The organism is Mesorhizobium sp. M1307, from assembly GCF_040318155.1.
GTDB lineage: Bacteria > Pseudomonadota > Alphaproteobacteria > Rhizobiales > Rhizobiaceae > Mesorhizobium.
Genome location: NZ_JAMYLR010000029.1, coordinates 1 through 57,671 on the forward strand (window position 1 = coordinate 1; position 57,671 = coordinate 57,671).

At 59.3% G+C, this 57,671-nt stretch carries 45 protein-coding genes, 8 pseudogenes and 1 riboswitch (1 of these 54 running past the window's edge); of the genes and pseudogenes, 27 read left to right on the forward strand and 26 right to left on the reverse strand.

Annotation, left to right across the window (positions count from 1 at the left end; genetic code table 11):
• The 3 genes and pseudogenes from NKH16_RS24620 to NKH16_RS24630 all read left to right on the forward strand — a co-directional run.
• Positions 1 to 238, forward strand: a pseudogene (locus tag NKH16_RS24620) (class I SAM-dependent DNA methyltransferase); the annotation flags it as partial.
• Positions 235 to 1,164, forward strand: coding sequence for a 2-oxoglutarate and iron-dependent oxygenase domain-containing protein (locus NKH16_RS24625; protein WP_352902295.1), 930 nt, complete (start codon positions 235 to 237; stop codon positions 1,162 to 1,164). The pseudogene NKH16_RS24620 and the gene NKH16_RS24625, both read left to right, overlap by 4 nt.
• A gap of 155 nt (positions 1,165 to 1,319) precedes the next feature.
• The gene (locus NKH16_RS24630) at positions 1,320 to 1,655 is read left to right on the forward strand and encodes an IS4/Tn5 family transposase DNA-binding protein (RefSeq protein ID WP_352902298.1); all 336 of its coding nucleotides are present in this window, start codon (positions 1,320 to 1,322) and stop codon (positions 1,653 to 1,655) included.
• A 554-nt stretch (positions 1,656 to 2,209) separates the two neighbouring features.
• Here the strand turns inward: NKH16_RS24630 and NKH16_RS24635 are convergent.
• Positions 2,210 to 2,604 (reverse strand): annotated as a pseudogene (locus tag NKH16_RS24635) (transposase); the annotation flags it as partial.
• A 95-nt stretch (positions 2,605 to 2,699) separates the two neighbouring features.
• Here NKH16_RS24635 and NKH16_RS24640 point away from each other — a divergent pair.
• The 6 genes and pseudogenes from NKH16_RS24640 (at position 2,700) to NKH16_RS24665 (ending at position 9,878) form a co-directional block, all read left to right on the forward strand.
• Positions 2,700 to 3,034, forward strand: a pseudogene (locus tag NKH16_RS24640) (hypothetical protein).
• A 115-nt stretch (positions 3,035 to 3,149) separates the two neighbouring features.
• Positions 3,150 to 4,213 (forward strand): annotated as a pseudogene (locus tag NKH16_RS24645) (IS110 family RNA-guided transposase).
• A 666-nt stretch (positions 4,214 to 4,879) separates the two neighbouring features.
• The gene (locus NKH16_RS24650) at positions 4,880 to 6,433 is read left to right on the forward strand and encodes a trimethylamine methyltransferase family protein (protein WP_352902301.1); all 1,554 of its coding nucleotides are present in this window, start codon (positions 4,880 to 4,882) and stop codon (positions 6,431 to 6,433) included.
• 71 nt (positions 6,434 to 6,504) lie between these two features.
• Positions 6,505 to 7,551 (forward strand): mandelate racemase/muconate lactonizing enzyme family protein, encoded by a 1,047-nt coding sequence (locus tag NKH16_RS24655; RefSeq protein ID WP_352902387.1) that lies wholly within the window; start codon positions 6,505 to 6,507, stop codon positions 7,549 to 7,551.
• Positions 7,551 to 8,606: a GlxA family transcriptional regulator gene (locus tag NKH16_RS24660; RefSeq protein WP_352902303.1), complete on the forward strand. Its 1,056-nt coding sequence runs from the start codon at positions 7,551 to 7,553 to the stop codon at positions 8,604 to 8,606. Before NKH16_RS24655 ends, NKH16_RS24660 begins: the two co-directional genes overlap by 1 nt.
• 546 nt (positions 8,607 to 9,152) lie before the next feature.
• Positions 9,153 to 9,878: an autoinducer binding domain-containing protein gene (locus NKH16_RS24665; RefSeq protein ID WP_502906957.1), complete on the forward strand. Its 726-nt coding sequence runs from the start codon at positions 9,153 to 9,155 to the stop codon at positions 9,876 to 9,878.
• Positions 9,879 to 10,111: 233 nt separating this feature from the next.
• Here the strand turns inward: NKH16_RS24665 and NKH16_RS24675 are convergent, their stop codons facing one another.
• Positions 10,112 to 10,378, reverse strand: coding sequence for a DNA -binding domain-containing protein (locus tag NKH16_RS24675; protein WP_352902306.1), 267 nt, complete (start codon positions 10,376 to 10,378; stop codon positions 10,112 to 10,114).
• Between the two features lie 122 nt (positions 10,379 to 10,500).
• On the opposite strand from NKH16_RS24675, the gene NKH16_RS24680 reads away from it, so the two are divergent.
• Entirely contained in the window at positions 10,501 to 10,719 is a 219-nt protein-coding gene (locus NKH16_RS24680; protein ID WP_352902309.1) for a helix-turn-helix transcriptional regulator, read from the forward strand.
• Between the two features lie 535 nt (positions 10,720 to 11,254).
• Here the strand turns inward: NKH16_RS24680 and NKH16_RS24685 are convergent.
• Together NKH16_RS24685 and NKH16_RS24690 are read right to left on the reverse strand one after the other, a co-directional pair.
• A complete protein-coding gene (locus NKH16_RS24685) occupies positions 11,255 to 11,935 on the reverse strand; it encodes an OmpW/AlkL family protein (protein WP_352902312.1) in 681 nt (226 codons plus the stop codon).
• Between the two features lie 164 nt (positions 11,936 to 12,099).
• Complete coding sequence (locus tag NKH16_RS24690) at positions 12,100 to 12,501, reverse strand: hypothetical protein (RefSeq protein ID WP_352753643.1); 402 nt, start codon at positions 12,499 to 12,501, stop codon at positions 12,100 to 12,102.
• Here NKH16_RS24690 and NKH16_RS35095 point away from each other — a divergent pair.
• The 6 genes from NKH16_RS35095 to NKH16_RS24720 all read left to right on the forward strand — a co-directional run bounded on the left by NKH16_RS35095 (position 12,477) and on the right by NKH16_RS24720 (position 19,002).
• A complete protein-coding gene (locus NKH16_RS35095; RefSeq protein ID WP_502906959.1) occupies positions 12,477 to 12,782 on the forward strand; it encodes a hypothetical protein in 306 nt (101 codons plus the stop codon). The two genes, NKH16_RS24690 and NKH16_RS35095, sit on opposite strands and share 25 nt — an antisense overlap.
• Positions 12,783 to 13,290: 508 nt before the next feature.
• Positions 13,291 to 13,500: a hypothetical protein gene (locus NKH16_RS24700; protein ID WP_352485074.1), complete on the forward strand. Its 210-nt coding sequence runs from the start codon at positions 13,291 to 13,293 to the stop codon at positions 13,498 to 13,500.
• 134 nt (positions 13,501 to 13,634) lie between these two features.
• Complete coding sequence (locus NKH16_RS24705) at positions 13,635 to 13,865, forward strand: iron-sulfur cluster assembly accessory protein (RefSeq protein ID WP_352902317.1); 231 nt, start codon at positions 13,635 to 13,637, stop codon at positions 13,863 to 13,865.
• Between the two features lie 246 nt (positions 13,866 to 14,111).
• Positions 14,112 to 15,374: a lysine N(6)-hydroxylase/L-ornithine N(5)-oxygenase family protein gene (locus NKH16_RS24710; protein WP_352902319.1), complete on the forward strand. Its 1,263-nt coding sequence runs from the start codon at positions 14,112 to 14,114 to the stop codon at positions 15,372 to 15,374.
• 506 nt (positions 15,375 to 15,880) lie between these two features.
• Positions 15,881 to 16,660, forward strand: coding sequence for a phytanoyl-CoA dioxygenase family protein (locus NKH16_RS24715; protein ID WP_352819008.1), 780 nt, complete (start codon positions 15,881 to 15,883; stop codon positions 16,658 to 16,660).
• A 338-nt stretch (positions 16,661 to 16,998) separates the two neighbouring features.
• The gene (locus NKH16_RS24720) at positions 16,999 to 19,002 is read left to right on the forward strand and encodes a class I tRNA ligase family protein (protein WP_352902322.1); all 2,004 of its coding nucleotides are present in this window, start codon (positions 16,999 to 17,001) and stop codon (positions 19,000 to 19,002) included.
• 836 nt (positions 19,003 to 19,838) lie between these two features.
• Here NKH16_RS24720 and NKH16_RS24725 read toward each other — a convergent pair.
• Positions 19,839 to 21,296, reverse strand: coding sequence for an NAD-dependent succinate-semialdehyde dehydrogenase (locus NKH16_RS24725; RefSeq protein WP_502911746.1), 1,458 nt, complete (start codon positions 21,294 to 21,296; stop codon positions 19,839 to 19,841).
• A gap of 283 nt (positions 21,297 to 21,579) precedes the next feature.
• Here NKH16_RS24725 and NKH16_RS24730 point away from each other — a divergent pair.
• A pseudogene (locus tag NKH16_RS24730) lies at positions 21,580 to 22,292 on the forward strand (IS5 family transposase).
• 340 nt (positions 22,293 to 22,632) lie between these two features.
• Here the strand turns inward: NKH16_RS24730 and NKH16_RS24735 are convergent.
• Both NKH16_RS24735 and NKH16_RS24740 read right to left on the reverse strand, forming a co-directional pair.
• Complete coding sequence (locus tag NKH16_RS24735) at positions 22,633 to 24,135, reverse strand: M16 family metallopeptidase (RefSeq protein WP_084641661.1); 1,503 nt, start codon at positions 24,133 to 24,135, stop codon at positions 22,633 to 22,635.
• A gap of 877 nt (positions 24,136 to 25,012) precedes the next feature.
• Positions 25,013 to 25,240: a hypothetical protein gene (locus NKH16_RS24740; RefSeq protein WP_352473851.1), complete on the reverse strand. Its 228-nt coding sequence runs from the start codon at positions 25,238 to 25,240 to the stop codon at positions 25,013 to 25,015.
• Positions 25,241 to 25,613: 373 nt separating this feature from the next.
• On the opposite strand from NKH16_RS24740, the gene NKH16_RS24745 reads away from it, so the two are divergent.
• On the forward strand, positions 25,614 to 25,826 hold the full coding sequence (locus NKH16_RS24745) for a cold-shock protein (RefSeq protein WP_023679670.1): 213 nt from the start codon (positions 25,614 to 25,616) through the stop codon (positions 25,824 to 25,826).
• A 226-nt stretch (positions 25,827 to 26,052) separates the two neighbouring features.
• On the opposite strand, the gene NKH16_RS24750 is transcribed toward NKH16_RS24745, so the two are convergent.
• The gene (locus NKH16_RS24750) at positions 26,053 to 26,523 is read right to left on the reverse strand and encodes a Ros/MucR family transcriptional regulator (protein ID WP_352594544.1); all 471 of its coding nucleotides are present in this window, start codon (positions 26,521 to 26,523) and stop codon (positions 26,053 to 26,055) included.
• A gap of 554 nt (positions 26,524 to 27,077) precedes the next feature.
• Here NKH16_RS24750 and NKH16_RS24755 point away from each other — a divergent pair.
• Positions 27,078 to 27,398, forward strand: a complete 321-nt coding sequence (locus NKH16_RS24755; protein WP_352902328.1) for a DUF982 domain-containing protein — start codon at positions 27,078 to 27,080, stop codon at positions 27,396 to 27,398.
• Positions 27,399 to 28,180: 782 nt separating this feature from the next.
• Positions 28,181 to 29,233 (forward strand): cytochrome-c peroxidase, encoded by a 1,053-nt coding sequence (locus tag NKH16_RS24760; protein WP_352902331.1) that lies wholly within the window; start codon positions 28,181 to 28,183, stop codon positions 29,231 to 29,233.
• A 279-nt stretch (positions 29,234 to 29,512) separates the two neighbouring features.
• Here the strand turns inward: NKH16_RS24760 and NKH16_RS24765 are convergent, their stop codons facing one another.
• Entirely contained in the window at positions 29,513 to 29,842 is a 330-nt protein-coding gene (locus NKH16_RS24765) for a helix-turn-helix domain-containing protein (RefSeq protein ID WP_023679674.1), read from the reverse strand.
• Between the two features lie 439 nt (positions 29,843 to 30,281).
• Entirely contained in the window at positions 30,282 to 30,989 is a 708-nt protein-coding gene (locus NKH16_RS24770) for a B3/B4 domain-containing protein (RefSeq protein ID WP_352818152.1), read from the reverse strand.
• A gap of 106 nt (positions 30,990 to 31,095) precedes the next feature.
• On the opposite strand from NKH16_RS24770, the gene NKH16_RS24775 reads away from it, so the two are divergent.
• Positions 31,096 to 31,449 (forward strand): hypothetical protein, encoded by a 354-nt coding sequence (locus NKH16_RS24775; protein WP_352902390.1) that lies wholly within the window; start codon positions 31,096 to 31,098, stop codon positions 31,447 to 31,449.
• Here NKH16_RS24775 and pdxR read toward each other — a convergent pair.
• Positions 31,446 to 32,942, reverse strand: a complete 1,497-nt coding sequence (gene pdxR / locus NKH16_RS24780; protein ID WP_502911745.1) for a MocR-like pyridoxine biosynthesis transcription factor PdxR — start codon at positions 32,940 to 32,942, stop codon at positions 31,446 to 31,448. The genes NKH16_RS24775 and pdxR overlap by 4 nt on opposite strands.
• A gap of 82 nt (positions 32,943 to 33,024) precedes the next feature.
• On the opposite strand from pdxR, the gene NKH16_RS24785 reads away from it, so the two are divergent.
• Together NKH16_RS24785 and NKH16_RS24790 are read left to right on the forward strand one after the other, a co-directional pair.
• Entirely contained in the window at positions 33,025 to 34,257 is a 1,233-nt protein-coding gene (locus NKH16_RS24785; RefSeq protein WP_352902338.1) for a trans-sulfuration enzyme family protein, read from the forward strand.
• 52 nt (positions 34,258 to 34,309) lie between these two features.
• Entirely contained in the window at positions 34,310 to 35,212 is a 903-nt protein-coding gene (locus NKH16_RS24790) for a dihydrodipicolinate synthase family protein (RefSeq protein ID WP_352902341.1), read from the forward strand.
• A 348-nt stretch (positions 35,213 to 35,560) separates the two neighbouring features.
• On the opposite strand, the gene metE is transcribed toward NKH16_RS24790, so the two are convergent.
• A complete protein-coding gene (metE, locus tag NKH16_RS24795) occupies positions 35,561 to 37,906 on the reverse strand; it encodes a 5-methyltetrahydropteroyltriglutamate--homocysteine S-methyltransferase (RefSeq protein ID WP_352515946.1) in 2,346 nt (781 codons plus the stop codon).
• Positions 37,907 to 38,001: 95 nt separating this feature from the next.
• Positions 38,002 to 38,202, reverse strand: a riboswitch (cobalamin riboswitch).
• Positions 38,203 to 38,752: 550 nt separating this feature from the next.
• Here metE and NKH16_RS24800 point away from each other — a divergent pair.
• Positions 38,753 to 39,202, forward strand: coding sequence for a hypothetical protein (locus tag NKH16_RS24800; RefSeq protein WP_352900922.1), 450 nt, complete (start codon positions 38,753 to 38,755; stop codon positions 39,200 to 39,202).
• A 110-nt stretch (positions 39,203 to 39,312) separates the two neighbouring features.
• Here NKH16_RS24800 and NKH16_RS24805 read toward each other — a convergent pair whose 3' ends face one another.
• From NKH16_RS24805 to NKH16_RS24820, 4 genes and pseudogenes are all read right to left on the reverse strand, one after another.
• A complete protein-coding gene (locus NKH16_RS24805; protein WP_352902344.1) occupies positions 39,313 to 40,146 on the reverse strand; it encodes a helix-turn-helix transcriptional regulator in 834 nt (277 codons plus the stop codon).
• 185 nt (positions 40,147 to 40,331) lie between these two features.
• A pseudogene (locus tag NKH16_RS24810) lies at positions 40,332 to 41,667 on the reverse strand (MFS transporter).
• 230 nt (positions 41,668 to 41,897) lie between these two features.
• Positions 41,898 to 43,157: a tyrosine--tRNA ligase gene (gene tyrS, locus NKH16_RS24815; protein ID WP_352902347.1), complete on the reverse strand. Its 1,260-nt coding sequence runs from the start codon at positions 43,155 to 43,157 to the stop codon at positions 41,898 to 41,900.
• A gap of 446 nt (positions 43,158 to 43,603) precedes the next feature.
• The gene (locus NKH16_RS24820) at positions 43,604 to 43,840 is read right to left on the reverse strand and encodes a hypothetical protein (protein WP_352902350.1); all 237 of its coding nucleotides are present in this window, start codon (positions 43,838 to 43,840) and stop codon (positions 43,604 to 43,606) included.
• A 247-nt stretch (positions 43,841 to 44,087) separates the two neighbouring features.
• Here NKH16_RS24820 and NKH16_RS24825 point away from each other — a divergent pair.
• Positions 44,088 to 44,902, forward strand: a pseudogene (locus NKH16_RS24825) (IS5 family transposase); the annotation flags it as partial.
• 204 nt (positions 44,903 to 45,106) lie between these two features.
• Positions 45,107 to 45,784 carry a transposase gene (locus NKH16_RS24830; protein WP_352902353.1) on the forward strand — a complete coding sequence of 226 codons (678 nt, stop codon included), beginning with the start codon at positions 45,107 to 45,109 and terminating at the stop codon, positions 45,782 to 45,784.
• Positions 45,785 to 45,816: 32 nt separating this feature from the next.
• On the opposite strand, the gene NKH16_RS24835 is transcribed toward NKH16_RS24830, so the two are convergent.
• The 10 genes and pseudogenes from NKH16_RS24835 to NKH16_RS24880 form a co-directional block, all read right to left on the reverse strand.
• The gene (locus tag NKH16_RS24835) at positions 45,817 to 46,809 is read right to left on the reverse strand and encodes an adenosine kinase (RefSeq protein WP_352902356.1); all 993 of its coding nucleotides are present in this window, start codon (positions 46,807 to 46,809) and stop codon (positions 45,817 to 45,819) included.
• 109 nt (positions 46,810 to 46,918) lie between these two features.
• The gene (metK, locus tag NKH16_RS24840) at positions 46,919 to 48,094 is read right to left on the reverse strand and encodes a methionine adenosyltransferase (protein WP_352902359.1); all 1,176 of its coding nucleotides are present in this window, start codon (positions 48,092 to 48,094) and stop codon (positions 46,919 to 46,921) included.
• A gap of 54 nt (positions 48,095 to 48,148) precedes the next feature.
• Positions 48,149 to 49,486 (reverse strand): serine hydroxymethyltransferase, encoded by a 1,338-nt coding sequence (gene glyA / locus NKH16_RS24845; protein ID WP_352474792.1) that lies wholly within the window; start codon positions 49,484 to 49,486, stop codon positions 48,149 to 48,151.
• A gap of 916 nt (positions 49,487 to 50,402) precedes the next feature.
• Positions 50,403 to 51,227 carry a hypothetical protein gene (locus tag NKH16_RS24850; protein WP_352902362.1) on the reverse strand — a complete coding sequence of 275 codons (825 nt, stop codon included), beginning with the start codon at positions 51,225 to 51,227 and terminating at the stop codon, positions 50,403 to 50,405.
• A 239-nt stretch (positions 51,228 to 51,466) separates the two neighbouring features.
• Complete coding sequence (locus NKH16_RS24855) at positions 51,467 to 52,204, reverse strand: hypothetical protein (protein ID WP_352902364.1); 738 nt, start codon at positions 52,202 to 52,204, stop codon at positions 51,467 to 51,469.
• Between the two features lie 37 nt (positions 52,205 to 52,241).
• Positions 52,242 to 52,364 (reverse strand): hypothetical protein, encoded by a 123-nt coding sequence (locus tag NKH16_RS24860; RefSeq protein ID WP_023679689.1) that lies wholly within the window; start codon positions 52,362 to 52,364, stop codon positions 52,242 to 52,244.
• A gap of 15 nt (positions 52,365 to 52,379) precedes the next feature.
• Positions 52,380 to 53,912, reverse strand: a complete 1,533-nt coding sequence (locus NKH16_RS24865) for a Fic family protein (protein WP_352902367.1) — start codon at positions 53,910 to 53,912, stop codon at positions 52,380 to 52,382.
• 403 nt (positions 53,913 to 54,315) lie between these two features.
• Positions 54,316 to 54,525 (reverse strand): annotated as a pseudogene (locus NKH16_RS24870) (bifunctional hydroxymethylpyrimidine kinase/phosphomethylpyrimidine kinase); the annotation flags it as partial.
• Between the two features lie 14 nt (positions 54,526 to 54,539).
• Entirely contained in the window at positions 54,540 to 55,700 is a 1,161-nt protein-coding gene (locus tag NKH16_RS24875; protein WP_352902370.1) for a porin, read from the reverse strand.
• 162 nt (positions 55,701 to 55,862) lie between these two features.
• Positions 55,863 to 56,228: a hypothetical protein gene (locus NKH16_RS24880; protein ID WP_352492844.1), complete on the reverse strand. Its 366-nt coding sequence runs from the start codon at positions 56,226 to 56,228 to the stop codon at positions 55,863 to 55,865.
• Positions 56,229 to 56,745: 517 nt separating this feature from the next.
• Here NKH16_RS24880 and hemN point away from each other — a divergent pair.
• Positions 56,746 to 57,671 carry the 5' portion of an oxygen-independent coproporphyrinogen III oxidase gene (hemN, locus tag NKH16_RS24885; RefSeq protein WP_352884975.1) on the forward strand. Its footprint extends 415 nt past the window's final position, so the window shows 926 of its 1,341 coding nt (coding positions 1–926); it begins with the start codon at positions 56,746 to 56,748; its stop codon lies beyond the right edge, outside the window.

Genomic DNA, 57,671 nt, shown 5'->3' on the forward strand with positions numbered 1-57,671 from the left:
TGCACTGCGCCAACTGGCTCGCGTCACGCGCCCGAACGGATTCGTCATCGCAAGCACCCGCAAGAGCTATGCCGAGACCACTTGCTTCGAAGACGAGGTGCGGCGTCTGCAGGATGGGGGCGTCCTTATACCGGCACAACGTCTAAACGACGGCAGATACATCGCTGAGGAGGACGCACACTACTGGATTTTTCAGGTGACCCATAAGCCCACCGCCCAAACGGAGAAACAACCATGACCACGCTACCGAAAATCTCACTGGCGAAATTGGCAGCCGATGCAACGCGACACGAAGAGCGCGAGCGCCTACGCCTGGCCTGCGAAGAGTACGGGTTCTTCTACCTTGAGCACGGCATCCCGAAAGACCGGATCGCACAAGCGATCCAGGCTTCCCGGCAGTTCTTCGCGTTGCCACAGGCGACAAAGGAACGTTACGGCCACGCCTCTCAAGACGTGTACCCCACTACAGCCCGTGGATACAGTCCGCTGTACGGCGAGGTGCTACATCCCGAGGCCGGCCCCGATCCGAAGGAAATGTTCGACCTCGGAATCGAGAACGAAGGCGACCGGCGCCCGTTTTCTGGTTGCACACGCCTTCCGGATGACGCGTTGGCTCCTGGCTTCGCTCGAAGCCTGCTTGCTTTGCAGGCTACCGTGGTCAACGAGGTTGTGCCGCAGCTCGGGATGGCGCTGGCCGACCTGCTCGATATGGAAGAAGGCTGGTTCCAATGCCATTTCAGCCCGCCGACGGTCCTCCAACGCGTGATCCGGTATCCGTCTACTGGCGGCACGGCCGGAAAGCATACCGACAATGGATTCTTCACGCTGCTCCTGCAGGAGGAACTCCCCACGCGTTCCTTGCAGGTGTGGTTCGGGGGGCGCTGGATTCCGGCGCCGAGCCTTCCCGACAGTCTCGTGGTTAATCTGGGCGACATGCTTCAAGCCTTGAGCGACAACCGATTCAAGAGCACGCCCCATCAGGTCGTGCACACCGGTCCGACTGACCGGATTTCGTTGCCCTTCTTTATCTATCCTGACATCGATGCTCGCCTGACTTCGCGGAAAGGTCGGCATACCTTCAGTGTCGCAGAAATGATGCTGCGCAACTTCGAGTCAATCTGGGAAACCGGAAATGGCGCCGGACGCGCGCGAGAGTTGCAGTAGCCGGTTCGGTTCTCGAAGAAGGAGATTTGACGGAGGCGTATCCTGCGTACCCGTCCGGTGAAGCTTCCGATTACCCACATTCGTCGGCGGGCCTACTGCCCCGTATGAATCTGCCGTGGTTCTGTCCGTGACGGCCAATCACGGAGCGTCACGGAATGCGAGATAAGACCAGCAGCAGCGAAGCCGCTTGGCAGGAGGCAAAGCTTTCTGCGGCGGTCCTTCCCGACAAGCGTCTGGCCCGCCGGCTGCAACGGTTGCTGGAACAGATGTCAGCTGCGCCGGGCAAGCCAATCCCGGCCGCCTTCGCTGACTGGGCGGCGGCGAAGGCGGCCTACCGCTTCTTTGACAACCCGCGTGACCGAACACAGCGTTCTCGTTGGCCATTTCGGAGCGACCGCGGCGCGCGTTGCAGCGAGCCAAGGACCGATCCTTATCCTGCAGGACACAACCGAATTTATCTACAGCCGCGCGCAGCCAATCGGCTTCACTAGCTAAAATCATCAACGCCGGGCGCTACAAGGCCGGGCAGCCCAACGTGCTGACCTTGTGCGGGGTGCTGATGCATTCGAGCCTGGCCGCAAGTTGGGCAGAGCGATGATCGGGCGTGTGGGGCAGCATCGGCAGGCCGCTCGGCCAGCCTGTTCGTCTGCTCCCGCACGAGAAAGCTGATAGCAAGGTCCTGCCCGGTGCAATAGAGCTCGCGGATGTCGCTCTCCCGGTCACCCGCATGCACCCAGCGCTCGGGCGCGCCAACGAGCGCAATGGACTGGCGCAGATTCTCGAGCCAGCGGTAGCTCTCCTTCGTCCCGGCTCGCGCGTGGGATTGATATACCGAGCGCGAGCGTTCCCTTGAACTCGTTGGCGTCCAGAACTTCGCCGCCTTCAGACGGCGGGGTGTGCCCGTGAGGGTGAGGGCGAGATCACCGCGCCGCGGTTAATACTGACAGTCAACGGCCATCTCGAAAGCTTTGGTTTCTTCAAGAAGCGCCTGTTGCACGTGTTCACCTACGCCAGCATGACAAGGCCGCTCTCCAGAGCGAACAGGGGGTGGGTGGCACACCCGGAGCCACGCAACTTGGACAAGCGTCGAACGGAGGCTGGGATTGCCGGACTTCGAGACTCCCTGCTCGCAATCAATCTGCCCACTTTGCCAGGGCGTTGGCACCAAACCAGCGCAGGCGGCAATCTGTCGTCGATTGTCAAACTTGCGCGACAATCCCTCAGACCACAGGACGTCCGCGAACTCCGGACCAATTCCCTTGAGGCTGAGCAGCAGGGCCGGTGTTGGCTCATCTGCCGCGACGAGCAAGGCGTCGCGTGCCTCTTCAACATCCTTGATCTGCTGGATCAGCAACTCGATGCGATCAAGCTCGCGGCTGATCTGCGCCATGAGCACTGACGGCAGTGGGGACGCCCATCTCCGGTAATGAGCGCGTCGAGGCATTTGCATGTCGGATGGGCCTTCACCTTCGCAGCCGCTGCCTACAATTTGGTGCGACTGCCAAAGCTCATGGCGGAGACCGGCTGATGGCCAAATTCCCGGCTTCGCCAAGGCCATCGCCGGCCGCTGGCGCATCATCGAAGGGATGTTTGGGATAACGACTTCCTCGATCTTGTCGAGGAACCCCATCTGACTTTCAAAGGCTCGGCGGATGGCGAGATCGCCTCCGGCGCACTCAAGGGCTTCCTCGATATCCGCTTTGGCACCCGCGATGGTTCAGCCTGCGCGGAATTCTCGTGGGAGGGGCATGATGAGAACGACCCAGCCTGTGGCCGTGGCTGGGTTGTCTTTGGCACTGCAGGTCGCCTCGTCGGCCACTTCTACATCCACAACGCCGACGATTCCGGCTTCGTTTGCGAAAGAGCCTGACTTCTTCAACAGATGGGGTGATTGGTGTCTCGCCCGAGCCAGATTGAGGGCGGCTGTTCCTGTCGAGGTGTGAGAACGTGGTCGATGTAGATCGCCACAAACAGCAGGAGCAGCCATGAAGTATTTTGCCGGACTTGACGTGTCTTTGGAAAAGACCGCGATCTGTGTCGTCGACGAGAGCGGCCGGATCGTGAAGGAGGGGCGGGCGGCGAGTGAGCCGAGGGCGCTTTACGAGGCCCTGCGGAAAATTAATCTGCCGCTGGATTGTATCGGGCTCGAAGCCTGCTCGTTGACAGCTTGGCTTTATGACGGTTTCGCGCCGAAGGATTGCCGGCGATCTGCATCGAAACCCGGCAGGCCACCGCGGCGATGAAAACGATGCCGAACAAAACCGATCGCAACGACGCCCGCGCCTGGCGCAGATCATGCGCACCGGCTGGTATCGGCAGGTGCATGTGAAGAGCCAGCAGTGTCGGCTCTGGCGATCCCTCCTCGTTGCGCGACGCACGGTCTCAATGAAATGCGGACGATCGAAAGTGTCGTCAGGGCGATTCTGCGGGAGGCCGGCATGAAGCTCGGCACTCCAAGCCGTGCAGCCTTCGCCGATCGAGCGCGCGAACTGATTGGCGCAGATACGGTCGCCATGGCGCTTGTCGAGCCGCTTCTGGCGATCGTGGCCGCGATGTTGCGCGAGTTCGGGCGACTGACAAAACAGGTCCTCAATATCGCCCGCAGGGAGCAAGTCTGCCGGTGACTCATGAGCGTTCCAGGGGTGGGACCCATTACCGCGCTCGCCTATCGTGCCACGATCGATCAACCGGACCGCTTTCGCCGATCGAGGGATGTCGGAGCGCATCTGGGTCTGACCCCGGCACGTTACCAATCTGGCGAAACGGACATTCAGGGTAAGATAAGCCGATGCGGTGACGAGCTCGCCGCACGGCCCTCTATGAGGCGGCTCATTCGCTGCTTGTGCTCAGCAAGAAATGGTCGAGCTTCAGAGCGTGGGGTATGAACGTGGCCAAGCGGCGCGGTATGGCCCGAGCCCGAGTTGCTGTTGCCCGCAAGCTCGCTGTCATCCTGCATCGCATGTGGAGCAATGCGACAGAATTCCGCTTCGGCAAGGCACCCAGCCCGTATCGGCGAAACGGGATAACGGACCAACGAAGGAGGAGTTGATTCCGCCCGAAGGGGCGTGATCGTTCCCGTGGGACGATGGGCAAGGCGATCTCGTTAGCAGGCACGATCCTGGGACGAACTCTCCCAAGGTCGTTCAACAGATTGAGAGGCCTCGCTCTACTGACCCCATCATGCGGCCGCTTAACGTCGACCGCGAAGAGAAGCGAGTGACCCGCGGGGCGACATGGTCCGGAAAAATCCAGGAGGAGCTTGACCTCAACGACCCCAATCAGAGAGGCCTGCTAGATGAGTGGGAGGCTGTCGTTTCTGTTCACCTCGCATGATCTGGGAATGGGCTGTTCTGTTCATCCCGGACTACCAGGGAACCACGGAAGCCAGTCGACGCAAAAAAGTCGCCTCCCGATTGACTTTATTTCGCTCGCTTGCCGCAATGCATCATCGTCTCTGCCTGTCGCGGTGCCTACGGTCTTGGGCGATTCCGTTCAAGTTTGCATGATATCCGTAAACGCTGGGGCTGCGACGTGGAACGGCTCCGCCGCTGCTCGACCCGAACCATCTCTCGGGTGTCCGGGTGAGCGAGCCGGCGGTGCAGCCCTTTAGTCAACACGCGCGTGAGACTTTTGCAGTAGGTCAAAGCTCAAAGCTCCGGCAATAGTTGAGCGCGGTCCGGTTTCGGTGTCGCGACTTATTTATCTGGAGGCCGGCATGACTGCTCAACTACAGCTCTCTCGCAGAGGAGGGCGGGAAGCGCGGCGGACGATCCGCACCGCGCCAAAGGTTGACATGTTGCCGACGCTCAAGCGCGGCCTGCCGGTGGTAGAGCCGATGGATGCCGAACAGGTTGAACGCATTCACGAGGGTTCTCTCGCGATCCTGGAAGAAGTAGGCGTGGTGTTTCGCGATCCGATCGCGATTGACGACTGGAAGAGAGCCGGAGCGGACGTGCGCGCGGATGACCGCGTTCATCTCGACCGCGGGCTGGTCATGGAGCTCATCAAGACCATTCCCCCCAACGTCGAATATTTCGCGCGCGATCCGGCGAAGAATGTCGAGCTCGGAGGCGAAAAATCCATTTTCGTGCCGATGACAGGCGCACCGTACATGCGCGATCTCGATGATGTGAGGCGTGGCCCGACAATTGCGGACCTGGGGACGTTTCATAAACTCGCCCACATGATGCCGGCGCTACATTCGTCGGCTCACCACATCGTCGAGCCGATGGACATTGTCGTCGCGCATCGGCACCTGCACGTCACCTATTCGTCGATAAAGCATTCCGACAAGATTTTCATGGGCATGACCACCTCGCCCAAGAATGCCGAGGACGTGCTCGATATGTGCGAGATCCTTTTCGGCGAAGGCTTCCTCGAGAAACATGCAGTGACCACTGGAAACTGCAATGGCAATTCGCCGCTTGTATGGGATCAGGTCATGCTGGGCGGCATGCGTGCTTTCTGCCGGCGCAACCAGCCCGTCTTGTGCTCGCCCTTCGTTCTCGGCGGCGCGAACACGCCAGCCTCCACCGCCGCGGCAGTGGCGCAGCTCAATGCGGAGGCGCTTTCGGCGCTTGCCTACACGCAGGTGGTGCGCAAGGGCTGCCCTGCGATTTACGGGCATTACCTGTCGACCGTGTCGATGCAATCGGGAGCGCCAATGGCGGGAACGCCTGAGATTTCGCTCATGAACTTCATGATCGGCCAAATGGCTCGCCGCTATAACGTGCCTTGGCGTACCTCGAACCTACTCGGCGGCGCCAAGATCTTCGACGCGCAAGCTGGCTATGAAAGTGCGATGACGATGATGGCCGTGCTGCTGTCAGGCGCAAACTATATTTGGCATTCTGCTGGCTGGAATGAAGCCGGCATGCACTGCTCGATCGCAAAATTCGTCGTCGACGCCGAAGTCTGCGCCATGGGCTATCGCATGACGCAAGGCATCCAGTGGGACGATTTCGATGAAGCCCTGGCTGCGGTCCGCGATGTCGGGCCGGGCGGCCATTACTTTGGACATCCCCATACACAGGCCAACTTCGAGAAGGCCTTCTTTATTCCGAAACTCTTCGACAATAACTCGGTCGAGCAGTGGTACGCTGATGGCTCGAAGGACATCAAGCAACGTGCCCTCGAGCATGCGCGCCGCCTTCTGGCCGAATATGAAGAACCTAAGCTCGACGTCGCGAAGGACGACGAACTGCGCGCGTATATTGACCGTCGCTCGCGGGAAATCCCCGCCGTCGACGCACTCAATGAGGAATATTGAGCACCCTCATGCGCATTGACCGGATCAACGTCTATAAGGTCCAGCTGCCTGTTAAAGGTGGCACCTATCGAATGGCAAGCGACGATGTCGACGCGCTTGACAGCACCCTTGTCGAGGTTGTGACCGATGAGGGGCTGACTGGGTGGGGCGAAACCTGCCCGGTAGGGCCGGTTTATCAGCCGCATCATGCACTCGGCGCACGCGCGGCGATTGCCGAAATCGCGCCAGGTCTTATGGGCGCGGAGATTGCCTCGATCAGGCTTCTCGCCAATCGCATGGACGAGCGCTTGAACGGTCATGGCTATGCCAAGGCAGCGTTCGACATAGCGTTTCTCGACCTCCTTGGGCAACGGCTGGGAGTGCCGGTTTCAACGCTTTTGGGCGGCGCCCTGGCGGATCGCGTCCCGTCCTACTATTCGCTGATTGTTGGCTCACCGGACGAAACGGCCAGGATTGCCACCGACAAGGTGAAGGCAGGTTATCCACGGCTGCAGATCAAAATCTCGGGGCGAAATCTCGAAGAGGATGTGGCCGTCGTTCACAAGGTCTGGGAGGCGGTCGGCTACAAAGCGCGTATCGCAGTGGATGGCAACAGGGGCCTTACTGTCGCTGCAGCGATTCATCTGGACCGGCTTTGCCAAGCGATCCCATTCGTTTTCGAACAAGCCTGCAACACTATGGAGGAGGTCGCCACTCTGAAGGGCAGGGTCACGCATCCGATCTATCTGGATGAGAACACCGAAGATCGGAACGCAGTACTCAGGGCGATCTCCCTCGGCATCGCGGATGGCTTCGGCTTCAAGGTCACCCGTCTCGGCGGCCTCACCAAAATGGCGACGATGCGTGACCTTTGCGCCATCCGCTCGTTGCCGCACAGCTGTGATGACGCATGGGGTGGCGACATAATCGCGGCGGCTTGCGTGCACTTGGCTTCCACTGTGGAGCCGCGGCGTTTTGAGGGCGCCTGGATCGCGCAGGAATATATCGAAGGACATTTCGACGCGAAGAATCCGATCATCATTGAAAATGGTCACATCGCCGTACCGCAACTGCCAGGCCTCGGCATCAAACCGGAACCCGGCCTGTTCGGTCAGGCAGTAGCAATGTACGGATCCTAGTGAACGCACCCGCCAACATCAGCGCAATTACGTCGTTGGCCACGCCGAAAATTTCGGCGGCGGCCGATCGACCGTTTGACCTTGTGGTACTGGTGTTACCCGGGTTCTCGCACCTGGCGCTTCACGCCTATATCGAACCCTTTCGCATCGCCAACACGGTATCGAGGCTGCCGCTGTTCCGGTGGCGAATCGCGGGGCTTGACTCTCGGCCAATCGAGGGCGCCAACGGCCTTTCGGTTGCCGTTGATGTCGCGATAGACGAGCTGGTTTTCGGCTCGGACGATCGCAGACCGAACCAGCTCGCTATCGTGACGGGCGAGCCGGTAGAACAGCAACTGACGCCTGAGCTCAACGGATTTCTGCGAACGATGGCGCGTCGCGCGGTGCCGATATCTGCGGTTGGGACAGCGACATGGCTGCTCGCTCGGACGGGCCTTCTGGCAGGTACACGCTGCACAATACACTGGTCGCGGCTCGCTGCTTTCGCCGAAGTGTTCAACCAACCCCGCATAAGCGATTCCCTGTTTGTCAAGGACGGCCAGTATTCAACCTGCGCAGGAGAACTGGCAGCTTTTGACCTGGCGGTCGATCTGATCGGCAGCCATGCCGGCGGGTATATTGCACAGGAGGTCTGCCGCCACGCGACTGTCCAAGGTCAGCGCTCAGGATCAAATCGCCAGACCGGGCCGTCGGGTCTAGCCTTTGCGGGTGTGAGCGACAAGCTCCTGATGGCAATGCGGATCATGGAGGAAAATGTGGAGTTCCCGCTGACAATGGAGGATGTCGCGCAACGGGCCGGAGTATCGCGGCGCCAGCTGGAACGCTTGTTCGCTTCCCATATCGGACTTCCGCCAGTGCGTCACTATCTCCGGATTCGCACAGACCATGCGAAGCGCCTGATCGAAGGCACACGGATGCCCATCATCGACATTGCCATGGCCTGCGGGTTTACGTCTGCTTCGCACTTCGCAAAGTGCTTCAGAGCCTTCAATCGAATGTCGCCGCAGCAGTGTCGAGCGATAGTACCGGCTTGGGTTGGGCCCGGCTTAAGATGATAGATTGGTATTGAATTTAGCGGAGAACAGCGGCACCTCTAGCCATGCTAAATATTTGGAGTCGATCTGCCCACCAACAATCAGAAAGCGGCGCAACAATACGTCCGGATCATAGCGCTCAAAGCGGCGAGATGAGCCTATCCGTTGTGCTCTTCCGTGTCGACCGACGTTCACGCGGCAACCATTGGATTGATGACGGCTTTGATACGGCCCCGATCATGGTGGCGCAGGATGACTTCTCACCATTGCATGATGCGGGGGCGGCGAGGATTTCATTTCGCCCCAAGAACCTCTCTGATTGCACTATTGCGTTGGGAAGATGCTGTAGCTTCTCGGTGATGGCCGTTCAAACAGTCCAGCGCAGCTGCGGTTGGCGACGACCGGTGCGAAGATCATGCAAGCTCCGTCGCATTCTGTAACGACGGTCAGCCCGGCCATGCCTGCAAAACCCGGCCGCAGTTGTGCGGCCGGGTTGGCGGGGTCTCCAGATCTGGGTCGCGCGCAGTAGACGGATGGAGGGATCGAGTCAGGACAATGACGAAGAAGATGCCGCTTCTCTTCGAGACATTTGTGGAAAAGCTGTCGGAGAGTGTCGATGAAACAGATTTCCGGGATGCCATGGCCGGGGCGGCCACAGCACTTGATCTACTCACCTTTGCCTATTTGGCGTTGCCATTGCAATCTTGTGGCGAGCCCAAGCTGATCTCGAATTATCCGCCTCCCTGGACCGCGCACTATCTGCAAAACCAGTATCAGAAAGTCGATCCCGTCATCATGCGTGCGCGGTGTGGCGGCTGCCCGTTTCCATGGGGATCGGATTTGCGTGGCGTTGAGATGTCGCCGGCTCAACAGAAGCTTTTTGATGAGGCGGCCCAGTTCAGCATCCGCTGCGGTTTGACGATCCCGATTATCGATCGTAGAGGCTGTGTTGCAGCGATGACTTTTGCCGCTGATAAGCCCAATTCCGCATTCCTGCGCGTTGCTGAGCGATATGAACAGGCGCTCCAACTCATGGCGACATTTTTTCACATTTATGCTCGTCGAAAGCTGTCCGGCAATCGAACAGTGGACGGCGTTTCGTTGACACCTCGTGAATATGAATGCCTGCAATGGGCGGCACGCGGCAAGTCCGCCTGGGCTATCGGCTGCATCTTGGGCATCAAACCGCGTACCGTCGCTTTCCACCTCGACAATGCGAAGAAGAAGCTCGGCGTGCACACCAAGGATCAGGCCGTAGCCCTGCTGGCCTCCTCGCGATCTTCAATTCTCTGAGAAACTGAATTCGTCTTTGGTCGTCCTGAGCATGAGCACAGGCTGTTTCGGGTGGCCATTCGCCTCCAATGCAGGGCCATTCCTTCCCAGACGCCATCATGATGCAACTTATTGCACCCGATTGGTACGGTGACTTTGCCAACGAACTACATGCAATGCACCCTCTGCGAGACCGCGTTTTCAAGGAGCGTTTCCTTGCTTGAAAGGCGAAACGGAGCGCACAGCGGGATTGTTCAGCCGGCGAACAATTCCTTGTAGCCAGTTGTGACTATCCAGTTCGCACGGTCGAGATGACTACGAAGAGCCTTCCTGGCGCGCTCCGGTTCGCGTGCTGGATCGATGCCGAGGATGAGGTGGGCCATCTCTTCTTCGCTCGCATCATCGGCGGAGGCGTCTAGGAGCCGCATATAAGTCGTGAAATGCGCTTTATCGTATGCCGTGAGGCTGTCCGACCAGTGCACTTCGTCGGCAATTGGCGTGCTCGATTTAGGCTGTAACATCGCTGGTTATATCTCCGGAAAACGGCCTCCGCGAAGCCCCTCCGCCAGCGATTTAGATGCTCGATGTGGATTACATATTATAGTTGATAAACTCAAGCTGCCTAATCCGCTGGCTGTCGTGCATGGATATGCGCAGGTTGATCGGACGTAATGTGCAGAGGATCAGGCTAAGGAAGCGTCTGACGCAGGAGCAGCTTGCCGAGATTTCCGGGTTCAGCCAGCAGTACATCAGCGGCTTGGAGAAGGGCCGAAGAAATCCGACGATCATCACGATCTATGAACTGGCATTGGCCCTCGGCGTCAGCCACACGGATCTGGTTCGGCCCGACAAACAGGCCTGACGCACCCACTTCCAAGTAATTGCTACTGGCCCGGGGGGGGGGTCGGCGCGCGGCGCGCGGGGCGGGAGCCGCGCCGGGCGCCCGGCTGTGGGAGAGGCGAGCAGGACCCACGCCCCGGGCACCCCCCCCGCGGGCGCGGGCGGGGGTGGGGGCCCGCCCCGGCTGCTCGTGAACCGCGCCCGGTCTTCTTCGGCAGGCTTCAGCGATCTTGCCCCGTTCGGCTTCCCGCCCCTGGCGCGGGGCAGCCTGTCGGCTGCTACTGGCAAGTACCTGGTCGGGTGCAGGCGGGGACGCCCACTCTTAACAACGGCTTCTTCAAGTATCCCCGACAATCGGCTGCTATGCGTTGGATGGTCATCGCATGAATTGATCAGAACATTCCTCCGATTCGGACACCTCCCCGCCCAAGGGTTACAAGGCCCCACCCCTCTAATCGATCCGGGTCGACTCGCCGTGCACCGCCGTCGTGGAAAGGGCGCCCGAGGCGCCCTTCATTTCAGATCGGCTGTCAGCAGGGCCGCCTTCGCGTTGCGTATCAGAAGCGGTAGGTGACACCTGCGCCTATCAACCACGGATCGAGCGCAGCCTTCCCCGTCAGCTTCGCGCCGTCGACCGTGACGTCGAAGTCTGGCTTGAGGAAAAGCTTCTTCACGTCGAAGTTGACGCCCCAGTGCTGATCCACCATGTAGTCGAACCCGACCTGCAGCGCGGCGCCGAACGTGTTCCTAACCTTGAGAGCGTCGGCGCTGCCGACATCCTGGTTATAGAATATCGTGTAGTTCACGCCGGCACCAACATAGGGCTTGAAAGCGCCGAAATTGGTAACATGATACTGCAATGTGAGCGTAGGCGGCAGCAGCCAAACCTTGCCGATCTTGCCCAGCCGGCCGATCGCTCCTTGGCCCCCGATGTTTGCATAGGTGGTGCCGAGTATGAGCTCGGCGGCGATGTTGTCCGTGAAGAAATAGGAGATATCGAGTTCCGGCGTCACCGTGTTCGAATAGGAAAGATCGGAGCCGGGCACTGCTTTGACGTAGCCCGAATCCTCAGTGACGACCCCCAACGCACGCAGGCGGATCTGCCAAGGGCTTGGCGCTTCCGTGACCGAGGCTCCCGCCTGCGGGACGCTCGCGGCTTGCGCAAGGTCCGCCGCGACGGCCTGCTGTCCCATCACGATGAGGAAAACGGCCGCTGTTACTCCCCGTGCCGCGCGCATTTGGTTTCTCGCCATGATATTCTCTCCTTGCTGTTTAGAAATGATGCACTGAACTACGAAAAGTCTTGTTCGAATTGCGTGATTGGCGGAGCGCTCATGCGCAGTTTGCGTGGGACCGCGCACCCATTATTTGCGCCGTGCTCGCAATCATCGACCTGTACTCACTAGAAGTAAGCGGGATAACCAAAGGCCTGCAGCTTTGCGGCCGTCTTACGCGCGTGACCCGGGTGGGACGCGGTCGTCCCGCTTCGTGGTGGCGAGCAGGATCGGCGGATAGGCGGCAAGGGTGGTCCCGGCGCCATAGTAGTGCGGATTTCCGGCATCTTGCCAGAATTGTAGAGGTACTGACCGCGGCGCGTGATCACGGGAACCTTGTCAGGACGGTCGAAGATCGCTGTCAGGGCCTCGTGGTCGCGATCGAACTGTGTTCCACCGAAGTGCCTCAGGGTCCTGGCAGACTGGCTGGCGGCCCAGGCAAGTGTCTGTTCTCCTTCTACATCTTCGAGCCAAAGATGGGGATCATCGTACGGAGCATTCAGCGTTGGGCGGAAATCGAATACGGTCATGTCCGGCTAACCCGAAGAGTGATGTCGCCTGGAAAACAGGCGCAAAGTCTTCCGTCGGCCCGGGAAAGCTCAGTTTTCGCGGCTGCGACCGCATGTTCGGCGAGCTTGATCATGGCATGATTTCTCCTCTGTCCGTGCCGCAGCGCGTTTTGCGGACTGCTTTGCAGGTGTCGTGCCAAATGAAAAAATCATTTCAGAACAATGCGATCACCCTGATGGCGCTGTGTCTCATGTCCGACATCGTCGAAGATCCGACAACGAATGCAGCCGTGACCGCCTGAGAGAACCTCCTGTGCGAGCTCGGTGGGCACGGCGGAATAGCAATGAAGCTCACCGCGAAACTGGCCGAGCTTCAGATCGACATCGGCTACGGGGCGATCGACGACCACTACGTCGCCGGTGCCGGGCGCGGCACAGCCTGAGGACTCCGCGGCGGCGATCATCGAATAACTGCGTTTACGACGGCTCCACCCTGGCCCACCGGTGGGCGCGCAAAAGACTGCTTTGCGGCCTCATCCCTCCGCCTGGATTGAGTCGCAGGAACCGAATGGCGCATGTGCTTTTGGAACCGGCAGAGTGGTCAGAACGCAATTCTCCTTCCCGCTATCTTTACAGAGATTCGACAATCCAGTTGGTGAAGGTCCCAGATCGCGCAATCATTGATGCGCTCAGGTCTGGGCATGCGCCCATCCGCAACCATGTCATCAAGAGCATCGATCCGACACCAACACAGAGAATTGCTTCCTCATGAGAGAGGCGTCGCGGCGGACATGAGATGCGTCACTCTTCATGATCGCCGCCTCCGAGGATGTCGGGATCGAGCCAGTGCAACGGCACGATAGGGCGAAGGATTTGGCAGCTCTTGCAACTGCCGACCTCGATGGGAGACGGCATATCGCGATCTGTCCGGCAGAGACACCGGGTTATGCACTGTCCGTTCATGAAGGCTTCGTGCTGGTCTCCATGAGAAGTATTCTGGTGCAGAAGGTGCCCGATTAGCTATTCGGAAAAGGCGACATCGACGTGCAAATCGGGCGCCGCCGGTGGCGTCCCCCCTCAATGTCGGATTTCCGACAGGATCGCAAATCCGCCAACCCGCTGTTTAGCAAGGTTTTCCTTCTCTGGCACGGCCCATGCACGGGATTCTGCGAACGCATCAGCGAGACGTCGTCCATGATCATGCGCACCGAAAATGCCGTCGCCGCAGAAAAACCGCGCTCTCGCCCGCCATCAAGCCGGCGAAAGGTCGGCGCGTCATGGTCGAGGCGGGCGACTCGGCCGGCTTCAAACACCTGATGGGCCTGGAAAGCGTCTCGCGTAACGGCGAGGCGGTCATCGAGGCGGGCGGAAAGGATATACGTTGATGCCCCCAACCCACGTCCCCGGCATGACCCGTCGATTGTCACCGCGCTGGAATGCTCGGGTCTACATTCGACAACCCGCAGGACAATTCTCGCAAATCCGGTCGGCACCGGGGATCGAAACGTCCGCGAGGGGGCCAATGGCTATGGCCGATACTAGCCGCGAACAAGCCGCCTAGTGGGAAGATTCTATAGGAGGAAAGCCAAGTGGAGTTATCTTGCGTTGGGGTCGGTGCTGGGCCGTCCAATTTGAGCCTCGCGTGTCAGATACACGAGCAAGTTGGGCAAGGGGCACTGTTCCTGGATCGGCAGGTCGACTTCCGCTGGCATTCAGGCATCGCTTTTGATTCCTCGGAGCTCCAGGTCAGCCACTTCAAGGATCTGGTCACGCTGGTGAATCCGCGATCAGCCTACACTTTCGTAAACTTCCTGCACGAGAAGGGGCGTCTGTACCACTTCCTGAACGCACAGTTCGAAGCCGTGCTCAGAGTTGAGTTTGAGCAATACCTGAACTGGGTCTTCCAAAGGAACCCACTTGTACGTGGCGGCGAGACGGTGCGCGAAATCCGATTTGACGGCGAGTTCCGGGTGCGGACGGATAAGGCGGTTCTCGGCGCCAGAAACCTCGTGGTCGGCATTGGCAAGCAGGCGCAAATTCCGTCTCAGTTTCAGGGCTGGACTGGACGCAACCTGTTCCACTCATCTGTTTTATTGCACATCCATCCTGAGGTGCGGAGAAAGCATGTCTGCGTGGTTGGCGGAGGCCAGTCGGGAGCCGAGGTGATGTTGCACCTTGTCGGCCTGCCGAAAGAACGGCGGCCTGCCTCGATCACTTGGGTCTCGCAGCGTGAGAACTACCTGCCTCTCGACGACAGCCCGTTCACAAACGAGTTGTTCATGCCCTGCTTTTCGGATCGTTTCGCGGCGATGAGCGAGTCGCAGCGCAAGCTGCTCCTGCGGCGTTTCGTGCTTGCCTCGGACGGCATTTCGGAAAGTACATTGCGCGCGATCTATCAGGCGCTGTACCGCCACGCATTTTTCGAGCCAAACCGATGCGACATCACACTGCGGCCGGGCTGCACCGTCTCGCACTGCATCAACGCCGGCGCGGGTCACAGACTGACCCTGCAGCACGGCATGGACGAGGTCGAAGAAGTCACGGCTGACATCGTCATCCTGGCCACCGGTTACGAGAACGCGGTCCCAGACTTCTTGGCACCCATCGCGCACCGGCTGGAGCAGATCGACAATGAATTAGCTATTCGCGAGGATTTTTCGGTGAGCTGGGACGGACCGGGTGACAGACGCATCTTCGTACAAAACGCGAGCCTCGGGCAGCGCGGCCTGGCCGATCCGAACCTAAGCCTGCTGGCCTGGCGCGCGCGCCGCATCCTCGATAGCCTTCTTGGGCGCGCGCCATGCGCGAACCCCGAGCATCCGGGCTTCATCAGCCATACCTCGATCGAGCGCTGGCCCGACCCCGTAGCCGAAGAAATGGGCAGCGGGATATGACTCGTAGACTTCTGATTATCGGCGGTGGCATCCTAGGAATGATGTCCGCCTCCGCTGCGCCGAAGGCCGGAGGCTTCTCCGAAATCATCGTGACCGAACAAGCCCTTGGACCAAGCGGCGCATCGCATTATTCTGGGGGCGTGCATTTCCCCTACGGTTGTCAAGACCGTACCAGGTCGCTCACTCGAAAGAGCGCCGTGGTCTTGCCGGCCATGGCTGGGTCGGCGGTCAGCGGATGGTGCCGGCCTTTAGCAATGCGTGTCGTGGCTGGACCGGGTGAAGCGATTGATCCGGCCCAGTTTACGGAACCCCTGGACCCGGCTGAGCCTGACATAGGCAGTCTCGCGCCGAGCTTCTGCGGGCAATATCCGCCGGAGCGGAACGCACTTAGCATCGCCGTCCCACATGACGTGAGTCCGTCTCTGTGGACCCGCAACTTGACCAGCGCCCGACTGCCCTAATTGGGATGTCCGACCAACCAGTCTTTCCAACAGGAGGCTTTTCGTATGTTGACTGATGCACAAAGAGAAAAGTGGCAGAAAGACGGATACGTCAGGCTCGAAAGGTTCTTCGCTCCGGCGGCTCAGGAAGATATCTCTATTTTTGTCGAAGATATGTCACGTTGGGATGTCAGCGATGATAAATGGCTCATGTGGTTCGAGAAGACGACGGACAATCGAAAGATCATCTCCAAGATCGAGAATTTTCTCGACTTCCATGATCCATTGCGTCGTTTGCTCTTAGAAGATCAGCGCATACAGTCAGCGGTCGAGGATTTGCTTGGCGAAGATTCGCGCAGGCTCAAGGAGCTGCTGATTTTCCACTACCCCGACAGCGGCGGCTATCTCCCGCATCAGGACATTTATCACATTCCACACAAACTCCCCGACCGGATGGTCCATGCGGTGGTTGCCATAGGCATCGACGACTCCGACCCGGAAAACGGCGGGCTTTTCTTCAGCCCCGGCAACCACAAGAAGGGGGTGTTTCCCATGGATGCCGGTGGGGTGATCGATCCTCAAGTCGCCGAAATGTTCTCCTGGGAACCCGTAGTATGGAAGGCTGGCGACATCTTCATCTTCGACGATTACGCACCGCACTACTCACGACCGAACAAAAGCAATCGTTCGCGGCGGACACTCTACTTGGTGTTCCAGCGTGCTTCAACCGGTGGACCGACCCGCGCTGAATATAACGTGCTTAAGCGCGCCCTTAACCCACCCGAGGGCAAAGTGGCCGATCTCGACAATCTCAAGCCCCCAAATGGCATTTTCTATCGCGATTGAGCTCACGCAGCCAGGCGGAGGCATGCACACCAAACTGATCGGCCGCTCAAAAATGCGCGGAGAGTATGGCGTTCTGATTTGCGGGCTCGCGGAGCATCGACCGCAGCCCGTTACGACGCTTTGGCACGTGGATTGTGGGGGTGGTCGCAGGGCGGTCTTCTATGACGCCTACAGCCCGACTGGCGCCCCCCTCGTCGTGCGCCTGGCGGCCCAGAGCCGCATTATTCTGGCCGGGGCCGCCAACGGGTTGGGCTGCGGCTTCTCTGCGCAACTTGCACAAGAGGCTGTTGCGTTGGCATCGGGAGATGCCACTGTTTCAACTGCTAAGGTTCGTTGTCATGCGCAAATACACGTTTTCTCGAACGGAGCTGTCGCGGGCGTTCGGTATCGACATGGCCACGCTTGGAACGGGAAGCGTCGGCACGGGTTTTTCGTTCGGTAGGCTGGCACCGGGCGTTACATCCGAGCCCCATCGGCATGACGAAATCGAGGCCTTCGTGGTCCTGTCTGGCGCGGGCAAGGTCACGATCGACCGTGGGGAAATCTCGGTCGAGGCGGGCGATGTCGTTCTGTTCCACCCCTTTGAAGCGCATGTGCTGCGCAACGATGGGGACGAAGACCTAAATTTCGTCGATGTCTACTGGCGAGACGGCGAGGCCGCCCTTGATGCCGCTGCAAAGACCACGGCTCCACGCGGGCCGATCTTCGTCTTCTCCACGCCGCCAACGCCAAATGGCGATCTGCATCTGGGACATCTTTCTGGCCCCTATTTCGGCGCCGACGTCTATACTCGTTTCCTGCGCATGAAAGGAGTCGAAGCATATCACCTCACTGGAAGCGATGACAACCAGAGCTACGTCACGATACGCGCCGATGCCGATCAATCGACGCCTGCAAACGTGGCGCGCTACTACGCCGACGAAATTCGCGCCACGCTTGCACTTCTCGATTGCGACGTCCACAGCTTCCAACCCACAATGGGCGATGACGGTTACGGCGAGTTTCAAGCCGCGTGTTTCCGGAGTCTTCTGAGCAGCACGGCGGTAGATCTGCGCCAGAGCCCTGCGCTTTTCGATGCTGTGACAGGCCACTATCTTTACGAGCCGGATGTTAGCGGCCTCTGCCCCGATTGCGGGGGCTCCGCCGCTGGCAACATCTGCGAGGAATGCGGCGCCCCAAACCTTTGCCACGACTTGGGTGCAGCCCGGTCACGGCAGTCTGCCGAGGCGCCGCTGGTCGGCTCCGTCCGCCGCCCGGAACTTGCCTTGGACCGATGCTACGACAATATCGACCGGCATCTAAGGGCGTCGGGCGTCCCGCTACGGATCTTAGATCTCTTCGCGCGCCTACGCCGACGCGGCAACTTTTCAGTGCCCATTACCCACCCCTCGGACTGGGGCCTGCCGGCCGAAGGGTTCCCGGGGCAAGTGATCTGGGTCTGGCCGGAAATGGCCTTCGGTTTTCTTTACAACATTCAGGCGCTCGGCCGCTTGCTGGGTCGCGACTGGAAGGCGGAGATGCCCGGCAACGACTGGCAGATTGTCCATTTCTTCGGCTTCGACAATTCGTTCTACCACGCGCTACTCTACCCCGCTCTTTACGCCGAGGTCTTCTCCCACTGGACGCCACGCATCCACTATCACGTCAACGAGTTCTACCTGCTCGACGGCAAGAAGTTCTCAACCAGCTGCCGCCATGCGGTCTGGGGCAAGGAGGTTCTGAGCCCAAAGACAGTCGACGTCGTGCGCCTCCATTTGGGCCTGACACGCCCGGAAGGTGAGCGGACGGATTTCACGCTGGACGCGCTGCGCCGCACCGAGAACGAGGTGTTCCAAGGGATTTGGCTGAACTGGCTTGATGCGTTGGACCAGGAAATCAAGCAGGATTTTGCCGGCCGTGTACCCGATGCAGGCGACTGGAGCCCGGTCGACCGCGCCTTCTTTGCTCGGATAGAGATCTATCGCGCGGCGATGGAGCGCGCCTATTCGGACGAAGGCTTCTCGGTCCGGCGCGCGGCCGCTCAGGTCTGCGATTTCGTGCGCGATTGCGTGATCTACCGTGGGGCGCGAGACTATGAGGCGGCGCGACGTTTCTATCCCGCCCGCAATCGGACTTCGCTAGCCCTTCAGACGACGGCCGCTGCGATCCTGACACCGACACTCGCTCCGCTGATGCCCCGCTTCGCCAGAACGTTGGCGCGAGGCATCGATGGCGTCTCAACCGAAACATGGCCCCGGTCCGTCCAGCGCCTTGCGCCCGGGACGCGCTTTGATCTCGGACCCGTGTTGGTGTTCTACGCCAAATCCGGCAATCCTCATCTCGATGAGGAGGAAGCACTATGAGCCCAAAGGTGCACCAGTGAGCTATCCCAATCTCGACCAGATCTGCGCGGCAATCAAAGCCGATGATGCCAAATATCTTTACTCGCTGTCACTGGCGACCGAAGCCGCTATCAGACGGTAGAGACCAGATTGGCGGACCTGAACCAACGCATCGTCGACACCCTGGCCCGCGCCTTCGAGGACCGCTCGGCCGATCGCTTCCCAGCCCTTGCTGTTTCGTGCCGCAAATGCCGTGTGGGCTCGACTGCGCTGACCAACCTCTTCGGCATCGCGGGATTTCCGTCCTCCAGCCGGTCAAGACTGACATGCGGTTCGAGGCGCTTAGTCAACCTGGCGCGCCCTGGATCGTGCGCCGATCACCGGAAATGTCGAATGCGAATGCCTGCCTGATGGTATCTTCGATTCTGTCCGAGCCTGTACTGGCGCGGCAGTCGGCCGAAGAACAACTGAGCTACTGACAATCGGAAGGTAGCAGGTTCAAAATTCTGCCCCAGAAACCGGATATTGCGCACAACCAGCGTTCACGATCGCGATGGTGCACAAGCTTCCAGCCAGACCCGCGCAACGACAGCCGTCGCCTGACGATGTCGGCGAGGGCCTCCAAATCCCTCGCAAGCGTATCCTCCGTTACATGCACGCATGCACGCCCTCTTCGCCGACAATGCAGACGCTTGTCTCGTCGAGAGATAAGTCCAGCCAGGGTGCTCCTTCAGGATTGCGTGTTTGCTCGGTACGGAGCCGCCCCTCAGTTCCCAATCGAGGAGCGATCCTACAATTCACATATTTGGAAATCGCTCGCTAGGTTACCCGGTCTGTGAACCCTGCAAGCCGAAAAGTCAGATGCCGCCCATGCAGAGATATTTCATTTCGAGGTAGTCCTCGAGGCCATGGCGGGATCCCTCCCGCCCGATGCCGGACTGTTTTATCCCACCGAACGGCGCCGCTTCCGAAGACATCCGGCCGGTATTTACCCCGACCATTCCATATTCCAAGGCCTCGGCCACACGCCAGACACGCTTCAGGTTGGAGGCATAAAAGTAGGCCGCGAGGCCGTAGATCGTGTCGTTGGCCTCACGCACGACCTGATCCGCATCTTTGAAGCGAATAATCGGTGCCAGCGGCCCGAATGTCTCTTCTTGCGCGACGGTCATCTCGCTGGAGACACCGGTCAGGACTGTCGGTTGGAAAAACGTGCCATTCGTGCCGATGCGTTTGCCCCCGCAGCTAATTGCGCCGCCTTTGGCGACGGCATCGGCAATATGGGATTCGATCTTGGCCAATGCGTGCTTGTCGATGAGCGGTCCGATGTCCACTCCGGGAGCGAAACCATCACCAACTTGAAGTTGGCGAGCCCGTTGCACGAATTTCTCGACGAACTCGTCGTGAACGCCCGACTGGACGTAAAGGCGGTTCGCCGAAACGCAGGTCTGGCCGGCATTGCGGAACTTCGCCTGGATCGCACCGTCAACCGCGGCATCGATATCGGCATCATCGAAGACGATGAAAGGTGCATTGCCGCCGAGCTCAAGGCTGACTTTTTTGATCTGGTCCGAGCACTGGCGCATGAGCAGGCGCCCGATCTCAGTCGACCCGGTGAAGCTGATCTTGCGGACCTTGGGATTGGTACAAAGTTCGCGGCCGACCGCGTCACCTTCGGACGCATAGATCAGGTTGACGACGCCTTCGGGAAAGCCAGCCTGATGGGCGAGGGCGAACATTGCTCCCGCCACGAGTGGCGTCTGTTCAGCGGGCTTGAGGACGATCGTGCAGCCCGCCGCCAAGGCTGGCGAGATTTTGCGCGCCACCATCGAGGCCGGGAAATTCCATGGCGTTATCGTGCCAACAACTCCGATGGGCTGCTTGATTACCAGCATTCGGCGGTCCATCGATGGTGCGGAGATCGTCTCGCCATAGACGCGATTGGCCTCCTCGGCGTACCATTGCAGATACGCCGCAGCATGCGATATCTCCGACTTGGCTTCTGCAAGCGGCTTGCCCATCTCCGCGGTGAGAATCGCGGCGAGATCGTCGGCGTGGTCGATGATCAACTGATGCCATCGCCATAGAACGTCGCTGCGCTCACGTGCGGTCAACCCTGCCCATCCAGGCTGCGCGACATAGGCCTCGTCGATCGCAGCGCATGTCTCCTCGATACCCATGTCGGGTAGTTCTGCCAGCACTTCGCCAGTCGACGGGTTGAGGACCTCGAATGTCCGCTCGCTAATCCGCGTGCCAAGTGCCGGCAGGCGATCAATGGGTCCAAACAGGTCAGGGGATCTCAGGTGACGGATCATCGGCAGGCACAGGGGCAATACCGGATTCCTCCTCAACGCAGCAGGTATATATAGCAGGTGCGGTGTGTACTCCGCGACGTCCGGGTTCCTTATAGGGCCTCGGCCAGACAGCTGGTAGACCACGGTAACCAACTGGAAAGGGAGAATACCTGAATACGCTAGAAGATGCCTCGCGGTTCTACTAGTCTAGGGCCTGTTGATATTCATGATTCCCATTCTGGCTTGATCGTGATTCAAGCTTTGGATGGAACGATTCGTGCTGACGGACGCCCAGTGGGCGAAGATGGAACCGCATTGTCTGGGTAAGCCAGCGGATCCTGGGCGAAGCGGCCAGGACAATCGCCTGTTCGTCGAAGCGGTTCTTTGGATCGTGCGGACTGGCAGTCCGTGGCGTGATCTGCCTGCCCTCTTCGGAAAGTGGAACAGCGTTTTCACGCGATACCGAGGTTGGGTCAAAGCCGATGTTTTCATTCGGCTTTTCGAGGCTTGCTCGGGCCAGCCGGACATGGAATACGCCATGGTCGACGCCACCATCGTCAAGGTCCATCGACACGGCCAGGGCGCAAAAGGGGGACTCAAAGCCAGGCCATAGGTCGCTCCAAGGGCGGTATGACAACCAAAATCTTGGCGCTTACCGACGCGCTTGGCAATCTCGTGCGCTTTGTCCTGCTGCCGGGCCAGCGCTTCGATACGGTCGGTGTCGAACCGCTCATCCAAGGCCTCTCCTTCGGCGCTCTGATCGCCGACAAGGCCTTCGACAGCAACACCATCATCGCCGATTTGAACGAGCGTGGCGCCAAGATCGTCATTTCCCAGCATCCGCGCCGAACAAAGCCGATCCCGCTCGATGCCGAGATGTACAAATGGCGTCATCTGATCGAGAATTTCTTCTGCAAACTCAAAGAGTTCAAACGCATCGCCATGCGCGCCGACAAAACCGACCAGAGCTTCAATGCCATCATTCATCTCGCTGCTGCCGTCATCAACTCCAAATGAATCTCAACAAGCCCTAGTCGAACGATTGAACAACGGACATCGGCTTCGCCAGCCGCGCGGAGTGGATGCTGGTGGCCTGCGCCTACAATCTGCGGACCACGAATCGGCGACTCTATCGACTCGAAGAGAGGCTGGCCTGAGGAGGAGCGCACCCCAATAATGACGCCTGAACCGGCAAATGCCTGGCAAGGCCCGCGAAAACCGCTCCTCGCGGCTTTAAACAGATCCCGTTTAGCCGGCGAGCGCCCGCAAGACGAGAAAGAGGATGGAGAGGAACAGGGTGGCGAAGGGGCGCCGAGGGAAGACCGGCCGGCGCATTTGCATGGGATGGAGCTCATGATCAATTCCCCGCCTGTTGCTGCGGCAAAAGATAGCCTGTGGTCGAATGGTCGAGCGCCAGATAACGCGCGGCGACCGCCTTGACCTCGTCGGTGGTGACCTTGCGGACGCGGTCCGGCCTCTCGAGCACGTCCTTCACATTGCCACCGGTGGTGAGCGTCTTGCCATAAATGTTGGCGATATGGTCCAGCTCGTCGTGCGCAAAAATCACCGAGCGGATATAGCGGTCTTTGGCCTTGTCCAGCTCGTCGCTGGTGACGCCATCCTTGGCGATCCGGGCGACTTCGGCAACGGCCGCCGCTTCGAGATCGACGAGCTTTGCATCGCCGCGCGGCGAGCCGGAGATGGTGAAATTGGTGTCGTCTAGCATGGTGCCCTGAAAGGAGGCGCCGGCCGCCGAGGCTATGCCTTGCTTGACGACAAGCTCCTGATATAGCCGGCTGCGGTTACCGCCGCCGAGGATCTCGGCCAGCAGGTCGAGCGCCTCGGCCTCGCCGGGCTCTGCCGTATGATAGGACGGCACCACCCATTGAGTGGAAAAGCTCGGCACCGAAACGCGCGCATCGGTCAGCGTCACTGTGCGCCTGGTGTTCTGCTCCGGCTCGACCGGACGGTTGCGCGGGGGCAGGTCCGGCCCGCGCACAACCTTGCCATAGGTCTTCTCGGCCAGCGCCTTCACCGTCTCAGGCTCTACGTCGCCGGCCACCACCAGCACGGCGTTGTTCGGTCGGTAGTATTTGTTGTAGATGGTGAATGCGTCGGTGCCGTTCAGCTTCTCCATCTCCTGCATCCAGCCGATGACCGGAATGCGGTAGGGCTGGTTCTGCCGCAACGTCGCGTTGACCTCCTCGTCCAGCAGAGCATGCGGGTTCGTCTCTCTGTGCCAACGGCGCTCCTCCAGGATCACGTCGCGCTCGGTCTTGATATCATCGTCGTTGAGGATGAGGTTGAACATGCGATCGGCCTCGAAGCCCATCATCTCACCCAACGCCGAGGGCGCCACCGTCTCGAGGAAGGTGGTGTAGTCATAGGCGGTGAAGGCGTTATTGTAGCCGCCGATGGCTGAGACGGCTCGGTCGAACTCGCCGGCGGCGTGGTTGGTCGTCGCCTTGAACATCAGATGCTTGAGGAAATGGGCAAGGCCGGATTTGCCGGGTGGCTCGTCGGCGCTGCCGATCTTGTACCAGACCATATGAGTGACGATCGGCGCGCGGTGATCGGGGATGACGACCACTTCCATGCCGTTGTCGAGCAGAAAATCCGTCACCTTGCCGCCGGCAGTGGCGGCCAGAGCCGGAGCGGTCGTCACCAGGGCCAGCGCGGTGGCAATGAACGCGTTGCGCAGCCAGGCGGACGATCGATGGCTCCGGTTGTGGTGGCTGGTCGAAAGGCAAGGTTCGAGGCAAAGTGATTTGTCCCTAATTTTGATGAAGGCGCTGCGTCCCCGTCTCCCCGCGTGGGAGGATCGGCGGGTAGCGCCGAGCCAGATGAATAAGCTCTTCATGGAGCCAGGCCTTACCCGAGCCTCATCTTTGGATGGACCCAGGAGACCTGCGGCGGTATTTCTTGGTGAGGTGATCATGGGACGGATTCTCCTTGGTCCGCGACGCCTTGCGGATGACCAAGCATGCACCGTGCCAGATCAGAAAACCGTTCGAGGCAGTGGACAAATCGGGCTCTGCCATGTTGCGCATCCGACATTGTCGGACATCGGACAGGGCCGAACGCGACGCGCGCGGCTGAGAATATCTTCTTCGTTCGGAAGACGATTGGGCGCGCTGCCGGGGAGGGGTATAGGATGCGCTTCGAATGGCCGCTGCACTGACGGTGAGAATGGAGATGTTGGTCGCCGCAGCGGAACCCTGTCCTCGACAGCCAGACCGGGTCGATGCTGAAGGGCAGAGGCGTGAGCAGCCCAGCCAAGTCGAGCGCGGAGCCTGCTCGCGCTAGGACGGATCTGATCCAAAAATCGGCAACTTGGGCGATATCGGCGAGGCGCTGGACAACGAAGATCGTAGGACTCGGGCGGGAAAAAACGATGCGGTCGCGCTTCTGGCGTAATGCGCCTGCCGCGAGGCCGTTGAGCCTGATGAGTTGCTGCGCGAAAGGAAAGGGGAGTGTTTGCGCGGGACCTTGGTCAGACGTAAGAAACAACCGTCGAGCTCGCCGTAGAGGGGCATGCAGGCACGTTTGTCGCTGGAGGACAGCAGCACGGAAGCTGTCCGCGCTTGCCGTCGTCGCTGGGTACCAAACAGGAGAATTTGGCGGTCGCGGTCGAATTCATCTGCGTAAATACCGACTGGCTGTGCTCGGTTTGCCGGCGAACAGATTTTGCCTTCTTTGCGGCTCCAAACGCATCCCTGGCGGCGTGGTCCCTTAGGTCAAGAGCATCGGGTGAGTAACAGCCTGATCCTGCTCAATCTGATACGCGCCAACCGCCTCGCCGGATTGTGGAACCGCTCGCGGGTAGCTTCTACCACAAACAGCAAGGTCATGAAATCAAGTAGGAAGTCGTCGATCGCTTGGGCGATTGTTTCTGACTTGCCCTTGAACTGGTCCAGCAAAACGCGCGCGTTATCGATCGCTTCCACGCTGGTGGCATCGATCAACCCCTCGACCCTCTTGAAACAATCCAATTCGAAACTCCTTCAAGCGCTTGCCAAGCCGTTATGCACGAAGGTAGCTCCGTGAACTACCCGGCCTTTGACCTGGCGGCACGAGCAGCGGTCGGCCTTACGTCCCGTGCCTCCAAGCACCAGCCGTAGAGGTGGGGCTGAGGAGCGTTGGAAGGATCCGGGCGCTTCCGGCCACGCTCGAGCGGTAGTGTAGGACAGTGCTTGCTGGCGACTTCGGCCAAAATGGAGTGCGCCAGCTGATCGGGGTTTAACAATTTTTCGCTTTTTGCTGCGCCCAAGTCTCGGCTATGAGTCGGGCAGGCCTGATGGCCTGCCCACGTTGCAATTGTTAAGGAGGAACACGCATATGCCGACTGGAACGGTAAAGTGGTTCAACAGCACCAAGGGGTTTGGATTTATCCAGCCCGACAATGGCGGTCCGGATGTTTTCGTCCACATTTCCGCTGTTGAACGCGCGGGCCTCTCGACCCTCGCTGACGGCCAGAAGATCAACTATGAGATCGAGCAGGATCGCCGCACTGGCAAATCCTCCGCTGGCAGCCTCAGCAAAGCTGGTTGAAATTTTCTCCTGCGTCCTGGCAAGAGTGAGCGCGTAGGTCCGGAGGTCCTCACGGCCGCTCGATAGGAGCGAGCAAAAACTGAGGGCAGCAGATTGCTGCAGGCGTCGCGAATTCCTCATGAAACAAAGTTGTTTGAAAGGAAGGCGGGGTTGGCCCCGCCTTTTTATATGACGCGCAGATTAAGCCGATGGCTGCAACGCTCCAGAACGAATCTCCATTGCCAAATCAAGCCGCGACCTTCTTGCGGGTTCGCTTCGTCGGCGCCGGCTCCGGCGCTTCCGGCGCTTTCGGTTTGCGGCCGAGCCCCATTGTCTTGGCCAATGACGAGCGCGCCGCGGCGTAGTTCGGCGCGACCATGGGATAATCCGCCGGTAGGCCCCATTTGGCCCGATATCCATCCGGCGTCAGCCCATAGTGGGTCGACAGATGGCGCTTTAGCGATTTGAATTTCTTTCCGTCCTCAAGGGAGATGATGTAGTCCGGTGTCACCGACTTCCTGATCGGGACTGCAGGCGTAAGGGCAACCGGCTCTTCTGCAGAGACACCTCCGGCCGTCCCTTTCAGAGCCGCGTGCACTTGGCCGATGAGGGCAGGGAGATCCCCCACCGGGATCGGATTGTTGGAGACATAGGCTGAGACGACATCGGCCGTGAGCTCGATGAGGGTGTCGATGTTTTTTTCGGCTTCTTCTGTCATGAAACTCTCCAGGCGGCGTGAAACACAGTCGGCGAAGCGTCGCTTCATAGTGGCGGTCGCCGCTGAAAGCAACAAAGGTCTCGACACGATTATTGCGATGCTCGTCCAGCGAGATCTATGGCGCGGTTTCCCGCCGTCGTGACCGTTGATCCGTCCGTTGTTGGCGACCTGCCGCGGTCCTTGCGCATTTTCAGACTTCTCGGCCGTAAGCTTTGCGCCGAAATGACCAGTAATCTCGAAACGAAGCGGGCTATTTCTGTTTCGCCATCCTCTCTTTGGCTGTGAAATCGGTGGCAGAGCAGTGGCCGCTTCCTGATGGCGCGTGGAGGAACTATCAAGCGTTGATTCGCAATGGTCGAAACGATGTAGATTCATCCGGTGAGCCGCTCTCGCAGCAGGATATTAGGGTTTGGCCCGCTGGTAAACCGAGGACATCACGCCGCTGCTTTGCTATTGAACCGCTATCGCTGTGACAACACATTCCGCAATGGTGGGCGGGTGTAGAGGAGGCGCCTGTTCAACAAACTAGCGGTTCAGCAGGTCGGGAGGAACGAATGAGCTCAGGGACTTTCAGCAGCCCACTTTTCGTAAGGCGGGCAGCGCACATCGTGCAAGAGATTGCCAGTCCTGCGGATGCTACCGATTTTCTCAACGAATGGCCAGAAGACGGCAGAGACCGGATCTACGAAGCCGCTCTCACGGCGTGCTTTGATGCATACAACGGACGAATACCTGCGAGCGCAGCGCGCAAGACTTTTTTCCGCTTTGGGGAACAGGTCGCCATATTAGAAGATGCAACGTCCGCGATGCAATGCTCGCTGCCTGCATGTCGGGCAGTGGAACAGCGCAAGTATAGGCGTCGCAGTCGTATCTGAAGCCGGAGCGGGAACGCCGACGAGGTTATTGTATCGAGATTTCGCCGGCATCTGGAGCGTACTATAGCGAACAAACAATATTTTGCGCGCTATGGCGATGTTAATCATCTTGTTGTAAACCAGCTGTCTCGCGACAGGACTGCAACGCTTCCGGTGTGAAAATCACTGCGTGGGACTTGGTTCTCTCGAATTCATGACGGTAAATTGCCCTGTAATTATAGCAAGCAGTTGGCCCATTGAAGCTGATAAAACGAAGCCAAAATTGTGCTCCGTCGTCTGCCAATATTCGCTCGATGGAGGCTATAGGCCTCACAAGCCAATCAAAACAGCTACTCGGGCGCCCTTTGAAATTCGTGTAATTTTGCTCACCCCAAACGGCCCTCTACAGTCGAAATAAGATCGTCCCGCAAAGGTGCTACAAGACACTATCGCGGATCGATTTGGGCCAAGGTCGATCTGGCGAAGGCAGGCGGAAGTCGAGCAGGACCTGCTGCGGAACAGATAACCGGCCCCAAACCGAATCCGACACGGTGGCCCCGATTTCTTCATAGTTGAAGGCGCAGAGAGAACCGGAGCACGGCTCCGGCGCCGCCGCTTGCCGAGCAGCGATCCTCCGCCTCCCAAAATCCGATCGAGAAGAGCGTTCAATTCCGGGACGGTCCAAGCTCTGCCGCAAAAACAGGTGTCAGACCCCCGGTCCTCTCCCGCAACTGATCTAGCGCAGGGCGTTCATGAGCCGCATATCCCAGAGTGGCTGCGTGCACGACGCAGCGAGATCATTTATGAAAATCCTATTCAGTATGGCTGTCCCCTTGCTGACGGCCACCGCCTTTGCTGCGGATTCGATCCCCGCAGACCTCAGAGAAACGGCAATGGCCACTTTCAAGGCTTTGCCACCCACCACGCCGGCAGTCGCCAACAACCCGATCACCCCGGAAAAGATCGCTCTCGGCAAGGCACTGTTCTTCGATCCACGCGTCTCTGCGTCAGGCGTCTTGTCGTGCAACTCGTGCCACAACCTGGCCACCGGCGGCGACGACAATCACGAAACCTCGATCGGCCATGGTTGGCAGAAGGGACAGCGCAACGCGCCGACTGTACTGAACGCTGTCTTCAACATCGCCCAGTTCTGGGATGGTCGTGCCGAAGACCTGAAGGCTCAGGCGAAGGGACCGGTCCAAGCCGGGATCGAAATGGCCAATACACCGGGCCAAGTCATCACCACGCTCAAGTCCATGCCGCAATATGTCGAGTGGTTCGATGCAGCTTTTCCGGCTGAAGCCGATCGGGTCACCTTCGACAACCTTGCCAAGGCAATCGAAGCCTTCGAGGCGACACTGGTCACGCCGGCCCCCTTCGACGGTTTCCTGAATGGCGATGACGCCGCCATGACTTCCGAACAGAAACAGGGCCTGGCGCTTTTCATGGACAAAGGCTGCTCGTCCTGCCATGGCGGTATCAACGTTGGTGGGCAAGCCTATTACCCATTCGGCCTCGTGGAACAGCCCAGCGCCGAGGTCCTGCCGGAAAAAGACAAGGGCCGATTTGCGGTCACCAATGCAGCCGACGATTCCTATGTTTTCCGCGTGGCGCCGCTGCGCAACGTTGCACTCACCGCGCCATACTTTCATTCGGGCAAGGTTTGGGATCTCAAACAGGCCGTTGCCATCATGGGAACCACCCAGCTTGGCGTGGTACTGGCGGACGAAGAAGTCGACCTGCTTGTTGCCTTCCTCAACTCGCTGACCGGAAAGGCACCCGAGGTCGCCTATCCCATCTTACCCGCCGAAACGGCGACAACACCCCGGCCTATAACGCAGATCTTAGGAAAATAAACGGCCAGCTGACTGCGGAACATCGCACTTGACAATGATTGCGACTTTTACTGGACGAGACGAGTCGCGACGTCCATGAGAACGCAAATGGCTCGTTTCCAAAGTGCAGACACTGCTTCCGTCACCAGCTCGTTGCGATGGAATCATGTTTGGGATCTGGCGTGCGACATGCCAAGGAAGGCGTCTGACGCATGAGGCTCGCGCGCTGTCGATACCGCGCGGCGGCCGGCCATCGCGCTGGCGGCCGAATAGCCGCGCGCCCGAGTGACCGGCCCCCCCCTAGGGCGAAGGGGCAGCCACTCCGTCCTCCATGTCCAGCGATTCTTCGACTGCTTCCGGATTCCGGGCGATGGTCCAAAGGAGAGTATTCGCCGCTGCATCCGGTTTCGAGCGACCTTGCTCCCAGTTTCGAAGCGTTGCCAGATCGAGGCCATACCTCACGGAGAATGCCTCCTGAGAGAGCTTCGTGCGATCCCGGACTTCGCGAACACTTATCGGCCGCGGCGCATGAACCTTCGCGATCACGCCTGCGGACGACAGTTCATTCTTCAGTGCCAATAGGTCGTCGACGCAAGGAACCGTCACGAACGCCTTGCCGTGATCGACCATCTCCGTGAGTATCGCGTGGGCCGTCCTGAGCGGCAGCTGTCTCTTAACGAGAATCCGGGCGGCCTCAGGAGTATTCGCGCCGTGAAGAAAACTGAGGCTCAGTCGGACGGGAGAGCCTGACGACACCGGGACGACGTCCCGGGTTCGCACCCGTTGTCCGTACCGCTCCATGAATTTCGATGTAGTCGACATTAAGCTTCTCCGCGATCACTCGACCGAGCTTGCGCAATTTGGACCATCCCCACTGGAGGCATCGCGATAAAAGTACGCCAAACAACGCTAAGGGAGAACAAGCAGTGATCTGATTTCGTTCGACGCTCGTTTTCGAGAGCCGTTCTGGGTCGTTCACAATCAACTGTGTAGGCCAGCGGAGCGAGCAAGGAGCGCCAGATCCGGACAGGGCTGAGTGGGGTGTTTCTCCGAAAGATGGGGCCATGCCCTAAGGAACACGAGATGTAGTGGACTCGTCGATTCGCGCTGTTTCGATTCGCGCACCCGGGCACAACGCTTGGATAAGTCCCATCAGATGCTCTCCGGTGGCCGTCATCTGTTTAGCTGACATTGGGCCGAGGGCTTCCAGCACGAGCCACATGGCGCGGGTATCGACCGTGACCATGGTGCGCCGCCCCTGCCGCCAGTTCCAGCGGCGGCACGTGACACCGGCATCATCGCACCAGATGACTTCGCCCGGTTCAGGATGCTCGGTTACCATTTCACCTTGCTGGATCGTGTCGAATGGCTCCGCTCCCTTCGCAATTAAAAGTCTCGGGACCCCCTGGTAGAGATCGAGATCCTCCCCGCCAATCGGAACGCCGTACAGCACGCTGACGGCATTGTAGGCATCAACCAGTGGGGATATCCGCGGGAGAGAGCCATCTTTCCGCACCCGCTTGAGAAGCGCGGCGGCCGAGCACGGCGTTCGATTGGCCTTTGTGCCGAAAGCCTCGTAGGCAACGGCCCACGCCGCAAGATGCGCGTCCCTTTGGGCGTCATCGCGAAGCGCCGCCTGTTCCGCCGCCGCAATCGTGTCGTTCAACGCCTGTGCATCCGGCACGTCGATTTCAGCGTTCCGCACCACAATGCTGATCAGATGAAAATCCGGGTAGCGGGCCTTGATCTCGGGGTCAATCAATGGCGTGAAAGACATGGGATGCTCTTTTCTCACGGGGAGGCTTTGCGCTGCGGGTCGTTCGGGAAATGTTTGAAGAAAGGTGCTTGTCGAGCGTCCAGATCTTCTGGCATCGGCATGGTGCATGCCGCACCATGCGCTGGATAATTCCATCATTCGGCCGTGGACAAGGCTGGTAGAGATCGTCGATTATCTCTTGCGGGTGCTCGAGCCCGCCTCCGCCGGCAACAAGCTACGCCTCCGCCAGATCCTCCATTTCATAAAAGGCAGCGGGCGCGATATGGATGTGAAGCAGCTTTCCTTGCCGGTTATGCATCGCTCTCGGAAATTCGTCTCGCACGAAAATCTGCCGCCAAACTGGCCTGATCAACAGCACCAGTTGCATAGCGTTTTCCCAGTCCAGTTGGCTTGCAAACGAAATGCGGTTCAGCCCAAGGGTCGGTTTCCTCGCCAGCACGCCACGTCCCCGCCGTTTTAGCCACCGTGTCCCGGCAACGCGTCTTGCACCTGCTTGACAACCGCTCGCAGGATCTCAACGCCCTTCTCGATCTGCCGAATGCTCAAGGCGGCATAGCCCATGACAAGCCCCATGCGATCGATGTGGCCTTCGTCCGACTGCCGCTCGTAAAGGGGCGAGATCAGGTGTAGCCCCAGGCCCGCGCCTCGGGCGGCTTCGACCAGGGTCGTTTCCCGCGATCGCGGCAGTTCGTCGAACCAAACGACGACGTGCAGACCGGCCTCTGCTCCCTGGACAGCGATGCGATCTCCGAAGCTGCGCCGCAAGGCGCCCAGCAACGTCCCCCGACGCTCGCCGTTCAGCCTGCGCACGCGCCGCACATGGCTTTCGTAGCCGCCACTCTCGATCAAAGAGGCCAGAGCCTCCTGTTCAGCCACCGGCGAATGCCGGTCCGCGAATTGTTTGGCGGTTGCGAAGACCTCCTGCAATTCCGGCGGGACGACGAGGTAGCCGATACGCAGCATCGGCGAGAGCGTTTTGGAGATCGTGCCGAGGTAGATGACAGCCCCGTGGTCCTCGAGACTGTGCAGCGGAGGGACCGGATTGATGTCGTAGCGATATTCGCTGTCGTAGTCGTCCTCGATCACGTAGGCATTGTTGTGCCGCGCCCATTCCAGAAGCTGGTGGCGGCGCGTGATCGGCATGACGCCGCCAAGCGGAAACTGATGCGATGGCGTGACATAGGCCAGTCGTCCACCAATCCCCGCCAGCAACTCCGTCTTCATCCCGTCCTCGTCGACGGTGACCGGGACGGGCGAGGCACCCGTACTGGCAAAGACCTGACGCGCCATCCTATAGCACGGGTCCTCGATGACGAAGCGGTCGGCGGGATCGAGAAGCAGGCGAGCGCACAGATCTAGGCCCTGCTGCGAACCGTTGACGATGATGATCTGCTCGAGGTCGCAGCTCAGGGTTCGGGCGCGCCAGAGATAGCCCTGGAGCGCCTGGCGCAGCCGGCGCGAGCCGCGAGGATCGTCATAGGCAAGACGCAACGGGCGCTGCCCCATCGCCTTGCTCATCGCACGTTTCCAGATCAATGCAGGGAAATCCGACGGCGCCAGGTCACCATAGCGGAAATCGACCTTCAGCCCAGTCGGCAGATAATCCGGCCAGGGCGGCGTGACGCGCAGTCGGCCCCCATAGGCGGACAGAAGAACCGAGCCGACCCGTTTCGCAGGCGTGCGGCTTGTCTCAGGACCGATCAACGAAGATGCAACGCGGGGTCGTGCGCCTTGACGGACGTCGATGAAACCTTCCGCGGTCAGTTGGTCATAGGCGACCGTCACCGTCGTTCGCGAAACCCCAAGGTCATTTGCCAGGCCGCGGGAGGACGGCAGCTGACTACCGGTTTCATAGACGCCGCCGAGGATTTGCTCGCGAAGAGCCTCGTAGATCTGGCGTGCACCCATCGCGTGCGAGCGAGCTGCAGAGCCGGCACTTGAAGACTGGACCATTTCATTCATTGCTAACTGGATATTTCACATTGGCCAGTTTGCCGTCAATCTTTCGGAAACCCAAGAAAGATCTAGAGGCCGAATGACCCGTTCCTATCAATCGGAAACCGATGCTCTCACGCGGTCGCTCCACGACACCGGTCCCGGATTCGCCACTCGGGCGATCCATCATGGCTACGATCCCGCCGGCTTTTCCAATGCCGTTCAGCCGCCAGTCTTCTTGACCTCGACCTATGGATTCGAAAGCGTGGCAGCGAACGAGGCCGCCGCCGCGCTTGGCGGAAGGCTCTATGCGCGCGAATACAATCCCACGACGGAGATCCTCGAGCAACGGCTCGCCAATCTGGAAGGAGCCGAGGCAGGTCTGGTCGTTGCCTCGGGGATGGCGGCTTTCGGCACACTGATCTTGTCGCTCCTGTCCCAAGGCGATGAACTCATCGTCCACAAGACGCTTTATGCGAACACGCTTGCCATGGTCGAACAGGCGGTCCCCCGCTTCGGCATCAAGGTCGTCGCGGTGGACCTGTCCTATCCTCAAAATCTCGATGCCGCGATTACCGAGCGGACCCGGCTTGTTTTCTTCGAGACGCCGGTGAATCCGCTGAGCCGCATCCTTGATCTCGCTGCCATTGCCGAGCGCGCCCACGCGCGCGGTGTAAAGGTTGCAGTCGACAGCACCTTCGCCTCGCCCGCGCTCCAGCGGCCGCTCGAACATGGGGCCGACCTCGTGCTCCACTCCCTGACCAAATACATCAATGGGCACGGCGATGCCCTTGGCGGGGCGATTCTCGGCGACGCGCAAACGCTCCGCACGCTGCACGAAACGGGCCTGCGCTACATCACCGGCGCAGCGCTCTCGCCCATGTCAGCCTTCCTGATCCTGCGCGGTCTGAAGACGCTCACGCTGCGCATGGAACGGCACAGCGCCACTGCCCTTGCGGTGGCTCAGGCGCTCGAGGCGCACCCGGCGGTGGCATGGGTGAGTTATCCCTTCCTCGACTCGCACCCTGATCAGGTGACGGCGCGAAAGCAGATGTCCCAAGGCTCGGGCATGTTGGCCTTTGGCCTCCACGCTGGGTTCGAGGGCGCGCGCCGGATGATGGACCGGCTCAACTTGATCACCCGGGCTGTCAGCCTCGGCGATGCCGACAGCCTCATCTATCATCCGGCAAGCCTGACCCGTGCTCGTCAGCCGATCCGCAAGGATGCCCATCTGGCCGATGGAGTCGGCGAGGACCTCATGCGTCTCTCGGTGGGTCTTGAAGACGCCGATGACCTAATCGCCGACCTGCGGCGGGCTCTGGACGCCTTGTGATGACCTGTCGTCCGGCCAGTCCTGCGCTCACGCACAAACCTGGAGCCTTCCCATGGCATTCCTGAGCGGTCTTTCCGCGTTTCCCATCACGCCCGCCGATCGTGACGGCCGCGTCGATACCGTTGCTCTGCGCAAGCTGATTGCCAGGCTTGGCGCCGCTCAGGTCGACTCCATCGGTCTTCTCGGCAGCACCGGCACCTACATGTATCTGTCGCGCGAGGAACGGCGACGGACGCTCGCCGAGACCTTGGACGAAATCGCCGGGCGAACGCCGGTCGTGGTGGGTGTGGGCGCGTTGCGCACCGATGAAGCAGTGAGGTTCGCGCAGGACGCCAAGGCCCTTGGAGCTGCCGCGGGGCTGCTTGCGGCCGCCTCCTACACCCCGCTCACTGAGGACGAGGTGTTCGAACATTTCTCGACGGTGGCGTGCGAGAGCGGCCTGCCGATTGTCGTCTACGACAATCCAGGAACGACGCATTTCCATTTCACCCCAGCACTCGTCAGCCGCCTGGCAAAGGTGGGTGGGATTGTCGCTATCAAGAATCCGACAGACAAGGGCGATGCGATCAAGAGCCATCTGGCCGACCAGAGGCGCACTGTGCCGGAAGGGTTCTCGATCGGCTACAGCGGCGACTGGAACGCTGCAGAGGCCATGATCGCCGGCGCCGACACATGGTACAGCGTCCTCGCCGGCATCCTGCCCGAGGTCTGCGTGAAGATCGTCACGGCGGCGCAACAGGGCGATGCGGCCGAAGCGCGACGGATCGATGCCACGCTTGCGCCGCTCTGGAGCCTCTTCAAGGAGTTCTCGAGCCTTCGCGTCGTCTATGCACTTGCCGAATTGCTCGACATTTGCAGTGCCGAACCCCCGCGTCCCATCCTGCCTCTGCCCGCACCAGCAAAGCTCCGGGTCGTCGCGGCGCTGGAACGCTTGCCATCAGATGCCAGCCGGTAAACACCAACCCAGCGGCCCGTGAAAGGAATTGTCATATATGTACCCGCGCATTTTGATGAACCGAGCCGAGAAGTCCTTTACGAACTGATCGAGAACAGCGCACTTGGCGTGCTAATAACCATGGCTGGAGCGGTCTAGACGCCAATCACATCCCCTTCGAAATCGACACGTCACAGGGAGAAAACGGTTCCCTTTATTCTGCGCGATTAGTACACGTGCCGAAGGAAAGTGCACTTTCTCGCTCGAGTGACTTATTTCAAAGGATGTGATCGCGTTTTGGCACATTCACGGCCCACATGCGGCAGCCGGTAACTCACCACATGGTGAGCAACCAGGAAACCTTCCGGCCTACACTTTCTCCCGGAGCGCGCGTGCTGCAGCAACCATGTTCATGAGGGCAGGGCGGACCTCCTCCCACTTGCGGGTTTTGAGGCCACAGTCCGGGTTTACCCACAGTTGGGCATCGGACAGTCGCTCGCGGGCAAGCATGACGAGATCCGAAATCTCGCCGACTTCCGGGACCCGTGGTGAGTGAATGTCGTAGACTCCGGGCCCGATTTCATTCGGATATTTGGAGCTCGTGAAGGCGTCCAGCAGTTCCATTTTCGAGCGCGACGTCTCAATCGAAATGACATCCGCATCCATTTCAGCGATCGCGTCGATGATCTCGTTGAACTCTGAATAGCACATGTGGGTATGGATTTGAGTCGCGTCCTTTACACCCGTTGAAGCGATCCGGAAGCATTCGACAGCCCAGTCGAGATAGTCGTTCCAATCAGACTGGCGCAGTGGCAATCCTTCGCGAAACGCGGCCTCATCGATCTGGATCATCCTTGCGCCGGACCATTCGAGATCCGTCACTTCGTCGCGGATGGCGAGCGCGATCTGGCGGCATGCTTCGGAGCGGGGTACGTCGTCGCGGACAAATGACCAGTTGAGAATGGTCACTGGGCCTGTGAGCATTCCCTTCACAGGGTTTTCCGTAAGCGACTGGGCGAACTGCCACCAGCGCAGCGTCATCGGATTGGGCCTCGATACGTCGCCGAAGATGATGGGGGGGCGCACGTAACGCGACCCATAGCTCTGCACCCAGGCATGCTGGGTGAAGGCGAAGCCGGACAGCTGCTCGCCGAAATGCTGTACCATGTCGTTTCGTTCGAACTCACCGTGCACCAGCACGTCCAGCCCGATCTCTTCCTGCCAGCGAATTGCAGCCTCGATCTCCTTCTTCAGGAAGGTCTCGTAGTCGACATAGCTCAGCTGGCCCTTCGCATGAGCGGCCCGCGCCCTGCGTACCTGCGGCGTCTGCGGGAAGGACCCGATGGTCGTCGTCGGGAACGGCGGCAGCCCGAGCGTGCCGGCCTGGACTCTGGAGCGCTCGGCAAAAGCGCTCTCTCGTCGCTTCATGCTGTCGTCAATGCTGGCGATCCGCCCCTCAACCAGCGGGTCATGGATCTTCGTGGATGTCACGCGAGTGGCGGCAGCCTCGGCAGACGCTTTCAACGCGCCTGCCACCGCATCCCTGCCTTGGGACAGGGCCCGGGCAAGCAACACCAACTCGTCGGTCTTCTGGGCCGCGAAGGCGAGCCACGACCTGATGTCCGCGTCGAGTTCCGTCTCCATGCGGAGGTCGATCGGCACATGCAGCATCGAGCAAGAAGGCGCGATCTCGACGCGGTCCAAGGGCCAGCCGGCGACGATCGGTTTGATGCGGTCGAGAATGGCGGGCAGGTTCGCACGCCAGACGTTGCGGCCATCGATCAAGCCAAGCGAGAGCACCAGATCCTTCGGTGCGAGCCGACCCACCGTTTCCAGCTGCTCGGGAGCGCGCACGAGATCAATATGCAGCCCGGCCAGGGGCAGAGAAACCGCGGTTTCGAGATTGTCTCCCAGCGGCCCGAAATAGGTAGCCAGCATGATCTTCAGCTCGGGCGCGGCTTTCGACAGCTGGCCATAGGCGAATTCGAACGCAGCTCGTTCGTTCGGGTTCAGATCGAGGACAAGCGCTGGCTCATCGATCTGCACCCAGTCGGCTCCAGACAGCTTCAGCCTCTGCAGGAGTTGCTCGTAGACGGGCAGCAGCCGCGGCAGGAGCGCGATGGGATCGAATCCTTCGGCAGGCGATTTCGCCAGCTTGAGGAAGGTGATCGGTCCAAGGATGACTGGGCGTGTGTGAACGCCGAGAGCTTTAGCCTCGATGAAGTAATCGACCGGTTTCGTCGACGAGAGGGCGAACGTCTGATCATCGTTGAGTTCCGGCACAATGTAGTGATAGTTGGTGTCAAACCACTTGGTCATTTCCATCGCGGTTACATCAGACCGATGAGCCGCCTGCTGGTGACCAGCGTGTCGACAATCCTCCGTCTGACCCTGGTTGCCCCGCGCCATTGCGAAGTAGATGTCAAGTGGAACCTCGCCGCTATTCCAGCCGTAACGGGATGGAACGGCGCCGACCATGGCTGCGGTGTCGAGCACATGGTCGTAGAGCGAGAAGTCGTTCGACGGGATTTTCGACACGCCGCGATCGTGCTGCTCCTCCCAGCTAGCGGCACGGAGCGCCTTCGCGGTCGTGAGAAGGTCGGCAGCGGACGATTTTCCGGACCAGTAGCTTTCAAGCGCGAATTTCAGTTCTCGCCGACGACCGAAGCGGGGCACGCCGAGCGTTGCTACAGGAATTTGCTGAGAGACAGTCATGCCAGACCCCGATGGTTGGGGCGTCGGTGACAAGGAAGGCGCTAGCAGGCCGGCACGAACGCCAGGCTGCAGCGGCCACCGAGACACCCCGCCCGTGGACGTAATTCGCCGTGGCAGGTCTCCTGGCTCGCGGGGTCATAGCCTCTACCCGTCTTCCCAAGGCTATTCGCCTCAGTGACATGAGTGGGGTTGGCTCGCCGCTAACAGTTGCGGGGGCAGCGCCGGCATCGCACCGGCTTCCCTCTTAGCTCCGCTGCGGCAGCGCCGTACGGAGAACCACGACGCGGGAGACAATTACAGCAGTTCGCTTCTTTGTCAACGCCGCATAAAGAAATGTTTATGTCGTTATGTTAAATTTCCGTTGGCATGTTGCCAAAGGTCGCCTTGAAAGCGAAACTATGGAAGCCTTGAGCGGCCGGTAAATCAAAGCAATAACGCACAGCGGTCCAGGAGGATAGGAGTTCGTCGGCTGCTGGCAGCAAACATACCGGCAAGCGCCGTGGTGCTGCTTAGCGCATCATGCGAACCACCTCGGCGTCGAACTTCGGCTCCGAGGTTCCGACCGCTTCGTTGGTGATCTGCTCGCGACCATATTCGGCTCAATGGCGAGGCTGTTGCCCATGTGGAAGCTGTTGGCCGTGATGCCCTCGGTGATATGACACAACGATTTCGGGGGGAGCACACCGAGGCCAGGCGCAGCGGCGTGTTGCGAAGTGATCGAGGCCAATGTCTCGAACTGCTTGTTCGCAGCCCACCGGCTCAAGGTAACCCGGCTCAAACCACCGGGCCAGCTCAAGTCCTCTCCAAATGAGGCCTGGGCGGCAAATCGTCGTGCACGCGCACGGTTTGGCGTTCGATCTTGTGATGCGTCTTGGGCGGACAATCGCCACGGTGGAGCGCGCAGAAGCGGTCCCCAATTGGGAAGCCGAGGGCGGTGAGGACAAGCCAGCGCCACAGGCGGAAGGGGACTTGGACCTGTTTGCCCTGCTGGACCACAAGTTCGCGACACAGGGCCTCAAGGAGAAGACCAAGAGTGATTATGCGCGGGACCTCGCCAAATCATCAAAAGCAGCGGGCAGTCAAAGTTCGGCGCCGATTGACATGGAGATAGCCATCGCGGCGGACCCCCAGGCGGACCGCAAGCCGGAATACAACCGGGTGCAGGCGGCCAAGCTCGTCCACAAGATGGCGTCGGGCACATACCGACGATGGGAGAGCGGACCGTGGAGTGCAGGAACTTCACGCCTATCCACGCTCCCGTGGACGTGTCCTGCGGCACATCGGCAGCGATATTGAGGAGGCAGTTGAGCTTCTGGTCGAGCACTCTTACCTGCCACTACCTACGCTTAACGTCATCTCGTACTGAAAACGCACCACGATGTAACATGCGCCCTTCGTGGATGGTTCTAAGCTTCCTCGGGCGCGGTCAATCTGTGATAACGGTCGCTTGGAACCTCCATCACCGCGACGCGATCAAGGTTGGCGTATCGCGCTCGGTAGTAACCTTCTTCCTCCACTTCGGCGAAACTACACTGGGGAACGTCAAAGGTCGCAGCTTCCAATCCGAAGAAAGTCGTAGCGGTTTCTTCATCCAAGAAGTTCCACTCATCTTCTCCGTCGTCATATGTGACGCGAACATAGGAGGCCATGCGCACGGCTTCCTGATCACCCATCTCTGCGATGATGGCATCGCATTCTTTCTTCAGCTTTCCTGAAACCTCACCCTTATCCCAGTCATCCAAAGCCCGATAGATTTCTGGATGATAATAATCTGGCATCTCCTCTACATCTTCACCGATAAGCTCAATGGTGCGGACATATTGCGGATTTATCAAGAGTATTTTGTTGTCAAGGCTCCAACAATACAGCCATGGCCTGCTTGTGTTATTTCTACGAAGATTATGAAGTTCCTTCAACTGACGTAAAATCGATTCACGCGCCTTTTCATCGATAGGATATTGCCGGCTGCCAACAGTCGTCTTGATCCTGAGCGTGCCGTATCGCGTTTCGGCATCGGCAATTGCAAACGGGCTCGTGCGCCACTCCTCGACATCAATCTTCCAGCCCAGCAGCTCCTCGACCGTGCATTTCAACGTGAGACAAAGGTCCTTGATCTGCTCGACGTTCAACTGCGTTTTGCCTGTTTCCCAACGGGCCACAGTCTGTTGCGTCGTTGCCATCTGCTCTGCCAAATCTTTTTGAGTCATGCCCAGTCGAACCCTAAGCTCTTTCATGTTCATAACTCACCTCGCGTGTTCAACACACGCATTGTGGATGAATTAATCTAACACGTCAAGCGTGTTCAAAAATCGCAGCATGTGTTTTTAGGGCGTCTTCGAGGCTCCCGCAGCCGTTCGTGACCACTTGCGCAAGACACAGGGCTGGTACACAGCACGAATGGGCGATCAAAAATTACTGCTGAAATTCAGATAATTATTGTGGGCGAGTCTGGATCTCTCTGATCGACACGATAGTCGATCATCACCATGATCGGACCGCTTCGTGGCCGCAGGTCAAGTTGCAGCGTCGGTTCGCTGAACTTGTTGGTCGGATCCAGATTGAGCGTTTCAAAATCCGGCTGACGCAGAAGGATGCCCATCAGTCCCCCAATGACAAGAACCAGCTGGCGGACGAGCAAGGCTCCCGAAACACCTTGGACATCCGCCAGTTCGCCCCAAAGCCAGCTTCCCGCCGCCATGCCGCGGTATGTGGCCGTCTGATAGAGAGAGGGCGCGTCCAACCACCCACCGCGGCGCCGAAAGCTGCACTGTGACGTTAAACAGCGAGAATGATTGAATCCAGGCCGCACCGGCTGGCATGAGGTTGAGACAGCTCAGCCCAACGTGCTCGCTCCATGCCCGAAAGAAGCAGCTGATCGCCAATACAAAGAACGCACCGCGAATGACCCATTCGTTGGAGAGAACTTCTCGGACCCGCCCGATGAGGAGCGCGCCGCAAATCGCTCCCAGGCCGAAGAAGCCGAGCATCACGCCGTAGGTGACTGCGGTCCCTTTGATCTGTTCGCGAGCGACCAACGGCAGGAGAGCCAAAATGACAACGGCGGTGAGGCCGAAAATGAAACTCCGGCACATCACCTTGAGAAGGTTCGGCGACAAGAGCACGTAACGGAAGCCCGCCGCCATCGCACTGCCGAAAGCCTCCCGCGGCAGCGCTTGTCGTGCCCGTTCGGCTTTCCATCGCAACAGCGCAGCGATCAGAGCGAAGTAGCAAGGACGTTGAAGAGGAACGCGAAGGCCGCACCGGCTGTGGCCACGATTATGCCGCCAATCGCCGGCCCGATGCTGCGCATGCTCATGGCGTTGAGCGCAACCCCGCTTGGCAGGTGTTCGCGAGGCAGGATATCTCCCATGGAGGCTTGCCAAGAGGGATCGTGCAATGCCCAACCACAGCCGATTAGGAAGGTGAGACCCAGAAGTGTCCAGGGTGTCATTCCCCGCATAGGTCAGAAACGCCAGGAAGGCGGATACGCAGACCATCAGCAGTTGCGCAGTCAACATGATCCGGCGACGGTCAAACTTGTCCGCGAGCGCTCCCGCCGCGAGCGAGAAGATCATGTAGGGGAGGGTGGTCGATGACTGGACGAGCGCCACCATTCCATGGGAGGTGGCGATGCTCGTCATCAGCCAAGCTGCCGCCGCACCTTCCACTAGGGTGCCAAGGTTCGAAATGAGTGCAGCCGACCATAGCGAACGGAAGGTCTTGTGCTGAAAAGGAACCAGTGAAGATGTTCTCTTCGCCATTGTGGGAAGCTTCGGGATCGACCGCGGGGCTGGATTTGGTTCGCCTCACTCAACCATGGCCTCGCCATACAAGCCAAGCTGCCACAGTGGCGCGCCTGCTAACCCAGAAAACTTGGCGGCCTTAACTACCCCCTGAGGAGTGTCTCTCGACATTCCTCAGGGAACTCGACGCGAATGTCTGCAATATCCGCTAAGCGGGCAGAATTTCTGCGACAGCATTTGCTGAAACCCTACTTTACAACAGTGTGGCGCTTTCGGCCGAGCGAAAGCCGGATCGGGAGGTCTTGGGAAGATATCATTGTATCAACCTCGACAACGTTGCCGTTGATCCGCACACCTCGTCCCGAGATCGCCCTTCGCGCTTCCCCTTTGGAGGAGGTCAATCCGGCGCGTACCAGCAAATCCACAAGGGCTACTCCGGCCAACCCCTCGGCGTCATTTAGATGAAGCGTCGGTAGCCCCTCTGCGGCTTCGCCCTGCCCAAATGCTTGGCTAGCCGTGGCCTCCGCCTGTTTGGCGGCGTTAGTTCCATGTGCCAGGGCCGTAGCTTCGTTGGCGAGACGTTCTTTGACGGCGTTTAGCTCGGTTCCTTCAGCCTGTCCAAATCGCTCGATCTCGTTCATCGGCAGATCGGTGAAAAGCTTCAGGAACCGAACGACATCAGCGTCTTCCGTGTTACGCCAGAATTGCCAGTAATCGTATGGCGAAAGGCGATCTTCGTTGAGCCACACAGCTCCGGCAGCCGTCTTACCCATCTTGACACCTGAAGAAGTCGTCAGAAGCGGCGTAGTCACTCCGAAGACTTCCTTTCCATCCGTCCGCCGTATCAAGTCGATGCCATTGATGATGTTCCCCCACTGGTCGGCTCCACCCATCTGCAAACGGCAACCGGTCCGGCGGGATAGCTCAAGGAAGTCGAACGCTTGGAGAATCATGTAGTTGAATTCTAAGAAGCTCAGATTCTCCTGCTTTTCCAGCCGCGACTTCACACTGTCGAAAGAGAGCATCCGATTGACGGAGAAATGCCTGCCGACGTCTCTCAGCATGTCGATCCAACGAATGCTGTCCAGCCAGTCGGCATTGTTCACCATCACGGCATCCGTCGGACCGTCTCCGAAGACAAGGAGACGGTCAAAGACCTTTCTGATCCCTTCAATGTTGGCGGCGATCCGCTCGTCCGTCAGCATCGGCCGCGCCTCCGAACGGAAGCTGGGATCGCCGATGCGGGTGGTCCCACCCCCAATGAGAACGATGGGTTTATGGCCAGTCTGCTGAAGATGACGAAGCGCCATGATCAGAAGAAGATGGCCGACATGAAGACTGTCAGCCGTCGCATCAAAACCAGCGTAAGCGGGTACGACGCCTGCTTCAAAGGCGGCATCGACACCCGGCAGGTCGGTCCCTTGATTTACATAGCCGCGCTCAATGAGCGTCTTCAAAGCCGCCGAATATGGTTTGGAATGACCGGTTGATAAATCGGGAAGTGCCATAGGGAATCCTCCTGGTATTGCCGCCAGGGGGTCCTCTCAATGAACAAAGCCGCCTGACGGCGGCTTGTTTCAAGGCATGATCGAAACGCGCCGCTCCTTATGGAAGCGTCGCATAATAGATTGCAGCGATGAGCGCGGACTTGATCATGTGCCGATGCATAAAGGACTTTATCCGCACCTGCAAGCAATCTGAAATGGCTACTTCGGGGAGCTGCCGAGCCTCTGTCGCGACGATTTGCAACTGACATTTGCACCTCGCAGAACTCAACTTTTGCGACAACATTTCCTGCTTCCCGCTTTCCTTCTGATGTCGAGCCCAGCGCGCTTCACCTGCGCTTCGCTGCAGCCGGTCAGCTTTGCCGTCCTGCTGATACTGTTGCCGCCAGACCGGAAGACAATAATGCGTTCGTGTGTCACCAAGTCAGCTTGGCCTCCGGCGGGGCGGCTTATCCGGATGACTGCACGCGATCAGTTGCTGGTTCAAGAAAGGGAAGAAGGCCTGCATCGCCTTTGCCGATGTTCAAGGTCAGTTCAATGTGGGTAATTTTCCGACGCCGTATTGCGCCACCGGCAAAAACGGCGTGAATCCTGAAACCTACGCCTGTAATTGGTGTGAAGCAGGCGAAAAGGGCTGCAGTGGCGGCGATTTCATCGAGGAAGGTTTGCGGCGGCGGCAGCGACACCGTTTTCTCGCGTCAGCAAATCCCGCCAAACCATTACCACCCCAATTGCGACCACGATATTCAGGGGCCGTACCGGAACCACGAGGGTCCTTACCAGGCGTGTCTCGCCACGCAAACCACCACCCACAATGGCATGGTGTTTGCCCTTAGAGCCTGACCCGAAACTCGGTTTTGGGGGTGGAAGCGGTTGAGTGGCCCCGTCCGTTGTGATTCGTTTGAGTTGTCTAGACTTGAACGGGATCACGACATGGGTTGGACGGAGACCGCCCGCCGGCGATATTGCCGCGCGGGGCAGCGAGATGCAAACGCGTTGACGGACAGGGAATGGGCGTTGCTCTAGCCGTTCCTGCCGGGAACGAAGACAACGGGACGACCGCGGACGACAGAACTTCGGGCGGTCGTGGACGTGCTTCTCTACATCGCCTGGACCGGCTGCCAATGGCGGGCATTGCCGGATCGGTTCCCGCCGGTCTCGACGGTTCAACGCTATTTCTATGCCTGGCGGGACAACGGCCTATGGAAGACCATCAACTTCCACTTGGTGGCTGCGGCACGCCTGGCGCTTGGTCGCGAGGCGAGCCCGAGCGCCGGTGTCATCGACAGCCAATCGGCAAAGACCACGGACGTTGCCGGTTTGCGTGGTACGACGCCGGCAAGAAGGTCAAAGGCCGCAAGCGCCATATCATTACCGACACCGAGAGGCACTTGGTCGGGCTGACGGTGCACACGGCCGACATCCAGGACAGGGATGGGGCAGTCGGCGTCATCGCCTCCATTCGACGGCTTTATCCCTGGTTGCGCCATCTGTTCGCCGACGGCGGCTATGCCGGAGAAAAACTGTCGCAGGCTCTGGCCAATCTCGGCACATGGACCATCGAAATCACCAAGCGCTCCGACACGGCCAAGGGCTTTGAGGCGCTGCCACGACGAAGGGTCGTCGAGCGAACTTTCGCCTGGCTGGGACGTTGTCGCCGGCTCGCCAAAGACTTCGAGGCGACCATCGCCAGCGCCGAGGCATGGATCTTCATCGCCTCGATCCGCCTCATGCTTCGCCGCATGGCAGCTCCACGTCGTGCGTCGAGTTTCGAGTCAGGCTCTTACAGGCATGCGCAGGACGCGCGAAGCCGCTCAAATCTCCCCAGATGGGTCAGCCATCGAAGACCGGCATCACTTGCCCGTTGAGCGGCTATACGATAATGCTCCGCGCTAAGCAGCAAGCGCCAAAAATTCGAGCGGCGACTTCATTCTCCTATTCAGGAAGGAACTATGAGGCGGCAGACGCGACCATTCACCGTGGAAGTCAAACAAAAGCGCAATTATCAAAAATCCGCACGTTCCATCCGGGGCAATTTCGACATCGCCGCGGCGATGGCCGAGACAACAAAGGAAGTCGAGCCGTTAAATCGTCAGCTTGTTGACTCTACTGTAGTGGCCCTTGATGCTGAACCTTTGCAAAAACCGCGAGTGGAGCATTTCATGGCCAATCCCCTGGAAACCGAGTCAGCAGTAGTTCCTAGCGCACCGGCAGACAAAGCGGAAACGCCAAAACCGAAGACGAGAGCGCGGCGGTCGAGGAAGCCAGAAGCTGAGGCGAGCGCGCCTGCCCGCAAGGAGGGCGCCAAGCCGATATCCGCGACCACTGAAGCACCGCCGTCATCGCGAACAGGCCGAAAGAGCTACTCCGCGAAGGATCGTGCCCAGAAGCTGGCGCAGATCGAGACCTCGATCGGCGGCGGCGCTACTCTCAAGAGCGCGGTGAAGCAAGCCGGCATCTCGGAACAGACATATTATCTTTGGAAGAAGGCGGCGGCGCCGGCGGCGGACAGTGACGGGCTGAAGGATCTCGTCGCGCTCGAGGAAGAAAACAAGCGGCTAAAGAGCCTGCTTGCCGATCGTCTCCGCAAGGAGAATGCGGAACTGAAGAAAAGGCTCGGGCTGGATTAAGGAGGCTGGGCAGCTGGTTCTTGGCTCGCCACCTACAGCAATCCCACCTGCTCCGCCTCTCGGCGCAGATTTTGCCGTGGCCTTGGGCCGATTTGCTGGATGACCAGCCCGGCTGCCAGCGAGCCGAGATCGCCGCAATCCTTGAGGCTGCGGCCTTGCGTGTAGCCGTAGAGGAAGCCGGCGGCGTAGAGGTCGCCGGCGCCGGTGGTGTCGACCAGCTCGCGGATCCTGGTGGCATTGATGGTCACGGTCTCGTCGCCGCGCACGATCACCGAGCCCTTTTCCGAACGGGTGACGGCGGCGATCTTGCAATCCTTGCGGATCTGCGCCAGCGCCTCGTCGAACGACGCGGTCTGGTAGAGCGACTTGATCTCGTGGCTGTTGGCAAAGACGATGTCGACGGTGCCGGAGCGCATCAGATCGAGGAACTCGTCGCGGTAGCGGTCGACGCAGAACGAGTCCGACAATGTCATCGACACTTCGCGCCCGGCTGCATGGGCGAGCTTGGCCGTCTGCCGGATCGCCTCCTTGGCGCGCGGCGGGTCCCACAGATAGCCCTCGAAATAGGTGACCGCCGCGCCCGACGCCTTGTCGGCCTCGACGTCCTCCGGCCCGAGCTCGACGCAGGCGCCGAGATAGGTGTTCATCGAGCGCTCGCCATCCGGCGTGACGAAGATCATCGAGCGCGCCGTCGGTGGTTCGCCGTTGAGCGGCCTGGTGTCGAAGGCGACGCCCTGGGCATGGATGTCATGCGCGTAGATTTCGCCGAGTGCGTCGTTCGAGACCTTGCCGAAGAAGGCGGCGCGGCCGCCGAAGCTGGCCACGCCCGCCGCCGTGTTGCCGGCGCTGCCGCCCGAGGCTTCGATGGCCGGGCCCATGCGGCTGTAGAGCAGTTCGGCGCGCCGCGTGTCGATCAAATTCATCGCGCCTTTGATGATGCCGTTGGTCTCCAGGAACGCCTCGTCACACTGGGCGATGATGTCGACGATGGCATTTCCGATACAAAGCACGTCATAGTCCGGCATCAATTCATGTCTCCGCCAAAAACCCACCGGCTTTCTGCCACGCCGGGCGCGGGCGGGTCTGGCCAGTGGGAATGGGCTTTGCGCTTGCCAATCCGTTCGGCGCCAGCCCTCACGGGGCGGCAAGTCCTGCCTCGCGACGCAATTCGTCGGCCCTGTCTGTCTTCTCCCAGGTGAAATCAGGCTCTTCACGGCCGAAATGGCCATAGGTCGCGGTCTTGCGGTATATAGGGCGTAAGAGATCAAGCATCTTGATAATGCCCTTCGGTCTGAGATCGAACAACTCAAGAATGAGGCGCTCGATCCTTCTTTCCTCAACCCTCGCTGTTCCGAACGTGTTGACCATGACAGAAACCGGACTGGCCACGCCGATTGCGTAAGCAAGCTGCACCTCGCAGACGTCCGCAAGTCCGCTAGCGACGATATTCTTTGCGACATACCGGGCCGCATAGGCAGCTGAGCGGTCAACCTTGGACGGGTCCTTGCCCGAAAAGGCGCCGCCGCCGTGACGACCCATCCCACCATAGGAATCGACGATGATCTTGCGTCCAGTGAGACCGCAGTCGCCGCGCGGCCCGCCGACTACGAACCTCCCCGTCGGGTTGACCAGAATTCTGATGCCTTCCGTCTCCAGGTGGGTCGGCAGGACAGGCTTTATGATTTCCTCAATGACGCCCTCGCGGACCGTCTCTTGCGAGACCTGCTCGTCATGTTGGGTCGATACGACGATGGTATCAAGGGCGACCGGGCGCAACCCCTCATAGCGCACTGAGACTTGGGATTTTATATCAGGACGCAACCAGCCAAGCTGTCGTGCTTTCCGGACATCTGCCTGTCGTTTCGTCAAGCGATGCGCGAGCTGGATCGGCAAAGGCATCAGGGTATCGGTTTCGCGGCATGCGTAGCCGAACATGAGGCCCTGATCTCCCGCTCCCTGCTGGAGGTCCTGCCCTCGTCCCTCGTCAACGCCCTGGCTAATGTCGGGCGATTGCTCGGTGAGTGCATGAACGACGGAGCAACGCCGGCCGTCAAAGCCGACAGCCTCATCGTCGTATCCAATATCGAGAATCGTATCGCGCGCAACTTGGCTATAATCCACCCGCGCATCGCTAGTAATCTCGCCAGCCACAACGACTATCCCTGATTTTACCAACGCTTCACAGGCGACGCGTGCCTTGGGATCGGTGCGGAGGATGGCGTCGAGGATGGCATCCGAGATGTTGTCGGCCAACTTATCCGGGTGTCCCGCGCCAACCGATTCGGAAGAGAACACGAACTGCCTAGCCATGAAATGCCTCGTTTCGGGTGTTGGAGTTGTATGGTGCATTTTGCTTAGCCCACCTTACCTGTTGGTGATGCCCGGGACCTCGAACGCAGCGCACAAATCGGCAACGTCTCTTCGCACGCAGGCATGGAGATCTTCGTCATCAGGCCGCCGGAGGACGCAGTCAATGAAGCCAGCAATTTGCACCATTTCCACATCGCGCATGCCCATTGACGTCACTGCTGGCGACCCCAGGCGAATTCCGCTTGTGACCGCCGGATCCCGCGGGTCGCCAGGCACCATATTAAAGTTTGTGATGATGCCTGCCTTTGCTAGCCGCTCGGCATAGGCCTTGCCCGATAGTGGTCGATCGCGCAGATCAAGGATCAGCATGTGATTGTCCGTCCCCCCGGTAACCAGGTCATACCCTCGCTCGATCAGTGCCTGTGCAAGAGCCTTGGCATTCTTGACGGTCTGTTGGCCGTAGCTTCGGAAGGACGGGTTCGCGGCTTCGTGCAAGGCAACTGCTAGCGCAGCGATGGCATTCATATGAGGCCCGCCTTGCAGGTGAGGAAAGACCGCCCGGTCTATTCGTCTGGCGAGATTGTATTTGCTCTTTGTATGATACAGGGCCTGATAGCGATCTTCGTTCCTGGACAAAATGAAACCACCGCGGGGACCGCGGATCGATTTGTGGGAGGTGCTGCTGACCACGTCGCAATGGCGCACGGGATTCGGGTGCGCTCCCGCGGCAATCAGTCCGCTGATGTGCGCAATGTCGGCTACGAGATAGGAGTTCGCTTCCAGGGCGATTTCTGCCATTGCCGCGTAGTCAAAGACACGCGGGTAAGCAGTTCCGCCGACCCAAATGAGCCGCGGCCGTTCCCGCTTGGCTGTCTCGCGCAAGCGGTCATAGTCAATCTGCTGTGTCTTTTCATCTAGTCCATAGGGGACGCGTTGATAGTCAGTTCCGGAAAAGTTGATGGCCCAACCATGAGTCAGATGGCCCCCTTCCGGGAGGGGCAAGCCCATGACTTTGTCACCGGGGCTCAAAAGCGCACGATAGACAGCCTGGTTGGCCGGCGAGCCGGAATAAGGCTGGACGTTGGCATGCTCGCTGCCAAATAGTGTTTTCAAGCGCTCAATGGCTAGATTCTCAAGCTCATCAACGATCTCATTTCCAGCGTAGTAGCGCGCACCGGGGTACCCCTCGGCGTACTTGTTCGTGAAAATCGAGCCGTTCGCTTCCAGCACGGCCGAGGACGCAAAGTTCTCTGAGGCGATGAGCTTAAGGGTCGTCCGCTCCTGCCGCTCCTGTCTCAGAAGCAGTTCGTGAACGCGGCAATCAACCGCGGCCAATCGAGACCGTCCGTAAGTGTCGCGCGGCGCGATGGCGCCGTCGGCGGAGTTGTCCATGGTGGTTTCGCGCTCCAATTGGACTGATCTATTTCACGGTCAAGCATGCGGTCCCCTTCGGCCGCGTGTCTCGTACCGCTTCGAGCCGTTGAAGGTCTCGTTTGTGATAGCCATCGCCGTGGGGCAGGAGATCAACCAACAATTGAACCAGCCCGCCGTCCTTACCTCCTGTTTTGAGATTGTACGAGCACCACGGACGTTGTTCGTTGCAGTAAAGAAAGTCGGCTCTGGCCAGCAGCCGGACGTGTCGTACAACGTGCTCACGACGCAGACCCAGAATCTCCGCTAGCTGGCAGACAGTTAGGTCCGCGTGCGCGCAAAGGCCTAGAATTCGAAGGCGATCTAAATGCGCTGCCGTCCGTAGGCGACTGACCAGTGTCAGCATTGGTCAGGACCAAGCTACTTGGAAAGCCTGGGCACTCGTCCTACTGAATTTGTCATTTCGCGTTCTCCACAGATGTTGCAGCTTTCGAACCAAATAATATGGTTGCTTGTCCACCGACCGGACAATCTCGGTGGCCGTGAAGATACTGTTTTGAGCCGATATGGCTGTGTCGAACAAACAAGATGGGCGCTCTTCTTGCCATTGCCTTCAGCCGAAATTGCACGCAGTTCGGCGGGTCGGAGAATAAGCCACGGTTCGGACCCCACTGACTCAAACGTTGCAATAAGCCTACCATTCACAGCGAACCGGAGTTGCTAAGAGTCTATGAATTTCCTTGAAGGATCTGTTGCAACGTTTGCGCAGCCCGGTCTTGCTCCCGGCTTGCAGCGGTCAATCTCGTGCAGACTGACCGTGATGCAAAGATGACAAGGAAGTTCGCTTTCAATCCGATCTTCTTCCTGGCCAAGTAGTTCGTAGTCTCATAACTGTGGCCTAGACAAAAGCTGGGCTAATCAGCGAGGTATGATGTCGTTAGCGTGGTTGGGCCACCAGCAGGTCGACGCCAAGATCGACACGCGCAATTTCCCGCGCTCCGAGAATGTCAGTGACTGCGCGCTCTTCCTCGGGCGGTCTGGCTGCGCCGTCTAGAATCTGAATGCGTCTCGCGCCGACCCGTTCAGCAATGAGCTGTTCGGCTTGCCGCATTGACGGCGAAGCAAGCTCAAGTACGTTTTCGCGCATCTCACGCGCCGCCTCGCCGACTTCCGCAAAACGCTTCTCGGCGAACTGCTCCTTAAAGAGCGCAGCGAGATCATCAAATGTTTGAACTTTGGTGGGCTTGGGTTTCGAGCAAAAATATCCAGTTGCCAGTCCAGGCTTATAGGCAAGGCTGTACGCTTTGTCGTCTGGCAAGGGCCCAATATCCCCTGGTGAGACGAAAATGGACTGCCGTGCTACGGTTGCTCCATTATAAGAGCGGTCGAAATCGCTGATGTTTGCAATACAAGGAGCCGCATAGAAGACGTTTGACGGATAGCGCGCCTCAAGCCGAAGAAGCAGTTCATGCTGACGCGACACATCCCTGCGCATCATCGCAATCCGAAAAAATGGTATCGACAAACCGGGACAATGTCCGCTCGCAATCTCAAACGCAGTTCCTCGCTTCATCAGCTCCGGAAGCTTGTACTGGAATAACAGCGGAACCCCTGGGAAATTGATGCGGATGTCAAAGCCAGAATGCCCCTCCTGTACGAGGTTTGGAAAGACCGGCGCGCCTACAGGTGCGGCTGACGATGACCGGATAAGGTTTTCGGTGAAGGCATACCCAAATGAGAACTCCATGTAGCCCACCTTCATTCAATTCTGCTTTCGTGCTGAAGTTTATCCTGGCTCTTTGCCTGCTGCAGCCGAGCAGACTCTATAACAAAAAAAAGCTATGTGTACTTGCGAGATAGTCTGAGCTTATCGATTCCTCGGATAGATATTTAAAGAGCTCACCCACTCTTCTGGCTGCTAGAATGGAAATGGGAAGCTTCTGGTTGATCTGGGTCGAGTTCCAGTTGATTTTGGTAAGCGACAAAACCTCCTGCGCTATCTCAGCGATTCCCGGCCAGATCGCCGATAAGTTTCGGGCTTCGCGAACAGCGCCAGAGTGCGTAGCCGATATCTTCAACCGGGGCGGCGGCTTCTCCCTCGCCAGTGCCGAGCGCGATCACATGCGTTGCGCATTCGGCCAGCGCGCCGTCAAGGCGCCCCGCTTCCGTCGCGCTGCCGTAAAGGTCCAGGAACCACGCCAGCGAATAAGACCAGTCGGCAGGCAAGTCCTGCCCATTGTGATCCCTTGCGACGACGGCCACGACGGCGTTGCGGCCTTCGGGCGTGCGGGGCTCTATCCCAAGGATCGGGTATAATTCGGGTGTCGGCTGCTGAAGGATACGCGCCGGCACGAGCGACAGTGCTTTCTCCAGCGAGGGAGGAAAATCCTCCAGTTCTTCGGCCAGTTCGGCAGCTTCTCTCCTTCGTCCCTCGCGGCGCGCTTCTACATATTCTGCCGCAACCACGGCAATGGTGCGCTGCGCCCGTTCAGCGGTGCTGGTGGCAATCAGCTCGGCCGGAATGTCACCATCCTTGATCGCCCAGTGCGTACGGTGCTGTTCGAACTGTTGAATGCCCAGCCGGTCCGCAATTCTCAACACCGCTGACGGGTCGAGAAAGGCATGTTTCGGATCGGGCTCGAAGGTGAAGGCCAGTTCGTGTCCGCGCCGAACGATATTGCGTATGCGGCTGTGCCGGACCACGCGCGCGTGCGGGCCTCCCGCCCCGACTTCGTACATCAAAAGCGCCGGGATTTCCTCCAGCCGGCGCAATGTTTCAGGGCGCGAGGTCGATAGCCTCGGCCTCGGCGCCGCTAGATTCCTTGAACCGGTCAATGGTTGACGTGAACGGCGGCGTTTCCCACCACTCGCCGTGGCCCGAGACAAGCAAGTTAAACATGGCACACCACCGACCTCACGCCGCCTTCTCCATAGACCACTTCACCCGTTCGCCGAGAAAGGCGGCGAACGTTTTCACATTCATATTGCCGCTCGCCTCCTCCAGCCCTGCGAGGTAGGCCTTCCGGTCATCGACTCTGACGACTGTCCAGGGGTAACCGCCTGAAGCCAGCATCGCGTTCATGAGGAACCGCGCCATTCGTCCGTTGCCGTCCGGATAGGGGTGCACATAGCCCACAAGCCAATGCCCCAGCACGGCACGCACGGAGGCCTCCTTCTCCGCCTCCAGCAGGTCGAACAGCTCATTCATACCATCGGCCACCGCTTCGGTACGCGGCGGCACGTGCTGCGAGCCGCGCAGGTACACAGGGTGATTGCGATATCCCGCAAGCGCGCTGGCTTTGAGGATGCCGGCGGTCACTGACGGCGCGAACAGCTCCCGGTACCACTCCCGGTGAGTGTCCCGCGTCAACGCGCCGGCTGGCTTGCCGTTGATGATCGCGGCAACAGAGTCTTTGACCTTCTGGAATGCGAGGTAGTAGCCACGCGCGGCAAGCGCATCTCGGTTCTTGCGGTCCTCTTCATCAATCTCCGGATTCCAGCTCCCCTCGCGCACCCGGTCGATGAGTTCCGGGGTGACGCTGTACCCTTCTATCGACAGCGAATGGTAGGCGTCGCTTTCGTAGATATCCTCGACGAACTTCATATAGGCGTCTTTGTCGGACGGCAGTCCGGGTGCCTTCGGGAATATCTCGATGATGGCTTCGCGCTGCGATTGCCAGATCGCGCGCAGGCGGGCGACCAACGGCGGTACGCCCGCCGCAATAGTTGTCACTCCAATTTGTCCCGCGAACGGATCGGATTCGCGCACGTCATAGCCGGCGGCTTTGAAGGCGGCCACGATTTCATCGGCAAAGGAGTCGCGTCCTACGCGACGGAAGGCCCCCGCAAGCCGTCCCGCCACGGCGGAATGGCCGCCATCAAGCAGCAGGGCCAGAACGGTTGATACGTCGCGCGCCGACGCCATGGCGATCTGCATCTCGATAGGGGCGCGCTGGAAGAACGCTTCCGGCACCCGGGTAAGGGCGGCCTCGACAGTGAACACGCGCTGGCCGTTTTTCTCTGTCAGTTCGGCCGGCATCTCCTTGACCTTGAGGTCATAGAGCGAAGTGCCGAACAGCAGGTCGATTTTGTTATTCGTGCCTTTGGGGGCGTTCACCACCACCTGAGGCGGAATAGTGGGCGCTTCCGCGTGCAGAAGCAGCGACTGCTCCGGTGAGAGGAACCAGTCCTTGCCGAACCGGTCATTGCAGTAAAGGGAGCAGAACTCCCAGAAGCTCGCGTACCAAGGGGTGGTGTCTTGCTGCCGTGCCTGCGGGCCGGTCGACATGAGCCAGCCTTTGATAACATCGCGCAGGAACCCGTTCTGCAGCAGCCGCTCCCGGTGGACGCGGGTCAGCTCATCTGATTTGAATATGCGCCGCCCACCCTCCTGCAGCTCTTTGAGGACGGCCAGTGATACAGCGAGTTTTTCATGGGGCTTGGCCATGGCCGTGCCTTTGCAAGTTTTTTAGAGCTGTGCGATTACAAGTATATAGTGCCGATAGGCGACAAGTCAATGATGGTGTGGAGTTGCAAGTTTTTTAAGTCGTGCGATAACAAGTTTTTTATGCGATAATCGGCAAATGCGATCGTTTCCATAGCCGCGCGAAGGATCGTTACCCGGATGGGCCGAGACCCAGCTCCCCCGCACGCTACGCAGAGGCTCGGGGCGAGCCTAGAGCCTGGCGCTCCGAAGCGCTTCGAAGGAGGACGCGCCTCTTTGAAAAACTCGCCCGTTGTGCATCGTGGGTACCCGTAAACGCGAATTCTCAAAGGAAAGACGCTCCTTACCTCTCCCTCCCGCCCCGATCATCACGGCCGCGCCCGCGCTCACTACGCCGCGACGCTCGCGAGATCGCTGCACGCATCTGATCGGCCACCAGACCGGGTTGCAGATGAAGGATGTCCGTGACGCTGTCGTGTGTTTGCACCGTCACCGCAGTGACGGCAAGGCAGCTGCGCACGCCCATGGAGGAGAGCGTCTCGATATCGCGCGCGATTCCGGCACCCCCACTGGAGTCCGATCCGCCGACGACAAGTACATGCGATGCCTGCCTCAGCGCCCTTTCATCCGTTAGAATGAGCGTTCGAAACGCAGGATTCCGCCGACACTGCTCTTCTTGTTGGCGTTGGTCCAATTCATGTTGGAAGCGCCGTCCACCTTGCCGACGGCGAAGTTACCGTATCGGCCATAGTCGAGTTCCGCCGTAACCGTGAAATCTGGAAGAAACGCATAGGCGACGTTTGCAGCGACACCATGGTTCTTGAGCTGATCACCGGAGAGCTGAAGGTTGAACGAAGTTGTCTCGTTGAGCTTGTAAGTGGCGCCAGCCCAGAAAGCCCAGTTCCCGCCCCAACTCTTATAGAAGCCGCGACCATGAGCGTCGATGGCGTTCGTGGAGTCGTCGTTGAGCTTGCCGTTGGAACCGTAGCCGAGCATTCCGAACAGCAACAGTTCGTTGGTGACATTGATGTCGACACGGACCTTGGCGGCCACCGATTCGTAGTTGCTATCATAAGCGGCAACGCCGGTGATCGCGCCCCAGCCATGTGTGTATTTCAAGCCGCCGACTACGTGCGGTGCGTAGCTGTCGATTGTGCCGACCACGCCCGAGCCTTCTTCGAGCGAAACCACGGCCGAAAAGCCGTTCCCGGCGTCGAAGTAGTACTGAACCACATTGGTATCGAAAGCGCCGTACGGAACCGGCGTCTGGTTGAGTACGTCACCCGCGCCGCCAATAAACATGTCGAAGGCCGACCAGTCCTTACCAACTCGGAGGCCACCAAGCTGAATCCAGGCGAGAGTCAAGGTGCTGTCTCCGTTGAAGGCATAGGACCGAGAACTGTCCGAAACCGAAGTGTGGCGGTTGCCGAAGTTCATGCGGGTTTCGGTGTAGGTCTTCAACGTGCCGAGTTCGGTCTCCTGGCCGGTCCAAGTTTTCAATGTGAAGCGCGTGTTGTTTTGCCATGTGCCCTGATGCTCACCAGTCCTCACATCCGAGGTTCTTGCGTGATCAACCAATCCGACATGGCCCAAGCCGACGTCGTAACGGACATAGCCGCCGATGCGCACGCAGGTCTCAGTGCCTGAAATGTAGACGTAGCCCGACCCGTAGACGTCGCAGACTTTAACGTACTCAGTCGGGTCAGGCTCGGCAACGGCGGTCACGGCGCGAGCGTCGGAAACGGCAATCAGTGCCGCAGTTGAGCCGAGGAGGAGGCTCCTAATGTTCATTGTTGATCTCCGTTCAAAGAGTAAAAGGAATGGACGTCAGTGATGAACTATTGCTAGGGAAACAGTCGATAACGATGCGCATTGAGTTGAATTTGAGCAGTTTTGATGCGCTCGTCACGCCGGATATTCATCAGAAATTGAGAATATGATTGGGTGTTATTGTTACAAATATGCCATTGTTATTACAAATATAATAATCGCCGAAACGACGCCATCCAACATTTCTGTACAAATCATCCCCGTCATCTCCGCTAGTTGTGGGCGGGCCGTCACAAAGGCTTCTACTGCAAATGACGTGCCATCCTGACGACGCAGCTGCGGCTTGAAGCTCAAGTGTGCCGGCGGACCTTGGTTCGCTCTTCCTTCCTTTTTGCCTTGCGGATCAACCCAAGCACGAACGGCAAACGTTTCGGCTACGGTTCGTCTGTTCGCTTCGCGACAGTTTCGTTCAATGGCGACAGCTTTGTTTGCTGTGAGCCCCGACGTTGAGACATCATGCGGCGGCACCGCTCGGTACGACGCCGTCATTTTGGCGAGCGCGATGATCGGTAATCACGCGCTGACGCGCAGCCTTGCCTCCACCACGGAGTCAGTAGGCGCGCCGGCCTTGGCATTGCGGCCGACCTGACGGTCGCGTCGAGCAGCCTCTCGTCCTGATAGACGGCGCGCCACAGCTAATGCTTCTTGCCAGCAATTCACACAACGAGCTCATCGAGATGCCAGAGATCACTATGGGGCTGCGCTAGCTGGCGAGCAAAGTCTGGTCCCAACGCCGTGTTATCTCGTTGGATGCGGCAGCCGCGCTCAGCAGAATCTACTCGACCAAGCGCAGGCTGAAGGGAAGGGATGGTGGAACCAAACGGTGCGCGTGAGGGTCGCGGCGGGAACAGCCATGGCCAGTCGCTGACCGTCCAGCCAAGACTGAACGGCCGCTATTGCTGAGAAATACAAGTTTCGAGCCCAAAGCGGAACGGACTGACATAGCGCAAAGACACAGGCGAGCGCAGCGGTAAGGTTGGCGGTTATCAGCATGGGACGGTAACTGTTGCAGACCACAAAATATCGCGAGGCCGGCCTGCCTTGGTACACTATCTATCCGACTGTGTCAGAGTTCTCTGGGGCGGTCGGCGCCGAGGCTTATGAGGAATGGCTCAGGAACCTGCCGGCTGACGATCCGGTGTCGCTCTATTTCCACGTTCCGTTCTGCCGATCAGCTTGCTGGTATTGTGGCTTCCCCACCACCATCACCCGCCATGATGCGCCGATCCTCAACTATCTGGCGGCCCTGCGTGACGAGATCCGTTTGGTCTCGGAGCGAGCGCCGCAGACGCTGCCCGTGAGCGACATGCATTTCGGCGGCGGAACGCCGTCTCTCATAGGACCAGCCGAGTTCCTGGCTCTGATGGAGTTCCTGCGACGCCGCTTCGCTCTCACGAAAACAGCTACGGTTGCCGTCGAGATTGATCCGCGCACGTTCACGGCCGAGATGGCCGAGGCCTTAGGAGCAGCCGGCGTGAACCGTGTGAGTCTCGGCGTGCAGAGCTTCGATCCCATTGTTCAAAAAGCAATCAACCGGGTTCAGAGTGAGGCGCAGACGTCGGCTGCCGTGGAAATGCTGCGCCGGCATGGAGTAAGCCGCATCAACTTCGACCTCATCTTCGGTCTCCCGCATCAAACGGTGCAGTCCTGCGTCGAGACCGCGAGGGCGGCGGTCGCAATGCGCCCCGACCGGCTTGCGGTGTTCGGCTATGCGCACATCCCGTCGCTTATAAAGAATCAGCGCCTCATCGAGGAGGCAGTTCTTCCGGGCAGCGCTGCCCGCGCCGAACAGTATGCGGCCGTGGCCGCGACGCTGATTGCCGCCGGCTACCGCGAGATCGGACTCGACCATTTCGCCTTGCCGGACGACGAGCTCGCGCTGGCACAGAAAACGGGTCGCCTGCGGCGTAACTCGCTGGGCTACTCGGCCAC

Bases quoted from the DNA above. Each gene is read 5' to 3' on its own strand.
- NKH16_RS24805 (WP_352902344.1), bottom strand. From the start codon at position 40,146: ATGAACATGAAAGAGCTTAGGGTTCGACTGGGCATGACTCAAAAAGAT.
- NKH16_RS24750 (WP_352594544.1), bottom strand. From the start codon at position 26,523: ATGACAGAAGAAGCCGAAAAAAACATCGACACCCTCATCGAGCTCACG.
- NKH16_RS24770 (WP_352818152.1), bottom strand. From the start codon at position 30,989: ATGTCTTTCACGCCATTGATTGACCCCGAGATCAAGGCCCGCTACCCG.
- NKH16_RS24625 (WP_352902295.1), top strand. From the start codon at position 235: ATGACCACGCTACCGAAAATCTCACTGGCGAAATTGGCAGCCGATGCA.
- tyrS (WP_352902347.1), bottom strand. From the start codon at position 43,157: ATGGCACTTCCCGATTTATCAACCGGTCATTCCAAACCATATTCGGCG.
- NKH16_RS24700 (WP_352485074.1), top strand. From the start codon at position 13,291: ATGATCGCCGCCTCCGAGGATGTCGGGATCGAGCCAGTGCAACGGCAC.
- NKH16_RS24735 (WP_084641661.1), bottom strand. From the start codon at position 24,135: ATGAAGAGCTTATTCATCTGGCTCGGCGCTACCCGCCGATCCTCCCAC.
- NKH16_RS24830 (WP_352902353.1), top strand. From the start codon at position 45,107: ATGAGGCGGCAGACGCGACCATTCACCGTGGAAGTCAAACAAAAGCGC.
- NKH16_RS24775 (WP_352902390.1), top strand. From the start codon at position 31,096: ATGCCGCACCATGCGCTGGATAATTCCATCATTCGGCCGTGGACAAGG.
- NKH16_RS24690 (WP_352753643.1), bottom strand. From the start codon at position 12,501: ATGACCGTATTCGATTTCCGCCCAACGCTGAATGCTCCGTACGATGAT.
- NKH16_RS24630 (WP_352902298.1), top strand. From the start codon at position 1,320: ATGCGAGATAAGACCAGCAGCAGCGAAGCCGCTTGGCAGGAGGCAAAG.
- pdxR (WP_502911745.1), bottom strand. From the start codon at position 32,942: ATGGTCCAGTCTTCAAGTGCCGGCTCTGCAGCTCGCTCGCACGCGATG.
- NKH16_RS24715 (WP_352819008.1), top strand. From the start codon at position 15,881: ATGTTGACTGATGCACAAAGAGAAAAGTGGCAGAAAGACGGATACGTC.
- NKH16_RS24720 (WP_352902322.1), top strand. From the start codon at position 16,999: ATGCGCAAATACACGTTTTCTCGAACGGAGCTGTCGCGGGCGTTCGGT.
- NKH16_RS24880 (WP_352492844.1), bottom strand. From the start codon at position 56,228: ATGACGGCGTCGTACCGAGCGGTGCCGCCGCATGATGTCTCAACGTCG.
- NKH16_RS24665 (WP_502906957.1), top strand. From the start codon at position 9,153: ATGCCGCTTCTCTTCGAGACATTTGTGGAAAAGCTGTCGGAGAGTGTC.
- NKH16_RS24785 (WP_352902338.1), top strand. From the start codon at position 33,025: ATGACCCGTTCCTATCAATCGGAAACCGATGCTCTCACGCGGTCGCTC.
- NKH16_RS24725 (WP_502911746.1), bottom strand. From the start codon at position 21,296: ATGATCCGTCACCTGAGATCCCCTGACCTGTTTGGACCCATTGATCGC.
- NKH16_RS24745 (WP_023679670.1), top strand. From the start codon at position 25,614: ATGCCGACTGGAACGGTAAAGTGGTTCAACAGCACCAAGGGGTTTGGA.
- NKH16_RS24655 (WP_352902387.1), top strand. From the start codon at position 6,505: ATGGCAAGCGACGATGTCGACGCGCTTGACAGCACCCTTGTCGAGGTT.
- NKH16_RS24865 (WP_352902367.1), bottom strand. From the start codon at position 53,912: ATGGCCAAGCCCCATGAAAAACTCGCTGTATCACTGGCCGTCCTCAAA.
- NKH16_RS24680 (WP_352902309.1), top strand. From the start codon at position 10,501: ATGGATATGCGCAGGTTGATCGGACGTAATGTGCAGAGGATCAGGCTA.
- NKH16_RS24860 (WP_023679689.1), bottom strand. From the start codon at position 52,364: ATGTTTAACTTGCTTGTCTCGGGCCACGGCGAGTGGTGGGAAACGCCG.
- NKH16_RS24755 (WP_352902328.1), top strand. From the start codon at position 27,078: ATGAGCTCAGGGACTTTCAGCAGCCCACTTTTCGTAAGGCGGGCAGCG.
- NKH16_RS24765 (WP_023679674.1), bottom strand. From the start codon at position 29,842: ATGGTCGATCACGGCAAGGCGTTCGTGACGGTTCCTTGCGTCGACGAC.
- NKH16_RS24675 (WP_352902306.1), bottom strand. From the start codon at position 10,378: ATGTTACAGCCTAAATCGAGCACGCCAATTGCCGACGAAGTGCACTGG.
- glyA (WP_352474792.1), bottom strand. From the start codon at position 49,486: ATGGACAACTCCGCCGACGGCGCCATCGCGCCGCGCGACACTTACGGA.
- NKH16_RS24875 (WP_352902370.1), bottom strand. From the start codon at position 55,700: ATGAACATTAGGAGCCTCCTCCTCGGCTCAACTGCGGCACTGATTGCC.
- NKH16_RS24650 (WP_352902301.1), top strand. From the start codon at position 4,880: ATGACTGCTCAACTACAGCTCTCTCGCAGAGGAGGGCGGGAAGCGCGG.
- metK (WP_352902359.1), bottom strand. From the start codon at position 48,094: ATGGCTAGGCAGTTCGTGTTCTCTTCCGAATCGGTTGGCGCGGGACAC.
- NKH16_RS24790 (WP_352902341.1), top strand. From the start codon at position 34,310: ATGGCATTCCTGAGCGGTCTTTCCGCGTTTCCCATCACGCCCGCCGAT.
- NKH16_RS24835 (WP_352902356.1), bottom strand. From the start codon at position 46,809: ATGCCGGACTATGACGTGCTTTGTATCGGAAATGCCATCGTCGACATC.
- NKH16_RS24855 (WP_352902364.1), bottom strand. From the start codon at position 52,204: ATGTACGAAGTCGGGGCGGGAGGCCCGCACGCGCGCGTGGTCCGGCAC.
- NKH16_RS24705 (WP_352902317.1), top strand. From the start codon at position 13,635: ATGCACGGGATTCTGCGAACGCATCAGCGAGACGTCGTCCATGATCAT.
- metE (WP_352515946.1), bottom strand. From the start codon at position 37,906: ATGACTGTCTCTCAGCAAATTCCTGTAGCAACGCTCGGCGTGCCCCGC.
- NKH16_RS24760 (WP_352902331.1), top strand. From the start codon at position 28,181: ATGAAAATCCTATTCAGTATGGCTGTCCCCTTGCTGACGGCCACCGCC.
- NKH16_RS24685 (WP_352902312.1), bottom strand. From the start codon at position 11,935: ATGCGCGCGGCACGGGGAGTAACAGCGGCCGTTTTCCTCATCGTGATG.
- NKH16_RS24850 (WP_352902362.1), bottom strand. From the start codon at position 51,227: ATGAAGGTGGGCTACATGGAGTTCTCATTTGGGTATGCCTTCACCGAA.